Origin of the sequence: Mycobacterium novum (assembly GCF_010726505.1) — a bacterium.
Classification (GTDB): Bacteria; Actinomycetota; Actinomycetes; order Mycobacteriales; family Mycobacteriaceae; genus Mycobacterium; species Mycobacterium algericum.
On sequence record NZ_AP022562.1, the window covers coordinates 576717 to 634387 of the forward strand.

The window sequence follows — 57671 nt, forward strand, 5'->3', positions numbered from 1 at the left end:
GGCTCGGCGATTCACGACGGCACGCCCGGCCGGATGGATTACCTCGACGACGAGCTGGCGACGTATCTGGCGGCGCTGCGGGATGCTGCCGGCGCGGTCCGCTCGGCCATCGACACCGCACCGTCTGATCCCAGAGCCGCGACCGCACGCAAGGAGGCCGTGGCCGCCCTCGCCGAGATCGCCGACACCGCCGCGCGGGTCCTGACCTCGTTCGAACCGGCCATCCCCGCACGCACCGACGTGGTGTGGCTCAGCCACGAGGACAACCGGGGCTCGGTGCGGCCGGTGCTGCGGGTGGCGCCGCTGTCGGTGGCCGGCCTGCTACACGATCGGCTGTTCGCGCGGACGACGACGGTGCTGACCTCGGCGACTTTGACCGTCGGTGGCAGCTTCGACGCGATGGCCGGCGCCTGGGGCCTGACCGGCGGCTCGGTGCCCGGCGGTTCAGCGAGGCTCGACGGAGGAGAGCCGAAGCTGGGACCGCCGCATGGGCGCCGCGGTTCAGCGAGGCTCGACGAAGGAGAGCCGAAGCTGGGACCGCCGCATCGACCCGACAACGGTTGGCGGGGGCTGGATGTCGGTTCGCCGTTTCAGCATGCCAAGGCCGGCATCCTCTATGTGGCAGCGCACCTGCCACCGCCCGGGCGTGACGGCACCGGCACGGACGCGCAGCTCGACGAGATCGCCGAGCTGATCGCCGCCGCCGGTGGACGCACCCTGGGACTGTTCTCCTCGATGCGGGCGGCGCGCGCCGCGGCCGAGGCGATGCGGGAGCGGTTGGACACCCCGCTGCTGTGTCAGGGCGAGGACACCACCGGCGCCCTGGTCGAGCAGTTCGCCGCCGACGCCGACACGTCGTTGTTCGGCACGCTGTCGCTGTGGCAGGGCGTCGACGTCCCGGGACCGTCGCTGTCGCTGGTGCTCATCGACCGCATCCCGTTCCCGCGGCCCGACGACCCGCTGTTGACCGCCCGGCAGCGCGCGGTCAGCGCCCGCGGCGGCAACGGTTTCATGGCGGTCGCCGCCAGTCACGCCGCGCTGCTGTTGGCCCAGGGCGCGGGCCGGTTGCTGCGCGGCGTCGACGACCGGGGCGTGGTGGCGGTACTGGACTCGCGGATGGCGACCGCCCGCTACGCCGGTTATCTTCGGGCGTCGCTGCCACCGTTCTGGGCGACGACCGACACCGACAAGGTCCGTCTGGCGCTACGGCGGCTCCGCGGCGGTTGAGCGCACTATCGTGATGTCCCATGCGCCGCCGCCACCGTGCTCTCGCCACCGCCTGCACCCTGGTGCTGCTGTTGAGCGGGTGCGCCCGGATGCTGGAGGGAACACCGGTGTCGATCTTCGCCGACCCGTTCCGGGTGGGCGGCCTGCAAGCGGTGGACGGGCCCACCGGGTTGCGTCCCGACGCCCCGCCGCCGAGCCGCGAGGTCGAGGGCACCGACGGCGGGCGGATCGACCAGCTCGCCGCCCAGTCCGTCAGTGACCTCGAGGCGTTCTGGACGACCAGTTTCCCCAACACCTTTGACGGCGACTTCGAACCGGTGCGAGCCCTGCTCTCCTGGGATCCCGGCCAGCTCCGTGGAACATTCTGCAAGAGCAGGACTTTCCTGCTGATCAACGCGGCCTACTGCTATCTGGACGACACCATCGGCTGGGACCGCCGGCTGCTGTTGCCGGCGCTGCGCAGCATCTACGGCGACATGGCGATCACCATGGTGCTCGCCCACGAGTACGGGCACGCGATCGCCCGCGCCGCCGGGATCACCAAGCGGCGCCAGACCCCGACGCTGGTGGCCGAACAACAGGCCGACTGCCTGGCGGGGGTCTACCTGCGCTGGGTGGCCCACGGCGACTCACCGCGCTTCACGCTGAGCACCGGCGACGGATTGAACGCGGTGTTGGCCGCGATGCTGGCGCTGCGCGATCCGCTGCTCAATCCCGGCGAGACCGTCGGCGACAACGAGCACGGCTCGGCGTTCGAACGGATCTCGGCGTTCCAGTTCGGGTTCACCGACGGCGCCGGATCGTGCAAGGCCATCGACGCCCAGGAGATCGAGCAGCGGCGCGGCGAACTCCCCGTCCAGCTGCAGCAGAACGAGACCGGCGAGGTGCCGGTCAGCGAGGATTCGGTGCGGGTCATCGTCGACGCCATGAACATCGCGTTCGATCCGGACAAGCCCCCGCAGCTCACGTTCGACGCGGCCGCCGCCTCGTCGTGCACCGACGCCCGGCCCAGCCCCCCGGCGTCATACTGCCCCGCGACCAACACCATCGCGGTCGATCTGCCGGCCCTGCAGGCCATGGGCACCCCCAGCAAGGACCAGAAGCTGGCGACGCTGTCCGGCGACAACACCGCCTATTCGGTACTGGTGTCGCGCTACCTGCAGGCGGTGCAGATCGAGCACGGCGGGCTGGTGCTCGACAACGCCGCTGCCGCACTGCGCACCGCATGCCTGACCGGGGTGGCCACCACCCGACTGTCGCAGGGGGTCACCACCTCCAATGGCAGCACCATCACGTTGACCGCCGGCGACCTGGACGAGGCGGTCGCCGGGCTGCTCACCAACGGCCTGGCCGCCGGCGACATCAACGGTGAGTCGGTGCCGGCGGGCTTCTCCCGCATCGACGCCTACCGCACCGGGGTGCTCGGCGACTTCGACCGCTGCCTGCAGCGCTTCCCCTGACGCCCAACCGAGCCCCGGCGAGCAGACGCGAAAGCCCCCAAAAAGCCGCGTTTCTGGGGGCTTTCGCGTCTGCTCACGGCTAGGTGGCCAGCGTGATCAATCCCAGCTCGGCGTCGCCGGACAGCAGCGGGTGACTCGGCAACACCCGCACCGTGTAGCCCACCGCCCCGGCGACCGGTAGCGCGGTGGTCGTCGAGAACACGTCGGTTCCATCGGCACCGGTGCGCTCATGTGCCATCACCACGGTGGCCGGATCCAGCAGGGTGTCATCGGAATCCAGCCGGCCCAGCACCGCCTGCACCGTCACCTCGTCGGGCGCCAGGCCGGCCAACCGGACCGTGGCGGTCAGCGTCAGCTCCGACCCCAGTTGCGGGGTGTCGGGCAGGCCGGTGCTGTCGACGTCGGTGATCTCGATGCGCGGCCAGGCGCGCTCCGCCCGGGTGCGATAGTCGGCCAGCTGACGAGCCGCACCGTAGGGCACCCCGTCCACCGGCTCCCGGGTACGCCGCAGCGACTGCGCCGCCGGGGCGTAGCACTGCTCGACGTAGTCGCGCACCATCCGCGAGGCAAGCACCTTCGGCCCCAACGTCTGCAGCGTGTGGTGCACCATCTCGATCCAGCGCGGCGGCACGCCACGTTCGTCGCGGTCGTAGAACTTCGGGACGACCGACTGCGCCAGCAGGTCATAGAGCGCCGCGGCCTCCAGGTCGTCGCGGCGGTTCTCATCGGCCACCCCGTCGGCGGTGGGTATCGCCCAGCCGTTCTCCCCGTCGAACCACTCGTCCCACCAGCCGTCGCGGATGGACAGATTCAGCCCGCCGTTGAGCGCACTCTTCATCCCCGATGTGCCGCATGCCTCCAGCGGGCGCAGCGGATTGTTCAGCCACACATCGCATCCGGCGTAGAGCCGTCGTGCCATCGACATGTCGTAGTCGGGCAGGAACGCGATGCGATGACGCACTTCCGGGCGGTCGGCGAACCGCACCACCTGCTGGATCAGCGCCTTGCCGCCGTCGTCGGCCGGATGGGATTTGCCGGCGACGATCAGCTGAACCGGCCGCTGCTCGTCGAGCAGCAGTTGCTCCAGCCGGTCGGGGTCGCGCAGCATCAACGTCAACCGCTTGTAGGTGGGTACTCGGCGGGCGAAGCCGATGGTCAGCACGTCGGGGTCGAACGCCGTTGCGATCCAGCCCAACTCGGCTTCGGAAGCACCCCGGTCCAGCCCGGACCTCAATAACCGGAATCGGACCTCGTCGACCAGCACCGACCGCAGCTGCGATCGGATCGACCACAACGCAACGGGATCGACCTGTTGCAGCCGCTCCCAGGCGGCGGGCTCGCTGAACGAATCCGCCGTCGCCAGGTCGCGGCCCAGCTGCAACCACGGCGCCGCCGCCCAACTGGGCGCGTGCACACCGTTGGTGATCGAGCCGATCGGCACCTCGTCGCGGTCGAAGCCCGGCCACAACCCGTCGAACATGGCACGGCTGACCCTGCCGTGCAGTCGCGACACCCCGTTGGCGCGCTGGGCCAACCGCAGCCCCATGTGGGCCATGTTGAAAGTGTCGGGGTCGGGTTCAGCGCCCAGTTCGAGGATCCGCTCGACGGGCACCCCGCCGGCCAATGCGTTGCCGTCGAAGTAGCGGCGCACCATATCGATGCGGAACCGGTCGATGCCGGCCGGAACCGGGGTGTGGGTGGTGAACACCGTGGCTGACCGCACCACCGCCAGCGCGGTGTCGAATTCCAGGTGCTGCTCGGCGATGAGCTCGCGGATGCGTTCGATCCCGAGGAACCCGGCGTGGCCCTCGTTCATGTGAAACACCTCGGGGGCGGGGGTGCCGCTGAGCTCGGTGAACGCCCTGATTGCCCGCACCCCGCCGATCCCGGCCAAGATCTCCTGGCGGATCCGGTGCTCCTGGTCGCCGCCGTACAGCCGGTCGGTGACGCCGCGCAGCTGATGCTCGTTCTCACCGATGTCAGAATCCAGCAGCAGCAGCGGCACCCGCCCGACCTGCGCCACCCAGATCCGGGCGCGCAGCCGGCCCGCGCCGGGCAGTGCCACCTCGATCAGCGCCGGGTTGCCGGCGGCATCGGCCAGCAGCCGCAACGGCAGCCCCTGCGGGTCCAGCGACGGATAGGTCTCCCGCTGCCAGCCGTCGGCGGTCAGCGATTGACGGAAGTATCCCGACCGGTAGTACAGCCCGACCGCGATCAGCGGCACACCCAGGTCCGATGCCGACTTCAGGTGGTCGCCGGCCAGAATCCCCAGCCCTCCGGAGTAGTTGGGCAGCGCCTCGGCGACGCCGAACTCCATCGAGAAGTAGGCGATCGCGGCTGGCAGCGCCGCGCCGGCGTCCTGCTGCTGCTGGTACCACCTGGGCTGGGTCAGATATTCGTCGAGATCGGCCGACAGGGTGTCGAGCCGGCCGGTGAACGCCTCATCGGCGGCCAGTTCGTCAAGCCGTGCCGGACTCACCGCACCCAGCAGCGCGACCGGATCCCGCCCGCATCCGGCCCACAGCTCAGGGTCGATGGAGGCGAACAACTCCTGCGTCGGCTGATCCCACGACCAGCGCAAGTTCATCGACAGTTGCTCGAGTGCCCGCAGCCGGTCGGGGAGGTGCGCACGAACGGTGAACCGGCGGAGTGCTTTCACACGTCCTCACCTTACCGGCGGTTCAGCGAGGCTCGCCGGAGTTGGCCCGAAGGGTCGGCGGAGGCGAGGCGAAGCTGGGACCGCCGCACAGGCACCGCGGTTCAGCGAGGCTCGCCGGAGTTGGCCCGAAGGGTCGGCGGAGGCGAAGCTGGGACCGCCGCACAGGCACCGGCGGTTCAGCGAGGCTCGCCGGAGTTGGCCCGAAGGGTTGGCGGAGGCGAGACGAAGCTGGGACCGCCGCACAGGCACCGCGGTTCAGCGAGGCTCGCCGGAGTTGGCCCGAAGGGTCGGCGGAGGCGAGGCAGTTGGGATCGCCGAACAGACGTGGCGATTCGGTTGCGAACCGGCCGCTTCATGCCGGTCGAGATCCCCCGCCCATTACCGTGGGCGTCAAGAGCCCCGCGGCGAACGGAGTGTGAGTGCCTGGTCGTGTCGAGATCGACGACGTCGAACCGGTCATCTCGTGCGGTCGCTACCCGGCCAAGGCCGTGGTCGGCGAGACGGTGCCGGTCAAGGCCACCGTGTGGCGCGAAGGCCACGACGCGGTCGCCGCGACCCTGGTGGTGAGTTATCTCGGGCGCCGCTACCCGCATCCCGGGGAGTCGGCGGGCGCACCGCCGGTTGCCGGCGCCGCACCGCTGCACATCCCGATGCACACCGGGTTCGACGACTACGTGTTCCACGCCGCCTTCACGCCTGATTCGGTCGGGTTGTGGGCCTTCCGCGTCGAGGGTTGGGGTGATCCGCTGCAGAGCTGGCGAAACGCCGTGACCGCCAAGCTCGAGGCGGGCCAGGGCGAGACCGAGTTGTCCAACGACCTGTTGGTCGGCGCCGACTTGTTCGACCGCGCTGCGGCCGGGATACCGCCCGCCCAGCGCCGGCCGGTGCAGGAAGCGGCCGCCGCCCTGCGCGCCCCCGGTGACCCGGTGGCCCGGGCCGCGCCCGCCCTCTCGACAGAGGTGGAGGAACTGCTGGCCGGCCACCCGTTGCGCGAGCTGGTCACCCGCGGCGAGAACCACCAGGTGTGGGTGGATCGGCCGCTGGCCCGCCGCGGCGCCTGGTATGAGATGTTCCCGCGCTCGACCGGCGGCTGGGATACCGACGGCAACCCGGTGCACGGCACCTTCGCCACCGCGGCAGCAGCGCTCCCGCGCATCGCCGCGATGGGCTTCGATGTGGTGTATCTGCCGCCCATCCACCCCATCGGGCACGTACATCGCAAGGGCCGCAACAACTCCACGACCGCCGAGCCCGGTGACGTCGGTTCGCCGTGGGCGATCGGCAGCGCCGAGGGCGGCCACGACGCGGTTCACCCGGCGCTCGGCACCATCGACGATTTCGACGACTTCGTGGCGGCCGCCCATCGCCTGGACCTGGAGGTCGCGTTGGACCTGGCGCTGCAGTGCGCACCGGATCACCCCTGGGCCAGTCAGCACCGGGAGTGGTTCACCGAACTGCCTGACGGCACGATCGCCTATGCCGAGAATCCGCCGAAGAAGTATCAGGACATCTACCCGCTGAACTTCGACAACGATCCGGCCGGACTGTACGCCGAGGTGCTACGCGTGGTCCGGTTCTGGATGGTCCACGGGGTGAAGGTCTTTCGGGTTGACAATCCCCACACCAAGCCGCCGGACTTCTGGATCTGGCTGATCGCCGCGGTGAAGAACATCGATCCTGACGTGTTGTTCTTGTCCGAAGCCTTCACCCCGCCGGCACGCCAGTACGGCCTGGCCAAACTCGGCTTCACCCAGTCCTACACCTACTTCACCTGGCGGACATCGAAATCCGAGCTGACCGAATTCGGGCAACAGATCGCCGAGCTCGCCGACTACCGGCGGCCGAACCTGTTCGTCAACACGCCCGACATCCTGCACGCCAGCCTGCAGTCAGGCGGTCCGGGTATGTTCGCGATCCGCGCGGTGCTGGCGGCGACGCTGGGCCCGACGTGGGGGGTGTACTCCGGCTTCGAATTGTTCGAGGACCGTGCGTTGCGTGAGGGCAGCGAAGAGTACCTTGACTCGGAGAAGTACCAGCTGCGTCCGCGCGACTTCGCCGCCGCCGTAGCCGAGGGCAGGTCTTTGGAACCGTTCATAGCCCGGCTCAACGAGATCCGCCGGATGCATCCGGCGCTGAGCCAGCTGCGTACCGTGCACTTCCACTCGGTCGACAACGATGCGTTGCTGGCCTACAGCAAGTTCGATCCGGACAGCGGCGACACCGTGCTGGTGGTGGTCAACCTCAACCCGTTCGTCCCCGAGCACGCAACGCTGCGACTGGACATGTGGGCGCTGGGAATGGAGGACTACCAACGATTCTGGGTGCGAGACCAGATCAGCGGCGAGGACTACCACTGGGGCCGGGAGAACTGGGTGCGGCTCGACCCGGCACGGGCGGTGGCCCACATCGTCAACATGCCACCGATCAACGCGCAGGCGCGCACCGCCCTGCTGCGTCGCAGGTGAGTTCGATGGCCCGACAGTTGGCGCCGGCCGCGGCGGACCTGACCCGACTCCTGGCCGGGGAACACCATGATCCGCACGCGATCCTGGGCGCCCACGAGTACGGCGAGGTCACGGTGGTCCGGGTGTTGCGGCCCCGCGCGCGCCGCGCGGTGGTGGTGGTCGGCACCGACCGATTCCCGATGCGGCCTCTCGGCTCCGGGCTGTTCGCGGTCGCGCTGCCGTTGACCGGGCTGGCCGACTATCGACTCGAGCTGCACTACCCCGACGCGGCGGCGTTCGCGGAACCGACCGGGATTCACACGGTCGCCGACGGTTACCGGTTCGCGCCGACGCTGGGCGAGGTTGACCTGCACCTGTTCGCCGAGGGCCGCCACGAGCGGCTGTGGGACGTGCTGGGTGCCCATCGCCGCACATTCACCACGGCCGGCGGTGACGTGTCCGGGGTGTCGTTCGCGGTGTGGGCGCCCAACGCCACCGGAGTCGGCCTGATCGGTGACTTCAACGGCTGGGACAGCAACGACGCCCCGCTGCGCGCGTTGGGTTCCTCCGGGGTCTGGGAGGTGTTCTGGCCCGACTTTCCGCCCGATGGTCTCTACAAGTTCCGTATCCACGGCGCCGACGGCAGCGTCAGCGATCGTGCCGACCCGTTCGCCTTCGCTACCGAGGTGCCGCCGCGAACCGCGTCGCGGGTGACACACAGCGACTACCGCTGGGGTGACGCCGACTGGATGACGCAGCGCGCCGGCCGAGACCCGGTGGCGGAGCCGATGAGCATCTACGAGGTGCACCTCGGGTCGTGGCGTCCCGGTCTGAGTTATCGCCAGCTCACGGTGGAGCTGACCGAATACGTGGTGCAGCACGGTTTCACCCATGTCGAGTTGCTGCCGGTCGCCGAGCATCCGTTCGGCGGGTCCTGGGGGTATCAGGTCACGTCGTACTACGCGCCGACGGCGCGCTTCGGCACACCCGATGATTTCCGGGCGTTGGTCGACGCGCTGCACCGCGCCGGCATCGGCGTCATCGTGGACTGGGTGCCGGCGCACTTCCCCAAAGACGCGTGGGCGCTGGGCCGTTTCGACGGCACCCCGCTCTACGAGCACGCCGACCCGCGCCGCGGTGAACAGCTCGACTGGGGCACCTACGTGTTCGACTTCGGTCGTCCGGAGGTGCGCAACTTCCTGGTGGCCAATGCGCTGTACTGGCTGACCGAGTTCCACGTCGACGGGCTGCGCGTCGATGCCGTGGCGTCGATGCTGTATCTGGATTACTCCCGTCCTGAGGGCGGCTGGACCCCCCAACATCCACGGCGGCCGGGAGAACCTGGAGGCGGTGCAGTTCCTGCAGGAGCTCAACGCGACCGCGCACCGGGTGGCGCCCGGAATCGTGACCATCGCCGAGGAATCGACCTCCTGGCCCGGTGTCACCCGCGATACCAGCCTTGGCGGCCTGGGCTTTTCGATGAAGTGGAACATGGGCTGGATGCACGACACGCTGTCCTATCTCGGTCACGACCCGGTGCACCGCTCCTATCACCACCATGAGATGACGTTCTCGATGCTGTATGCCTACAGCGAGAACTTCGTGCTGCCGATCAGCCACGATGAAGTGGTGCACGGCAAGGGCACGCTGTGGACCCGGATGCCCGGTGACGACCACGCCAAGGCCGCCGGGGTGCGCACGCTGCTGGCCTACCAATGGGCGCACCCGGGCAAGCAGTTGCTGTTCATGGGCCAGGAATTCGGTCAACGCGGCGAGTGGTGCAACGAGCGCGGCGTCGACTGGTTCCAGCTTGATCCCCACACCGAGCCCGACGGCTACTCCCCCGGCATCTTGCGGCTGGTCGGCGACATCAACGCCCACTACCGGGCGCTGCCCGCGTTGTGGAGTCAGGACGGCGACCCGCGCGGCTACTCGTGGATCGACGCCAACGACTCGACCAACAACGTGCTGAGCTTTCTGCGCTACGGCGCGGACGGTTCGATGCTGGCCTGCGTGTTCAACTTCTCCGGCGTCGAACACGCCGACTACCACCTGGGCCTGCCCCGCGCCGGCCGGTGGCGCGAGGTGCTCAACACCGACGCGGTCGGCTACCGCGGTTCGGGGGCGGGCAACCTCGGCGGGGTGGCGGCCACCGACGATCCGTGGCACGGCCGGCCGGCCTCGGCGGTGCTGCTGCTGCCAGCCCTGTCGGCGCTATGGCTGGCGCCTTCCTCCCCCGAGCAGACGTGAAAGCTCCCAAAATCGGGCGTTCTGGGGGGCTTTCGCGACTGCTCGCGCAAGAGAAACTCAGTACAGCGCGTTGGCCAGGTTGCGCCGACCGGCGACGACCTCGGGGTCGGCCGGGTCGAAGAGCTCGAACAGCTCCACCAGCCGGGCCCGCACCGTGCTGCGCTCGTCACCGGAGGTTCGTCGCACCAGCGCGATCAGCCGGTCGAACGCCGCGGTGACGTCCTGGTTGAGAATCTGCACATCGGCCGCGGCGAAGGCGGCCTCGATGTCGTCGGGGGCGGCATCGGCCAGCGCGGGAGCATCCGGCTGCCGGCCGGTTGCGCGCTCCAGGAACGTCAACTGGCGCAGCGCCGCCTTGGCTTCGACATGGTCGGGGTCGGCGGCGAGCAGCTCCTGATAGGAGTCGCGAGCCGCGGCGAAGTCACCGGCGTCGAGTTGGTCGCGCGCCCGGGCGAGCGCGGGGTCCACCTGCTCGGGCTGCTCGGTTTCGACGCCGCCGGAGAGCTTGCCCGCGGTGGCCGACAGCAGCGAATCCACCCAGCGGCGCAGCTGGTCGGGTGGCTGCACCCCCTGAAAGCTGGTGATCGGCTGGCCGGCGGCCAGCGCCACCACCGTGGGTACCGCTTCCACGCCGAACACCTGCGCCACCCGCGGGGCGACGTCGACGTTGACGGTGGCCAGCGACCACGTGCCGCCATCACTGGTGGCCAGTGCGCCCAGCGTGTCGGCCAGCTTGATGCAGGCCTCGCTGCGCGGCGACCACAGCAACACCACGACGGGCACCTGGTTGGAGCGGACCAGCACCTCGTCTTCGAAGTTGGCCTCGGTGATCTCGGTGGCGCCCGGCGGGGCGGAACCATCACCGCCGGCACCACCGGGCGGTTGCTTGAGTCCGGACAGATCTACTGCTCCGGCCAATGCCGGACCGATCGGGGGTCGAGGACGCGTCACGTCGTCAAGTCTGTCACGCCGCCGCTGCGCCGGTGCCGACGGCTGATTTCGGGGCCGACGAGGCCGCCTATGACCAAAATCACACCCCGCATCCGACGGCGCGAAACCGGCGAATCCAGCAACCTACGCGACCGTAAGGAGAGGGCCTATCCGGTCCGCAGAATCAGCGCGTCGCCCTGCCCGCCGGCACCGCACAGCGCGGCCACCGCGTAGCCCGAACCGCGGCGTTTGAGCTCGAGGGCGGCGTGCAGCGTGATACGCGCCCCGGACATGCCGATCGGGTGCCCGACGGCGATCGCACCGCCGTGGACGTTGACGACGTCGGGGTTCACCCCGAGTTCCCGGGTCGAGGCCAGCGACACCGCCGCGAACGCCTCGTTGATCTCGACCACGCCGAGCTGGTCGACCGAGATGCCCTCCCGGGCGATGGCCTTCTTGATGGCATTGGCCGGCTGCGACTGCAAGGTGGAGTCCGGACCGGCGACCACGCCGTGCGCCCCGATCTCGCACAGCCAGTCCAGTCCGAGCTGCTGCGCCTTGGCCTTGCTCATCACCACCACGGCGGCCGCGCCGTCGGAAATCTGCGACGACGAACCCGCGGTGATGGTGCCGTCCTTGCGGAACGCCGGCTTGAGCCCGGCCAGGGATTCGGCGGTGGTGTTGGCCCGGATGCCCTCGTCCTCGGTGAACTCCAGCGGATCTCCCTTGCGCTGCGGGATCTTCACCGGCACCACCTCGTCAGCGAACACCCCGTCCTTCCACGCCGCGGCGGCCCTGCGGTGCGATTCGGCCGCGCACTCGTCCTGCTCGGCACGGGTGAACTTGTCGGCGTCGTTGCGTTGCTCGGTGAGCGCACCCATCGGCTGGTCGGTGAAGACGTCGTGCAGCCCGTCGTAGGCGAGGTGGTCCAGCACGGTCACATCGCCGTACTTGTAGCCGGACCGGCTGTCCATCAGCAGGTGCGGTGCCTTCGTCATGGACTCCTGGCCACCGGCCACCACCACATCGAACTCGCCGGCGCGAATCAGCTGGTCAGCCAGCGCGATGGAGTCGATTCCGGACAGGCACATCTTGTTGATGCTCAGTGCAGGAACATCCCAGCCGATGCCCGCGCCCACCGAAGCCTGCCGCGCCGGCATCTGGCCCGCGCCCGCGGTGAGCACCTGGCCCATGATCACGTACTCCACCAGCGAGGCCGGGACGCCCGCCTTCTCCAGAGCTCCGGCGATGGCGATCGCGCCCAGGTCACTGCCGGAGAAATCCTTCAGCGAACCCATCAGCTTGCCGATCGGGGTCCGTGCCCCAGCAACGATCACCGATGTGGTCATGACTACCTCCAAGCCGGATGTGGGCGGCCGATCTGCCGGATCGCCGCAGCGCGATGTTTCCGCTCAGGTTACCGTTACTCCTATGACGACCGATTCCGTCACTGACCCGTTCGAGGTACGTTCCGCCTTGGCCTCCGCCCTGGTGACGGCGATCGACCACGTCGGCATCGCGGTGCCGGACCTGGAAGCGGCCAAGAAGTGGTATCACGACCAGCTCGGGATGATCGTGTTGCACGAAGAGGTCAACGACGAGCAGGGCATCGTCGAGGCGATGCTGGCGGTGCGCGGCGCCCCGGTCGGCAGTGCCCAGCTTCAGCTGATGGCCCCGATCGACGAGTCGTCGACGATCGCGAAGTTCCTGGACAAGCGCGGCCCGGGTCTGCAGCAGCTCGCCTATCGGACCAGCGACATCGACGCGCTCTCGCAGCGGCTGCGCGACCAAGGCGTCCGGTTGCTCTACGACGCGCCGCGGCGCGGCACCTCGAACTCGCGGATCAACTTCATCCACCCCAAGGATGCCGGCGGCGTGCTGGTCGAGCTGGTCGAACCGGCCGGCGACACGGCGGCGGTGCACTGAGGTTCTAGGACCACTTGCGGGTGGGGCCGCGCGTCGCGCGATTGGCCCAACATGGCGTATGCCAATGCCGCCGATCTTCGCCCTCACCCGAGTCGGCGCGCCACACCACCACATGTGCGATGCCGGTGCGAATCGGGTGATCGCACCCGGGGCATCGATAGACCTTCGCCGCCCGCGACCCGAGGATCGCCGCCACGACATAGTCGTAGCCGTCCGGCCCGGTCTCGACCCGTTGTGACAGGGGTGGCGGCCGCAATGGCTGCTGCCGACGCGAGGGACTGCGCCGACGAGCCATACCGGAAGCCTAGGCCAGCGCGGCCAAGGCAACCGCCGCGTCGTAGCCGGCGAAGCGGTCCAGTTCGCCCCGACGTAGCCGATTCACCCAGGTCGGATCGGCGAGCAGCGCGCGTCCGATCGCCACCACATCGAACTCTCCGGCATCGAACTGCTCGACCAGTCGGTCGACGGGCGCGGGCTGGATCACCTCACCCCGCTTTTCGCTGCGGAACTGCGTTTCCAGCCCGACCGATCCCACCGTGATGACCGGCGCCCCGCTGACCTTCTTGCTCCACCCGGCCAAGCTCAGTTCGGGGTCGTCGTCTGGGAAAGCCGGCAGGTAGTGCCTGCGCGTCGAGGGGTGCAGTACGTCGACACCAGCGTCGATCAACGGTGCCAACAGGTCCGCCAACTGCGCCGGGTCGTCGGCGATCGACGCCGTGTAGTCGGTGCCCTTCCACTGCGAGAAGCGGAAGATGATCGGGTAGTCCGGCCCGACCGCGGCACGTACCGCGGCGACCACCTCGGCCGGGAAGCGCGTCCGCCCGGCCAACGATCCGCCGTAGCCGTCGGTGCGCCGATTCGTTCGCTCCCAAAGGAATTCGTCCAGCAGGTAGCCGTGGGCGCCGTGGATCTCGACGGCGTCGAATCCGATGTCCCGTGCGGTGGCGGCACTGTTCGCGAACAACTGGGCGACCTCCGGGAGTTCGTCGGTTCGCAGCGCCCGGCCCCGCGGCTCGCCCCGCCCGTTGATGCCGGACGGGCCGACCGGTTCCACACCGTCGGAGTCGTCGCGCTCAACGCCCTGGTGCCACAACTGTGCAGCGATCGTGGCGCCCTCGGCATGGACCCCGTCGACGACGCGGCGCCATCCGGCGAGCACCTCGTCGCCCGCGATCGTCGGCACGCTGAAGGGGTAACCCGCAGCCGGATCGGGCAGCCGGATGCCTTCGGTGATGATCAGCCCGACACCGCCGGCCGCACGCCGTCGGTAGTACTCGGCGACATCGGTGCCCGGCACCCCGCTCGGCGACGCCCGCCGCGTCATCGGCGCCATCGCGAAGCGATTCGGCACGGTCAGCGAGCGAACGGTCAGCGGTTGGAATAGATCTTCGACTGCCATGGACCGCTGTAACGCTTCGCCGTCGCCTGCTATTCCGCCGCCGGAGCCCAGCGGTCAGAACAACCGGTACTCATCGCTGTTCATTCCGCGCATCGCGTCGTAATCCAGTGTCACACAGCGAATACCACGATCGGTTGCCAGCGTTCGGGCCTGCGGTTTGATCTGCTGGGCGGCGAACACCCCGCTCACCGGTGCGAGCAGACTGTCACGGTTGAGCAGTTCCAGATACCGGGTCAGCTGCTCGACACCGTCGATCTCGCCGCGCCGCTTGATCTCCACGGCAACCGAGCGTCCCTGCTCGTCGCGACACAGCAGGTCCACCGGTCCGATGGCGGTCATGTACTCCCGGCGCACCAGGCTGTAGCCCTCGCCGAGCAGCTCGACATGCTCGGCGAGCAGCGCCTGCAACTGAGCCTCCACGCCGTCCTTGACCAGACCCGGGTCGACACCGAGCTCATGGCTGGAGTCATGCTCGATCTCCTCGATGGTGATCCGCAGCTGGTCGCCGGTCTTGTTCGTCACCACCCACACCGCGAACTCACCGGCGCGCTCCTCGGTGAGCCGGCACGGCGGACTCATCCAGTTCAGCGGCTTATAGGCACGGTCGTCGGCGTGCACACTGACCGAACCATCGGCCTTCAGCAGCAGCAGTCGCCGGGCCGACGGCAGGTGCGCGGTGAGCCGGCCCACGTAGTCGACGGTGCACTGGGCGATGACGAGTCGCATCCGAACCACCTTAGGGGCAGCGTCGAGCAATTATTCTTACGCCACGATGAAAGCGCCGAAGACGACCGCCCAACGGATGGGCCGGGTTCTGGAGCTGTTGACCCGCCAGACCGACCGACTGCCCGAAACCCCTGAATACGGCTCTTGGTTGCTCGGCCGAGTGTCAGAAAGTCAGTATCTGCGGCGGATTCGCATCCAGTTCATCCTGACCGTCGTCATCGTCGGGACGAATCTGATCGGGATCGGCGTCGAAGCACTGCTGTTGGCAGTGGCCTTTCCGTCGCCCAGTGTGTTCTTCGACGCCCCGGGATGGCTGACATACGGCGTCGTACCGGCCTATATCGTGCTGGCGCTGATCTTCGGTACCTACTGGATCACCCGGCGCACCATCAAGAAATTGCGCTGGGCGATCAGGGAACAGCAACCGACGCGGGTGGACGAGCGCAACGCGTTCCTGGCACCGTGGCGGGTAGCCCAGGTAGTGCTCGCGTTGTGGGGCGTGGCCGCGATGCTGTTCACCGTGCTTTACGGGATGGCCGACAACTACTTCATCCCGATCGTCGCGTTCACTGTCGGTGTGTGTGGCATCCAGGTCGCCACCGCCTGCTACCTGTGCACCGAGTTCGCGCTGCGTCCGGTGGCCGCCCAGGCGCTCGCCGCCGGTCCACCGCCACGGCGTTTCTTCTCGGGCATCATGGGCCGGACCATGATGGTCTGGCTGCTCAGCTCGGGCGTGCCGGTTCTGGGCATTGCGCTGACGGCGATCTTCGCGCTGGTGCTGAAGAATCTGTCCATGACCCAGTTTGGGGTCGCCGTGCTGGTGGTCGCGGTCGCCACCGCCGTCTTCGGATTTCTGTTGATGTGGATTCTGTCCTGGCTCACCGCCGCCCCGGTGCGGGTGGTGCGTGCCGCGCTCAGGCGGGTCGAGCAGGGCAACCTGGGAGCCGATCTGGTGGTTTTCGACGGGACCGAACTCGGCGAACTGCAAAGCGGTTTCAACGCGATGGTGCACGGGCTGCGGGAGCGGGAGCGGGTGCGTGACTTGTTCGGTCGCCACGTCGGTCGCGAAGTCGCCGCGGCCGCGGAACGCGACCGGATACAACTCGGCGGCGAAGAGCGCCATGTCGCAGTGCTTTTCGTCGATATCATCGGGTCGACTCAGATCGTGACCGCCAAGCCGGCCACCGAGGTCGTCACCCTGCTCAACCGGTTCTTCGCGGTGGTCGTCGACGAGGTCGACCGCCATCGGGGCCTGATCAACAAGTTCGAGGGCGACGCGAGCCTGGCGATCTTCGGTGCCCCCAACCACCTCGACCAACCCGAAGACGAAGCGCTGGCCGCCGGACGCGCCATCCTCTCCCGGCTGGCCGACGAGGTGCCGGAGATCCGCGCCGGGATCGGGGTAGCGGCCGGCCAGGTTGTCGCCGGAAATGTGGGCGCCAAAGAACGTTTCGAGTACACCGTGATCGGCGAGCCCGTCAATGAGGCGGCCCGACTATCCGAGCTGGCTAAAATCCGCGAGCTCCAGTTGTTGACCACGGCACGGACACTGCGCGCCGCCTCTATCAGCGAGCAAGCCCATTGGGTGCTGGGCGATTCGGTGGTGCTGCGCGGATATGACCAGCCCACCGTGCTGGCCGGGCCGCTGTAGCCGTCGCTAGGTCACCCACTTCTCGCTCGCGGCGAGGGCGTCGTCGACCGTGGCGAACACCAGCGTCCCCCGGGTCGCCGGGTCGGACGTCAGCGCGCCGCCCGGATCGACGAGAAGGCCCCGTTTGCCCAGGCTCTGCAGCTCGTGGGCCAGTCCGGCGAGCAGGGCACGCGCCGGGTCGCTGATGGCGTGCAGGCGCGACACGTCGAGGATCGCGACGCCGAAGTCGCCGCAGTCGCCGGTGGCGGTGCGGGCCACCTGTTCGGCGCCGGCGAAGAGCAGGTCGCCGTGCACCTCGTAAACCCGGACGCCCGGACGGGGTGTGTACATGCCGCGAATAGCCGAATGAGCTTCGCTGCTCACGGTCAGGAAATGCAGGCCGAGCTGTTGAGAAAGGCTGCGGCACACCAGCACTCCGCGCACACTGTTGCCCTTGGCGTCGATCCGCGGCGAATAGACGCCGATGCCCAGCTGGCCGGGCAGCACCGCCACGATGCCGCCACCCACACCGCTCTTGGCCGGCATACCGACCGCACTGACCCACTCGCCGGCGGCGTCGTACATACCGCAGGTCACCATGACCGACAGCGTGCGCCGGACCACCGCCGCGTCGGTCACCTGCCGCCCGGTCAACGGGTTGTAACCACCCCGCGCGAGCGTCGCCGCCATCCGGGCCAGATCGGTGCTGGTGACCTTCAACGAGCACTGCCGGATGTAGACGTCGAGAGCGTCATCAGGGTCAGCGTCAAGAGCACCGAAACTGTCCAGCAGGTAAGCGATCCCGCGATTACGACTGCCGCTGGCCTTCTCCGACCGGTAGACGTCCTCGTCGAAGTCCAGACCGCGTCCCGCACAGGCACTGTAGAACTCCCTGACCAAAGCGAATCGGTCGTCGGCGGTCGCGCCCGGAATCAACGAGCAGGCCACTATCGCACCGGCGTTGATCATCGGATTCTTCGGCACCTGGGTGACCTGGTCGACGCTGATCCTGTTGAATCCCTCGCCGGAGGGTTCCACCCCGATCCTCGCGTCGACGTCCGCATGCCCCAACTGGTCGAGCGCCAGCGCGTAGGTGAACGGCTTGGAGATCGACTGCATGGTGAACTGCGCCTCGGCGTCGCCGGATTCATAGACATAGCCGTCCGACGACGACAGCGACAGACCGAAGCCGGTCGGGTCGACCCGCGCCAACTCCGGAATGTAGCTGGCCAGGGCACCGACGTTCACCTCGGCATGCTCGGCGAGTATCCCGTCCAAGTACCGCTGCACCAGTGCCGCCACGCCCAGATGGTAGCCCCGGCGAGCGGCATCGGATCGGCACTATCGTGTCGTATTCCCGCTAGTGTCGGCGGCCGCCACATGCGATGGTTACAACGTGCACGACGACTTCGACCGCTGCTATCGTGCCGTGCAGTCCAGCGACGCCCGCTTCGACGGCTGGTTTTACACCGCAGTGCTGACCACCCGGATCTACTGCCGGCCCAGTTGCCCGGTACGGCCACCGCTGCCACGGAACGTGCGGTTCTACCCCACCGCCGCCGCCGCTCAGCGGGCAGGCTTCCGGGCCTGTAAACGCTGCCGGCCAGACGCCGCACCGGGATCGCCGGAATGGAACGTCCGCGGCGACATCGTGGGCCGGGCGATGCGGTTGGTCGCCGACGGCACGGTCGACCGCGAGGGGGTGACGGGGCTTGCCGGCCACCTCGGCTACTCCACCCGCCAGTTGCAGCGCCTGCTCCACAACGAGGTCGGAGCCGGTCCGCTGGCGCTGGCCCGCGCCCAGCGCGCGCAGACGGCCCGGATTTTGATCGAGACCACGGATCTTCCGTTGAGCGACATCGCGTTTGCGGCCGGCTTCGCCAGCATCCGACAGTTCAACGACACCGTCCGCGCGGTGTGGGCCACCACGCCGACGGCATTGCGGCAACACGCGGCCGCCCGGTTCAAGGCCGAATCCGACCGGCGCCCCCCGAGCCCGGGAGGGCTGTCGCTGCGTCTGCCGGTGCGCACCCCGTTCGCATTCGAGGGGGTCTTCGGCCATCTGGCGGCCTGCGCGGTTCCCGGTTGCGAGGAGGTGCGTGACGGCGCGTACCGCCGCACCCTGCGACTGCCGCACGGCAACGGCATCGTCAGCCTGACTCCGGCCCCCGACCACGTCCGATGCGAGCTGGTGCTCGACGATTTCCGGGATCTCACCGCGGCGATCACCCGCTGCCGGCGACTGCTGGACCTCGACGCCGATCCGGAGGCCGTCGTCGAGGCTCTCACCGACGACCCCGAACTGGCGCCGCTGGTGGCCAAGGCGCCGGGCCAGCGAATCCCCCGCACCGTCGACGAAGCCGAACTGGCGGTGCGGGCGGTGCTCAGCCAGCAGGTGTCGGTCAAGGCGGCCCGCACCCATACGCGGCGGTTGCTGCTGGGCCACGGCGAACCCATTGTCGACCCGAGCGGCGGGCTGACTCACGTCTTCCCGTCGGTCGAACGGCTGGCCGATATCGACGCCGACCGGCTGGCGCTGCCCCGGGCACGTCGGAGGACGCTGCTGGCCCTGGTGGCAGGCCTCGCCGACGGCAGCATCAGCCTGGGCGCGGGCTGCGATTGGGGCCGGGCCCGGAAGTCGTTGCTGGAGCTTCCCGGCGTCGGCGCGTGGACTGCCGAACTCATCGCCATGCGCGGCCTGGGCGACCCCGATGCGTTCCCGGCGACCGATCTGGGGGTGCGGGTGGCCGTGCGCCGGCTGGGTTTACCCGAGCAGCCGCGGGCCCTGACCGAACGCAGTCTTCGCTGGCGCCCGTGGCGGTCGTATGCCACCCAGCATCTGTGGACCGCACTCGATCACGCCGTGAACGACTGGCCCCGGACCTCCAAGGAGATCGCATGATCTATCAGCGCACCATCGACAGCCCGATCGGCCCACTCACCCTGGCCGGCGCGAACGGCAAGCTCAGCCATCTGCTGATGCTCGACCACTCCCATGCCCCCGACCGCACCGGATGGCGCCGCGACGACTCCGCTTTCCCCGACGTCGTCGAGCAACTCGCGGCGTACTTCGCCGGGGATCTCACCGAATTCGAGCTGACCTATGAGATGGCCGGGACCGAGTTTCAGCGCCGGGTGTGGACCGCGTTGCTGACGATCCCCTACGGCCAGACCCGCTCCTACGGCGAGTTGGCAACACAGATCGGGGCACCGACAGCCTCGCGCGCCGTGGGACTGGCCAACGGCCGCAACCCGATCTCGATCATCGTGCCCTGCCACCGGGTCATCGGCAGCAACGGCAGCCTGACCGGCTACGGCGGCGGCATCGACCGCAAGCGGACCCTGTTGGATCTGGAGCGGCGGCACAGCCACGCCACGCTGTTCGATTGAGCTTGGCGGGCACGGCCGAGTGAATTGGCCATCGTTGCGTCAGCAGATAGCCTTCCTCCGTGACCAGACCGGGTCTTCGGGTCGTACCGGACGGGCTGCGCGCGCTCGCGCAGCGCTGCGAGGAGCTCGCCAGTGAGGTCGCGGTGACGCTGCCAACCAGGACCGCACTCTCCTGGCAGTCCAGCGAAGCGGCGGCGACGGCGGTCAGTGCCGGTACCGGCAGGGTCGGCAAGATTCTTGCCAGCCGGATGCAGGCGACCGCTTCCAAGCTCACCGGAGCGGCGAACGACTTCGAGGCGATGGACGACGGTGGAGCCGCAGCTCTGGCAGCGGTGGGCTCCAGCGCACCGGCCGGTGGTTACCAGAACGTCGACGGCGATGCCGGCGGGCTCGGACTACCGAGGTAGCCGTCGATGACGCTGAGCAACGGCTGGCCGTCGCTCTCCGAGGTGCGGGCGGCGAGTTGGGACTACCTCAAGGCCTCCGGTGAGAGCTGGTCCCGGCTCGCCGACACCTGGGAGAACGCCTTCGCCGAGGTCCGCAACGCGTCGGTGCGCCCCGGCGGAACCGTGTGGGATGGCCGCGCCGCCCACCGCATGCAGGAGCGCACGGCAGCGGACGCGGTCACGGTGCGGACGCCGGCTGATCAGCTTCGGCTCGCGGCCGAGATCGCCCGACGATGCTGCGGTCGGCAGGAGACCAACAAACAGTCGGTGCTCAACGCGGTCAACGCTGCTGTGCATGACGGTTTCAACGTCGGCGCCGACTACACCCTCACCGACACGCGGCCCTGCTACAGCTCCACCACGGAGCGTGACGCTCGAGAGCACGCCGCTGACGGCCATGCCGGTGCGATCCGCACCCGCCTCAACAACCTGGTCGACGCCGAGGCCGGCATCGCCCGCGATCTCGCCACCGCCACCGCCGGGCTGGAGCACCTCAGCTTGCCCGAAGCAGGCGCCGACGGCGGCGCGGGAGTAGCTGCCCCAGCTACTCCGGTAGACAACCGTCCTCGCACCGCGCCGGAAACGGAGCCGCACGGCAGCACTGCCGGCGAGGCTCCGGGGTACGCCCCGGCACTCAAAGACGTGCTGATCGCTTCCGAGGGCGCGATCGCCGGCGGCACCGCGGACGGGGTGCGGCAAACAGTGCTCGACGTGGTCGCAAAGGGACCCACCACCGGCCCCGGTGCGCCTGACCCGGGCCTGTTGAAATGGTTCAAGGATCCGGAAATCGGCGGTGTCGAGCTAATGGGTTTCTCCCGAGTTGCTCGGGTGACTGGAGCCGCGAGCGCGGTACCCGCGGTGATGTCGGACATCCAGGACGGAAACTCGGTTGCCGAGGCTGTCACCCGCGAGGGTGCAGGCGTCGCAGCGGGTCTCTGGGTGGGTGCACAAGCCGGAGGATTGGCCGGTTCGATTGTTCGAGGGGCGGGAACGGCAGTCGGGGTGGTGGTCGGCGCCATTGCCGGTGCGGGCGCCGCCATGCTCGCGTCCAACGGGGTCGAAATGGCCTGGGGTCCGGTCACAGATTCGGTGGGCAGCGTTGCACGTGGCGCGAAGTCACTATTCGGTTTCGGATAGGCGGCGTGGAACATGCGATTCGATGAGTTCATAGCCCGGGACGGCGTCGCCGTGTCTCCGGTCGACCAGTTCGATGGGCTTGCCGTGGATGTGGGAGTCCCGGCGGACTGGGATCCTTTTGATTCCGCCCCGGGCATCGGCGTATGGATGTGTCGCCACGACCCGCGCGTAAACCAGTTCTGCCCCAACGCCGTATTGACGCTACATCGCGTCGAGGCGCCGCTCGATGCCGCCGACGTATTCGCCATGCTGTCCGAGCAGCAATTGCAGTCGGTACCAGGCTGCCAAGAGCTGTACCGGGAACTCGCTACGGCTACTGAGGGGCCTGGCGTCACGGGAGTACTCACCATGCAGATCAGCCACGAACTCGGCGTTCTCGGTAGCGTGTCTCGATCCCGGATCATCACGAGAGAGCGCGAGACGCTGATCACGCAGCTGACGGTGACCGCGTTACACGACTCGCCGGTGGACCAGGAGAGCATCTGGCTAGCGGTCCGACCGGGGCCGGTAAGTCGCCCATCCACCGGCAGCGACGGCGGCGCCCCGGGGGGCAGAAAGCAGGACGGCCGCTGATGGCGGGCGATGGAGCAAAAGGCCGCTGGGGGCGAGTAGCCCGTTATTCCTTCGGCGGTTTCCTGCTCGTATTAGCGGCAGTGGATGCTCGGGTCGGATTCCCGTGGTACGGGACTCTTGGCATCGTGTGCGCGGCACTCCTCATCCTCGCCGGCCAGCGCCGGATTTTCCGGCCGGGCGTCACCCGCACAGCCAATGGGGTCATCTGCCGCTACGTTCCGTGGTTCGAGGGAAACGCCTACATGGCAATAACGATTATCCCGCTAATGGGCGTAGCTATGGCGGCAGCGGGCCGAAACTCCGACTATCCCGCATGGTTTCGTTTCGGCGGGATCCTCCTCATGAGCCTAATGCCATTAGCATTACTGAGCGTCCTGCGCATGTGGCGCCGATGCCCGCTCTGCATCTCCCCCACTGCATTGACGCTGCGAGCAGCCACGCCGGGATCGAAGTTGACGAAGATCCGCCGCGAGGACATCGAGTCGATCACCCCCAAGATGCTCCCCAACCCGGTCAACGGACATTCATTGCAAACCGAAATTGCCTACCACACCATAGATTCCGGCAACACCGACACGGTCGTACTCGGCCTGCACCTCACCGTCCAGCCGCGCAACCTCGCCAACGCACTACTAGCCTGGAACGACGCCACCGACGAAGACCCGGACGAGTTGTTGGACCGAATCGAACAACTCCTCCGCGGCCAGTCACTCGGAATTTAGCGCCCTCGGCCGACCAGCCGCGCCTGCCGGCCTGTGCCTAGTCCGGCATGGGGTACTCGGTGGTGTCGGTGAATCCTTCGAAGAAGGCGGCCAGACCGGTCAGCGCCTCGGCCAGCGTCGGAGTCGGCGTGTCGATCGCGCCCACGATGTAACCCTCTTGAATGATCCCCGCCAGCGACGGGTGCTCCACCAACGGAACGATCTGGTAGGTCGCCGGGTCGAGCAAGCTGGAGATTGCGTTGCTGACTCCCTGTTGCACACCATTGCCCAGTGCGGTGAGCAGGTCACCGAAATCGATGTCGGCCGGGAAGAGACCTGATGCCGCCGGCACATCGACGTCCCCCGGCGGCCAGCCGTACTCGAGGTTGCCGTAACCGAGATTCACCAGGATGCGCGTAACGGGTTCCAACAACTCATAGAGCGGCTGCCCAAGAATCGGAACCAACTGCAGTGGAGCCAGCAGCGGCAGGATGTCAGATGTGATCATGTGGAAGGTGGTCAGCGAGTCAGGATCGGCCGTCGGCAACTCGATGGCCGATTCGACCTGCTCGGGCGTCGCGCTCAAGAGCACGGAGTGCCCGTAGATGAAGCCCAAGATCGAGTTCAGGTCCGCCAGCGGGTTGAAGTACGTGGGCCGGAACGCTACCGGGTCGTATTCGTAGTTGTAGACGTCGGTGTGATACAGGTCGGTGGGGACGCCGCTGGTACCCGGAGAGCCGATCAGTACGAACCGGACCAGATCGTTCGACACTCCCTCCTCGGCAAGTCGCTCCATCAGCCCTACCGAGATCGCGGCGCTCTGCGAGTAGCCGAACACCACCACCGGGTGGTCGGCGTCCACGTCGCCGCTGCTGATCTGCTCCATGACGGCGTTGTAGAGAATCTGCCCGCCCACCGCTTGGGAGGTCGAACTGACATTCTCCGGCGTCCACAGCGATACCAGCTCGCCGCCGAAGCCGTGCGGCTGCAGGTACAGATTGTCCGCGGCCTCAAGGTAGCGGTCGGACGGTTGCGGCATGCCGGTGCCGCCCATGAGGAATGCGATCCCATCCCCGAGCTCCGTACCGTTGCCGGTAAGTGAGATCGCGGCAGGATGTGCGCCGGCCGGCGGTGAGGCCGCCGGTACCCCGGCGATCAGGCCGGCTGTGATACCGGCGACGACCGGAAGGCAAAGAAAGGGGCGCACCCGATATCCTCCTGTTAACTCCCTTAATTAAGGCTTAACGGTATAGCTTCTCGGGCGCTCGGGCAACTAGCGACCGGGGGGCTGTCAGCGTCACTTGTCCAGCGTCGGCCCGCAGCGAGTCCTGCTGCCCGTCAATGGGAAAAATGGAAACGCCCCCCGAATTCTCGGGGGGCGTTTCACTATGTTGTGTTCGGCGGTGTCCTACTTTTCCACCCGGTTGGGCAGTATCATCGGCGCTGACAGGCTTAGCTTCCGGGTTCGGGATGGGACCGGGCGTTTCCCTGTCGCTATGTCCGCCGTAACTCTATTTTTTTGTGTGGGTGCGGGCTGGTGGCCGGCACCTGGTGTCACCATTGTTTGTGTTTGGTGGTGGGGTGTGGGTTCTCTATGTTTTGTGGTGTGTGGTTGCGGGCAACACGACAATTATTTTGTTTGTTGTGTGTTGGTAAGTTTTCGGCCGGTTAGTGCCAGTTCCCTGCACACCTTGCGGTGCTTCCAGGTCTGGTCTATCGATCCCGTGGTCTGCGGGGGGCCTTATCCCACTGAAATGGGTGAGAATCCTGGTCTTGGAGTGGGTTTCCCGCTTAGATGCTTTCAGCGGTTATCCTGTCCGAACGTGGCCATCCAGCCGTGCTCCTGGTGGAACAACTGGTATACCAGAGGTTCGTCCGTCCCGGTCCTCTCGTACTAGGGACAGGTTTCCTCAAGATTCTGACGCGCGCGGCGGATAGAGACCGAACTGTCTCACGACGTTCTAAACCCAGCTCGCGTGCCGCTTTAATGGGCGAACAGCCCAACCCTTGGGACCTGCTCCAGCCCCAGGATGCGACGAGCCGACATCGAGGTGCCAAACCATCCCGTCGATATGGACTCTTGGGGAAGATCAGCCTGTTATCCCCGGGGTACCTTTTATCCGTTGAGCGACACCCTTCCACTCGGGGTGCCGGATCACTAGTCCCGACTTTCGTCCCTGTTTGACGTGTCAGTCTTACAGTCAAGCTCCCTTGTGCACTTACACTCAACACCTGATTGCCGTCCAGGTTGAGGGAACCTTTGGGCGCCTCCGTTACATTTTAGGAGGCAACCGCCCCAGTTAAACTACCCACCAGGCACTGTCCCTGAACCAGCTTCATGGTTCGAGGTTAGAGGTCCAATACGATCAGAGTGGTATTTCAACAACGACTCCACCCACACTGGCGTGCGGGTTTCACAGTCTCCCACCTATCCTACACAAACCGCATCGAACATCAATACCAAGCTATAGTGAAGGTCCGGGTCTTTTCGTCCTGCCGCGCGTAACGAGCATCTTTACTCGTAATGCAATTTCGCCGAGTCTATGGTTGAGACAGTTGAGAAGTCGTTACGCCATTCGTGCAGGTCGGAACTTACCCGACAAGGAATTTCGCTACCTTAGGATGGTTATAGTTACCACCGCCGTTTACTGGGGCTTAAATTCTCAGCTTCACCCCCGAAGGGGTTAACCGGTCCTCTTAACCTTCCAGCACCGGGCAGGCGTCAGTCCGTATACATCGTCTTGCGACTTCGCACGGACCTGTGTTTTTAGTAAACAGTCGCTTCTCACTGGTTTCTGCGACCCCTCCGCTGCCGCCGCGAAGGCCATGACGGTATGAGGGTCCCCCTTCTCCCGAAGTTACGGGGGTATTTTGCCGAGTTCCTTAACCATAGTTCACTCGTACGCCTTGGTATTCTCTACCTGACCACCTGTGTTGGTTTGGGGTACGGGCCGTGTGCGTGCTCGCTAGAGGCTTTTCTCGACAGCATAGGATCACCGAATTCGCCACATTTGGCTATGCATCACCTCTCGGAATATATGAGACCCGGATTTGCCTAGATCTCTTCCTACCGGCTTACCCCAGTATTACCACTGACTGGTACGGCTACCTTCCTGCGTCACCCCATCGCTTGACTACTACCAACGAAGGTCCCACGCAGCCCCCCGCCGCTTCTCTCCCGAAGGATCGAAGTCAGCGAGGTTTTGGGTGGTTAGTACCGCTGATTCATCAGGGACGCCCACACACGGGTACGGGAATATCAACCCGTTGTCCATCGACTACGCCTGTCGGCCTCGCCTTAGGTCCCGACTCACCCTGGGAGGACTGGCCTGGCCCAGGAACCCTTGGTCTTTCGGCGGGCAAGGTTCTCACTTGCCTCATCGCTACTCATGCCTGCATTCTCGCTCCCACACCCTCCACCACTAGATCACTCTGTGGCTTCACCGGATGCAGGACGCTCCCCTACCCAATCCTTGACGGATTGCCGCGGCTTCGGCGGTGTGCTTGAGCCCGCTACATTATCGGCGCACAATCACTTGACCAGTGAGCTATTACGCACTCTTTCAAGGGTGGCTGCTTCTAAGCCAACCTCCTGGTTGTCTTCGCGACTGCACATCCTTTTCCACTTAGCACACGCTTAGGGGCCTTAGCCGGCGATCTGGGCTGTTTCCCTCTCGACGCACGGAGCTTATCCCCCGCCGTCTCACTGCCACGCTTTGACTCACCGGCATTCGGAGTTTGGCTGACGTCAGTAACCTAGTAGGGCCCATCGGCCATCCAGTAGCTCTACCTCCAGTGAGAAACACGCAACGCTGCACCTAAATGCATTTCGGGGAGAACCAGCTATCACGGAGTTTGATTGGCCTTTCACCCCTACCCACAACTCATCCCCTCAGTCTTCAACCTAAGTGGGTTCGGGCCTCCACGCGGTCTTACCCGCGCTTCACCCTGGCCATGGGTAGATCACTCCGCTTCGGGTCCACAACACGCCACTACACACACCCAACGGATGCGATACGCCCTATTCAGACTCGCTTTCGCTACGGCTACCCCACCCGGGTTAACCTCGCGACGTGCCGGTGACTCGCAGGCTCATTCTTCAAAAGGCACGCCATCACCCCACCCCAAAAGGGAAGGCTCTGACGGATTGTAGGCACATGGTTTCAGGTACTATTTCACTCCCTCCCGGGGTTTTCACCATTCCCTCACGGTACTCGTCCGCTATCGGTCATCGAGAAGTATTCAGGCTTACCGGGTGGTCCCGGCAGATTCACAGCAGATTCCACGGGCCCGCTGCTACTCGGGAAATCATTGCAAGGCAGGTATCGGGTTTTCACGTACCGGGCTCTCACCGTCTACGGCAGACCATCCCAGGCCACTTCCGCTAACCACAACACTTTCTCACTGCCCTCCAGGCAAGGTAGACCCGGACACAACACTCCCACAACCCCGCACACACACCCCTACCCGGTATCACATGCATACGGTTTAGCCATCCTCCGCTTTCGCTCGCCACTACTCACGGAATCACAATTGTTTTCTCTTCCTACGGGTACTGAGATGTTTCACTTCCCCGCGTTACCTCCCCACCGGCTATACATTCACCGGAGGGTGACACCACATCACTGATGCCGGGTTTCCCCATTCGGACATCCTCGGATCCACGCTCGGTTGACAGCTCCCGAGGCATATCGCAGCCTCCCACGTCCTTCATCGGCTCTCGATGCCAAGGCATCCACCATGCGCCCTTACACACTTACAAACACAAAAACCAAGAAACAAAAAATTGCAAAACAAACAGACCACAAGGCCTGCTTGCTAGATGCTCGCAACCACTATCCACAAAACAAACACCACACCCCACCACCAAGATGGAGCGACAACACACCCACCCCCACCAGGGGGCACAAACAGGCCTGTTGCCTCAGGACCCAACAGTGTGCCCAACCCGAAAGCCGGCCACCAGAAGCACAAGGCTGCTGGCGGTTGGTGTCTTCACTTGTTGTTGTTTCGTAATTCCACTGCACCACCGACCACCCACTACAGGCGCCGGCACAAACTCTCCCAACCGCATCACCCTCACCCCTGTGAGGTACGGGGGAATCATGGTGCTCCTTAGAAAGGAGGTGATCCAGCCGCACCTTCCGGTACGGCTACCTTGTTACGACTTCGTCCCAATCGCCGATCCCACCTTCGACGGCTCCCTCCCAAGGGTTAGGCCACCGGCTTCGGGTGTTACCGACTTTCATGACGTGACGGGCGGTGTGTACAAGGCCCGGGAACGTATTCACCGCAGCGTTGCTGATCTGCGATTACTAGCGACTCCGACTTCACGGGGTCGAGTTGCAGACCCCGATCCGAACTGAGACCGGCTTTAAAGGATTCGCTAACCCTCACGGGATCGCAGCCCTTTGTACCGGCCATTGTAGCATGTGTGAAGCCCTGGACATAAGGGGCATGATGACTTGACGTCATCCCCACCTTCCTCCGAGTTGACCCCGGCAGTCTCTCACGAGTCCCCACCATCACGTGCTGGCAACATGAGACAAGGGTTGCGCTCGTTGCGGGACTTAACCCAACATCTCACGACACGAGCTGACGACAGCCATGCACCACCTGCACACAGGCCACAAGGGAAACCACATCTCTGCAGTCGTCCTGTGCATGTCAAACCCAGGTAAGGTTCTTCGCGTTGCATCGAATTAATCCACATGCTCCGCCGCTTGTGCGGGCCCCCGTCAATTCCTTTGAGTTTTAGCCTTGCGGCCGTACTCCCCAGGCGGGGTACTTAATGCGTTAGCTACGGCACGGATCCCTAAAGGAAGGAAACCCACACCTAGTACCCACCGTTTACGGCGTGGACTACCAGGGTATCTAATCCTGTTCGCTCCCCACGCTTTCGCTCCTCAGCGTCAGTTACTGCCCAGAGACCCGCCTTCGCCACCGGTGTTCCTCCTGATATCTGCGCATTCCACCGCTACACCAGGAATTCCAGTCTCCCCTACAGTACTCCAGTCTGCCCGTATCGCCCGCACGCCCACAGTTGAGCTGTGAGTTTTCACGGACAACGCGACAAACCACCTACGAGCTCTTTACGCCCAGTAATTCCGGACAACGCTCGCACCCTACGTATTACCGCGGCTGCTGGCACGTAGTTGGCCGGTGCTTCTTCTGTACCTACCGTCACCCCGCAGAAAACCACGGAGCTTCGCCGATACTGAAAGAGGTTTACAACCCGAAGGCCGTCATCCCCCACGCGGCGTCGCTGCATCAGGCTTGCGCCCATTGTGCAATATTCCCCACTGCTGCCTCCCGTAGGAGTCTGGGCCGTATCTCAGTCCCAGTGTGGCCGGACACCCTCTCAGGCCGGCTACCCGTCGTCGCCTTGGTAGGCCATCACCCCACCAACAAGCTGATAGGCCGCGGGCCCATCCCACACCGCAAAAGCTTTCCACCACAGAACATGCATCCCATGGTCCTATCCGGTATTAGACCCAGTTTCCCAGGCTTATCCCAGAGTGCAGGGCAGATCACCCACGTGTTACTCACCCGTTCGCCACTCGAGTACCCCCGAAAGGGCCTTTCCGTTCGACTTGCATGTGTTAAGCACGCCGCCAGCGTTCGTCCTGAGCCAGGATCAAACTCTCCAAACAAAAAACGTTCAGAACAATCCTGAAAACATCAGTTCCGAAAAACCGACAAAAACAACACCACACCCCCAACACGGGGCGCCGAGAGCATGGCAAAAACAACAACAAACAAAAACCACCAAACACACTATTGAGTTCTCAAACAACACGCCCGGTTTTCAGGCAACCCCGCCACTCTACTCGCTAGCCGGAGTTGAGTCAACTCCGACTTTTTCGGGTTACCGGAAGGCCTGCCAAACTGCTCAAGCCAGACTGCTCGACGATCCGCGTACGGGGCGCCGGCCTGACCTATCTTACACGTTCGATTTCGGCGCCGAGACCGGCCAGGTACTCCACGAACAACGGGTACCCCCGATCGATGTGGTAGACGTCGTGGACCTCGGTGTCACCGTCTGCGACCAGGCCCGCAAGGACCAGGCCGGCACCGGCACGGATGTCGGACGCCCACACCGGCGCACTCGAGAGCTGCGGCAGACCGCGCACCACCGCGTGGTGTCCGTCGGTGCGGGCGTCGGCGCCCAGCCGGATCATCTCCTCGACGAACCGGAACCTCGCCTCGAAGACGTTCTCGGTGATCATCGACGTTCCGTCGGCGATCGCCGCCAGGCCGATCGCCATCGGCTGCAGATCGGTCGGGAACCCCGGGAACGGCAAGGTCGCGACATTCACGGCCTTGGGGCGGTCGTACTGGACCACCCGGAAGCCGTTGTCGTGCTGGGTGACGGTCGCCCCGGCGTCGTGCAGCTTGTGCAGCACGAGCTGCAAATGGGCCGGGTCCACTCCGGTCACCGCGATGTCGCCGCGAGTCATCACCGCGGCGATGGCCCAGGTGGCGGCAACGATCCGGTCCCCGATCACCTCGTGTTCGGTCGGGTACAGCCGCGGCACCCCGGTGATCTTCAGCGTCGGCGACCCCGCGCCCTCGATCTGCGCGCCCATCTGGTTGAGCATGGTGCACAGGTCGGCGACGTCGGGCTCGCGCGCCGCGTTGTGGATCGTCGTGACGCCTTCGGCCAGCACCGCCGCCATCAAGATGTTCTCGGTGGCGCCGACCGAGGGAAACTCCAACTGGATCTCGGCGCCGTGCAGCGCCTCGGCATGCGCGACCACACACCCGTGCTCGATATTGCAGGTGGCGCCCAGCTGACGCAGGCCGGCCTGGTGCATGTCGAGCGGTCGCGACCCGATCGCGTCGCCACCCGGCAAGGCGACCTTCGCCCGCAGGCAGCGGCCCACCAACGGCCCCAGCACACACACCGAGGCCCGGAACTGCCGGACCGCGGCGAAGTCGGCGTCGTACTTGGGTTCGTCGGGCGATGTGATCCGCACCGTGGTCCCGTCGAGCTCGACGTTGGCGCCCAGGCCGCGCAGCACCTCGGCCATCAGCGGCACGTCGAGGATGTCCGGGCAATTGGTGATGGTGCTGGTGCCTTCGGCCAGCAGCGCCGCCGCCATCAGTTTGAGAACGCTGTTCTTAGCGCCGCCGACGGCGACCTCCCCGGACAGCCGGTTACCGCCGGTAACCACGAAACGCTCACCCACGCGCGTCAGTGTAGTGACGACTGGCCGCTGACCCCGACCGAATCCCGGCGCTGCTGCCCGCCCGGCTCGCACCGGTTGTCGCGCCCGGTACGGTTTGGGCCATGGCAGTGCATATCACCCGCGTGTACACCCGCACCGGCGACGACGGCACCACGGGTTTGAGCGACTTCTCCCGGGTCCCCAAGACCGACCCGCGCCTGGTGGCCTACGCCGATGTCGAGGAGGCCAACGCCGCGATCGGTGTCGCCATCGCGCTGGGCAAACCCGACGAATCGGTCAGCGCGACGCTGCTGCGCATCCAGAACGATCTGTTCGACACCGGCGCCGACCTGGCCACTCCCGTGGTGGAGAACCCCAAGTACCCCCCACTGCGCATCACCCAGGACTACATCGATCGGGTGGAGGCGTGGTGCGATGAATACAACGAGCCGCTGCCGGCGTTGAACTCGTTCATCCTGCCGGGCGGTTCGCCGCTGTCGGCGCTGCTGCACGTCGCCCGCACCGCGGCGCGCCGCGCCGAGCGGTCGGCGTGGGCGGCAGTCGAGGCGTACCCCGACGGCGTGTCGGTGCTGCCGGCGAAATACCTGAATCGGTTGTCGGACTTGATGTTCGTACTGTGCCGGGTGGCCAACGCCGACGGCGACGTGCTGTGGCAGCCGGGCGGCGAGCGCACCGACCGTCCCGAAAAGTAGGCGCCGCCAAACGGTTCCGTCAGATCAACAGTTCAGATCAGTAACTGTGACGGCGGGACCGGGGCGACGGGCGCGCCTCCAGCCAGGACAGAAACGCGGTGCGGGCACCGCGGTCCAGCGCTATCTCGAAACCCACCCGGCGGTCTTGGGTGGTGTCGCGCAGTTCCAGCACCACGATCTCATCGGTCATGATGTCGAATTCGTCGCCGCGTGGCGCACGCCGCGACACCACGTCCACCCCGCGGCGCGACAGCCGGCGATCCGGCCACAGCCGCACGCTCGAGAGCCGGTAGAACGCGGCTTCGCCGCCTCGATAACGGACCACGCCGTGGCGCCAACCGTGTCCCCCTACGGCCGGCAGGTCGCGCATGATCGCCGCGGTGCCGCCCTGGCGCAGTTTCCACAGCCGGTAGCTCAGCGCCAGCACCGCGCCGAAGAGTACGGCGACGAGCACGACCATGCCGATCATGGGCGTGCTCATCGGTTCACGCTCCGCTAATCGATCACGCCCAGGGCACGAAGCCTAGCCCTGCCCTGAGCCGCCAACTTCGGGTCGTTGGAGTTGGCATCGTGCCGTGCGGTCGCTTCGTCGATCTCCGCGGCGAAGTCGACGGATTCGGCCAGGATGCTGACGCCCTCGTCGGTGACCGACAGGAAGCCGCCGTGCACCGCCAGCCGCAGCTCGCCCTCCTCGACGCGGTCCACGCGCACCATCGCGTCGTCGACGAGTTCGGCGACCAGCGGGATGTGCCGCGGATAGATCCCGATCTCACCCACGGTGGTCCGGGTGAAGATGAACGTCGCCTTGCCCGACCACACCTTCCGATCGACCGCGACGATGTCGACGTCAATCTCTGCCACTACCCACCGCCTTTCGCGGTCAGAGGATTTCGCGTCACAGCTTGGCGCCCAGGCTCTCGGCCTTCTTGGCCAGGTCGTCGAGACCACCGATCAGGAAGAACGCCTGCTCGGGCAGGTGGTCGAAGTCACCCTTGGTCAGCCGGTCGAAGGCCTCGATGGTCTCCTTGAGCGGCACCGTCGAACCGGGCTGGCCGGTGAACTGCTCGGCCGCCATCATGTTCTGGCTCAGGAACCGCTCGATACGCCGGGCGCGGTTCACCAACTGCTTGTCCTCCTCGGACAGCTCGTCGATACCGAGGATGGCGATGATGTCCTGCAAGTCCTTATAACGCTGCAGGATTCGGATGACCTCCTGGGCGACCCGGTAGTGGTCGTCGCCGACGACGGCCGGGTCCAGAATGGTCGAGCTCGACGCCAGCGGGTCCACCGCCGGGAAGATGCCCTTGGAGAACACCGCACGGGAAAGCTCGGTGGTGGCGTCCAGGTGCGCGAACGTGGTGGCCGGCGCCGGGTCGGTGTAGTCGTCGGCAGGCACGTACACGGCCTGCATCGACGTGATGGACCGACCGCGGGTCGAGGTGATCCGCTCCTGCAGCTCACCCATCTCGTCGGCCAGCGTGGGCTGGTAGCCCACCGCCGAGGGCATCCGGCCCAGCAGGGTCGAGACCTCGGAGCCGGCCTGGGTGAACCGGAAGATGTTGTCGATGAACAGCAGCACGTCCTGGCCCGCCTCGTCGCGGAACCACTCGGCCATCGTCAGGGCCGACAGCGCCACCCGCATACGGGTGCCCGGCGGCTCGTCCATCTGACCGAACACCAGGGCGGTGTCCTTGAGCACGTTGGCGTCCTCGAGCTCGACCCACAGGTCGTTGCCCTCACGGGTGCGCTCACCCACGCCGGCGAACACCGAGGTGCCACCGAAGTTGCGGGCGATGCGGTTGATCATCTCCTGGATCAACACGGTCTTGCCCACACCGGCACCACCGAACAGGGCGATCTTGCCGCCACGCACGTACGGGGTGAGCAGGTCGACGACCTTCAGTCCGGTCTCGAGCATCTCGGTGCGCGGTTCGAGCTCGTTGAAGGCCGGCGGCTTGCGGTGGATGCCCCAGTGCTCGAAGTCCTCGCCGTAGCCGGGCTTGTCCAGGCAGTGGCCCAGCGCGTTGAACACGTGGCCCTTGACGTCGTGGCCGACCGGCACCGAGATCGCCGCACCGGTGTCGGTCACCTCCACACCGCGCACCAGGCCGTCGGTGGGCTGCATCGAGATGCAGCGCACCAGGTTGTCGCCGAGGTGCTGAGCGACCTCGAGGGTCAGCGTCTTGGCCAGCTCCTCGAAGGTGATGTCGGCGTGCAGCGCGTTGAACAGCTCGGGCACCGCGCCCCGGGGGAACTCGACGTCGACGACGGGGCCGGTCACGCGCACCACGCGGCCGGCGGTTGTCTTGTCAGCGGTAACAGTCATTATCTTCTTCGCTTCCTAGTGCTTAGCGGGGGCTTACCGGGCGGCGTCGGCGAGGGCGTTCGCACCACCGACGATTTCGCTGATTTCCTGGGTGATCTGGGCCTGGCGCTCGCGGTTGGCCTCCAGTGTCAACGCCTTGATCAAGTCGTCGGCGTTGTCGGTCGCCGACTTCATTGCGCGCTGGCGCGAGGCCAGCTCCGATGCCGCCGAGTCCAGCAGCGCCGCGTACACGCGGGTGGTCAGATACCGCGGCAGCAGCGAGTCGAACAGCGTGGTGGCGTCCGGCTCGAACGAGTACAGCGTCCGAGGACCGCTCTCCTCGCCGACGTACTCCACCAGCATCGGAGCGATCCGGCGAGCTTCGGCCGACTGCGACAGCATCGAGCGGAAGTCCGTTGCCACAACATGCAACTCGTCGACGCCGAGCACCCCGTCGGCACCCGGGTCGTGGCCGTCGTCGTCGACTCCGGACATGAACGCGTCGACCAGCGTCGAAGCGATCTCAGCGGCGTTCTCGTACGTCGGCTGCTCGGAGAAACCGGTCCACGAGTCGGTGATGTCCCAGTTCCGGAACGTGTAGTAGGCCAGTGCCTTTCGGCCCACGACGTACAGGACCGGCTCCTTGCCCTCCGAGCGCAGCAGCGCGAACAGCTCCTCGGCGCGACGGAAGACGTTGGCGTTATAGCCGCCACACAGACCGCGGTCACTCGACACCACCAGCACTCCCGCCCGCGTGCGCTCGTCGCGCTCGACCAGCAGGGGGTGATCCAGGGCCGCCTCGGCAGCCAATGTCGTGAGCATCCGGGTGATCTCGTCGGCGTACGGCCGCGCCGTTTCGAGCCGGGCCTGCGCCCGGCCGATACGCGAGGTGGCGATCAGCTCCTGGGCCTTGGTGATCTTCTTGATCGACCCGGCAGAGCGGATTCGCCCGCGTAGTTCCCGAAGTGTGGCTGCCATAGCGGAGCTACTTCTTCTTCGCCGGCGCGGCCCGGCGGACCTGCACCGCTTCCTTGCCGAGCTTGTCCTCGTCGAGCGCCTCAACGCGTTCGTCGGGCACCACCGAGCTGCCGTCGGTGGCCGCGAAGCCCTTCTTGAACTGGTTGATGACCTCGACCAGCTTCTCGCTGGCCTCATCCGAGAGCTTCTTGGACTCGCGGATCCCGCTCAGCAGCTCGGCCTCGGAGGCCCGGATGTGGTCGAGCAACTCGCTTTCGAAGCGGCCCACGTCCTCGACCGGCACCGAGTCCAGGTGCCCCTCGGTGCCCAGGAAGATCGAGACCACCTGCTCCTCGACGGGCATCGGCGCGAACTGCGGCTGCTTGAGCAGCTCCACCAGGCGGGCACCGCGGTCCAGCTGCGCCTTGCTGGTGGCGTCCAGGTCGGAGGCGAAGGCCGCGAAGGCCTCCAGCTCGCGGTATTGCGACAGGTCCAGCCGCAGCGAGCCGGCCACCTCCTTCATGGCCTTGATCTGCGCGGCACCACCGACTCGGGACACCGACACACCGACGTTGATGGCCGGGCGCACACCCTGGTTGAACAGGTCGCTCTCCAGGAAGCACTGGCCGTCGGTGATCGAGATGACGTTGGTCGGGATGTAGGCCGAGATGTCGTTGGCCTTGGTCTCGATGATCGGCAGGCCGGTCAGCGAACCACCGCCGAGCTCGTCGGAGAGCTTGGCGCAACGCTCCAGCAGCCGGGAGTGCAGGTAGAACACGTCACCCGGGTAGGCCTCGCGGCCCGGCGGACGGCGCAGCAGCAGCGAGATGGCACGGTAGGCCTCGGCCTGCTTGGTCAGGTCGTCGAACACGATCAGCACGTGCTTGCCCTGGTACATCCAGTGCTGGGCGATCGCCGAACCGGTGTAGGGCGCCAGCCATTTGAAGCCGGCGGAGTCCGACGCCGGGGCGGCGACGATCGTGGTGTAGTCCATGGCGCCGCCCTCTTCCAGCGCGCGGCGCACGCTGGCGATGGTGGTGCCCTTCTGGCCAATCGCGACGTACACGCAGCGGACCTGCTGCTTGGGGTCGCCGGTCTCCCAGTTCTGACGCTGGTTGAGGATCGTGTCGACGCAGAGCGCGGTCTTGCCGGTCTTGCGGTCGCCGATGATGAGCTGGCGCTGGCCGCGGCCGATCGGCGTCATGGCGTCGACGGCCTTGACCCCGGTCTGCAGCGGCTCGGACACGCTCTGGCGCTGCACCACCGAGGGAGCCTGCATCTCCAGCGGCCGCCGCGTCTCGGACTCGATCTCACCGCGGGCGTCGATGGGCTGGCCGAGCGGGTTGACCACGCGTCCGAGGAAGCCGTCGCCGACCGGCACCGAGAGCACCTCGCCGGTCCGCTTGACCTGCTGGCCCTGCTCGATGTGCTCGAAGTCGCCCAGGATCACCGTGCCGACGCTGTGCTCGTCGAGGTTCAGGGCCACGCCCAACACCCCGCCGGGGAACTCGAGCAGCTCCTGGGTCATCACCGAAGGCAGGCCCTCGACGTGTGCGATGCCGTCACCGGCGTCGATAACGGTGCCGACCTCTTCGCGGGAGGTCTCGGCGCTGAAGGAGCTCACGTACTCCTCGATCGCCCCCTGAATGTCGTCAGAGGAGATTGTCAACTCTGCCATGGCTTCTCGTCTTCCTGCCTTCTTCGGTGATGGATCTAGGTCTGGGTCAGTCGGGCAATTGCGTCTTTGCGGCGGCCAGGCGGGACGAAAGCGTGCCGTCGATCACCTCGTCGCCGACCGAGATCGCCAATCCGCCCAGCAGTTCGGGGTCGACGCCGACCTGCACACGCACCGGGTGGTTGTAGATCCGGCTCAGTACCGTGTTCAGCCGGGTGCGCTGCGCGTCGCTGAGTTCGGCGGCAGCACCGACGTGCGCCACCACCTCGCCGCGACGTGCCACCGCGATCTGGGCGAGTTCGGTGACCGCCTGGTGCGCGGCCTGGCCGCGCAGCAGCTGGACGGTCTGCTCCAGCAGCGCCGTCGTGACCGAATTGGCGCTGCCACCGCCGATGATGTTGCGCAGCAGCCCGACCCGGCCGGCGGCCGGTGTGACGGTGTCGCTGAGCAGGACATCCAGGCGGGGTTGCGCGTCGAGGATGCGGGAGAACCGGAACAGCTGGTCCTCCACCTCGTCGAGGCTGTCCGCGCGTTCGGCAGACAGCAGCAGCGCCTGCCGCGCAACGTGTTCGGCCGCCGCGATGAGGTCGCCATCGTTGGACCAGCGGGCCGAGGCGGCGTCGGAGACCAGCGTCAGGGCCGGATCACCGATCTTGCCGGAGAACAGCCGCTGCACCAGGCGAACCTTCGGAGCGGGGTCTTCGGTCGGCACCGTCAGGTGCCGCGTCACCACGGTCTCGCGCCCCAGCACGTCGGCTACCGCGGTCAAGTCGCCGGCCAGTGCGGACAGGCCCTGCTCATCGAGGCCGCCTGCCACCTTGTCGAACTTGTCGAGCAGGCCCGCCAGCGCCTCCCGGCTGGCCGAGCGCATGCGGGCCAGGATCGGTGACTCGACCTCGACCGACTTCGGCGCCATCGCGTCGAGTTCGTCGAGGAACCGGTCGACGGTTGCGGCCTGGCGTTGCGGGTCGGCGACGTGGTCGCGAACCAGCTCGGCCGCCCGCTGGACCGCTTCGGCCCCGAGGCCGGCACGCAGTTCGCGAATCAGCTGCGCACGCATCAGACCCACCTGCTGGCCGCCGGCGGACTTGACGCGCTCCGCTTCGACGCCGGCCTGTCCGCGCAGTTGCTCAGCGATCCGCTCAGCGTCGGTGCGGGCTTCGGCGGTCACCCGCTGCGACTCGGTCTCAGCGTTGGCGATCGCGGTGGCGTGCGCCTGGCCGGCCTCGGTCAGCCGGGCGGCGGCCGCAGCGGCCTCCTCCAACTGCCGACGCACCGACTCCTGCTGGTCCGCCATCAATCGGCGCACCGGCGGAACCACGAACTTGACCAGCAGCCAGACGATGACGGCAAAGCCGACCAGCTGCCCGATGAATGTCGACATCTTTGTTGCTACCGCCCCGTGTTCGCCGCGGAGAGTGTCTCGGCCTCGACGCCGAGAATCCGACCGGCCAGCGTGGCTGACAGGGTCGCCACCCGGGCCTGCAACTGCTCACTCACCGCATCGCCTTCCTGCTTGAGTTGCTCGGTGGCGGCCTGCAACGTCGTGGCCACCTCCGCCTCCGCCGCCGACCGCTGCTCGTCAATGGCCTTGCGGCCCTCCGCCCGAGCCTCGTCGCGCACCGTCGTAGCCTCCAGTCGCGCGGCCGCCATCTGCTTCTCGTAGTCGGCGTCGGCGGCCGCGAACTGCTCGGCTGACTCCCGGTTGTCGGCGAGAGTCTTGGTGACCATGTTGTCGCGTTCCCGCAACACCCTCATGATCGGCGGCACCACGAAGGTGCCGATCACGCCGAGCACGACCAAGAAAATGCCCAGAACGACGAAGAAGGTGCCGTTGGGGAGCAGGAAGTTGGCGCTCTCGCCTTCCTCAGCTCCCGCGGCGACCTGGCGGGTCGCGGCCAGGACGACGACGCTCATGTCACCCATAGGAGCGGACTAACCGACCGGGGTGGCGAAGACGAACAGCGCCATGAACGCCAGGTTGATGAAGTAGGCCGCCTCGACCAGACCGACGGTGATGAAGAACGGGGTGAACAGCCGGCCCTGCGCCTCGGGCTGCCGGGCGATTCCGGAGATCAGCGCGTTACCCGCGATGCCGTCACCGATACCGGCACCGATCGCGCCACCGGCCATGATGAGGCCACCGCCGATGAGGGCGCCGGCCGCGATTGTGGGGTCCATACTTTTCCTCCTTGCTAGCTGGTAGTTCTCTACCAGGTCTTTGTTGGTGGTGTCAGGCTTGCTGGTTACTAGTGGTCTGCATGTTCGTCCATCTCCATCGCCTGCGCGAAGTACAAGATGGTCAGCAGCGCGAAGATGAAGGCCTGGATCAGGCCGACGAACAAGTCGAACGCTTTCCATATCGCGTTGGGCGCCCACATGATGTAGGGCGGGAACATCGCGATCAGGGCGACCAGGATGCCGCCGGCGAAGATGTTGCCGAAAAGTCGCAGCGACAGCGAAACCGGCTTGGCGATCTCCTCGACCAGGTTGATCGGAGCCAGGATGGCCACGTGCCCCTTGAGCACCCGCCACGGGTGGCCCAGGAAGCCACGGCGCCAGAACCCGGCCAGGTGGTAGCAGAAGAACACGAACATGGCCAACGCCAACACGTAGTTGATGTCGGAGGCCGGCGGGGCGAATAGTTCCTTGGTTCCGGAGGCATCCGAGTACTGCACGGGGAACACGCCCATCCAGTTGGACACCAGGATGAACACGAAGATCGTCACCGCCAGCGGCAACACGAACGGTGCGATCCGCATGCCGATCGCACCCTCGATCTGGTTGCGCATCTGAACGGTGATCGCCTCGAAGAACAACTGGACACCGCCGGGAACCCCGGTCGAGGTGACCTTGGCCCGCAGATAGAACGCCAACGCGATGACGACCACAGCGGCGATCGCGCTGGACGTGATCGTGTCGATGTTGACGGTCCCGAGCACCGGCCAGACGGCGGTCTCGTGGTGGCCGACTTCGATCGCGGCCTCGGCCAGGGTGGTCTCGATCATCGCTACTGTGCAGTCCCTTCCGTGCCAAGAGCATCTGAGCCGGTCGCTGCCTCACTGCGCAGCTTCTTCATCACCGGCAGTGCGGTGGTAGCCACCAAGAGAACCTCGAACAGTGCCAGCCCGAACAGCACACCCAGGCCCTGGGGGCGGAACAGGTAGGCGACGACCAGACCGACGACCGTGATGACCAGCAGGCGGGTCGCGGAGTTCATGGCCATCTTCGATTTCAGCGGGTGGTCTTGGGCGGTGATCGACTGAACCGAGCGGCGAATCAGCAGCGCGTTGACCAATCCGAGGGCCAGTCCGAAGCCGAAGAACGCCCCGAACATCACATGACCGAGCCCGGCCGCGGCCAACGTCGCCACCGCAGTCAGCGCGATGCAAATGAGCAGCAGCCGAATCGGCTGGAATACCACCGACGGCAACACCAACGGCGCGTCCTGCGCTGGTGTCGTCACCGCCTCACCCCAATCTCGACTTGCTCTGCATCACTGTCGTGAAGTTGCCCGCCGAGCGTATCGGATGCCCGATCGCGCCGCGGAACCACCTACAACACCATCTTAGACGGTGCTACTACCGCGTGTCGTAGGGGCTGTCCTCGAGTCCGTCACCGCGACGCAGCAGCGGGATGAGCGTAACGACAATCGCGATGAGCATCGCACCCAGCATCACCGCCCCGGTGTAGCGCGGGTCGAAGAAGATGGTTCCGGCCGCGCCGAAAGCGACGATCGCCGTCCACAAGTAGATCAGCAGCACCACGCGCCGCTCGGTGTGACCGATCTGCAGCAGCCGGTGGTGCAGATGCATCTTGTCCGGGCTGAACGGGCTGCGTCCGGCGCGGGTGCGGCGGATGATCGCCAGCAGCACATCCAGCGCGGGTACGCAGACCACGGCCGCCACCAGCAGGAACGGTGCCAGCAGCCCGAAGACGTCGCGGGCGCCGTAGGCGGTTTGCGAGATCGGGCCGGCGGCGGTGGTCGACGCCGCGGCCAGCATCAAGCCGATCAGCATTGACCCCGAGTCGCCCATGAAGATCTTCGCGGGGCTGAAATTGTGTGGCAGAAATCCCAGGCAGGCCCCGGCCAGCACCACCGAGATCAACGCGGGCGGGTAGAACAGCACATCGCCACCGTGGTCCTGCAGCACGCCGACCGAGAACATGCAGATCGCCAGCGCGGTGATCAATCCGAGGCCGGCGGCCAAGCCGTCGAGCCCGTCCACGAAGTTCATCGCGTTGACGATCGAGACCGTCAGCGCCAGGGTCAGCAGGATCGATGACACCTGATCGAGCACGACCGTGCCGACGCCGCCGATCGGGATGTAGAGCACACTCCACGCGACACCCATGGTGACCAGCACGCTGGCGGCGGTGATCTGGCCGGCGAACTTGGTCAGCGCGTCCAGGCCCCATTTGTCGTCGAGCAGGCCGATGCCCATGATCACCCCGCCAGCCAGCACCACCGCCGGCATGCCGGTGGAGTAGACGAAGCCACGGGTCAGCGCGGGCAGCTGCGATGCCAGGAAGATCGCGGCGACGATGCCGACGTACATCGCCAGCCCGCCCATCCGCGGGGTCGGCTGCACATGCACGTCGCGTTCGCGCGGGTAGGCGACCGCACCGATCCGGGTGGCCAGCCAGCGGACCGGCCCGGTGGTGAAGTAGGTGATGATCGCGGCGGTCAAGCCGACCAGCGCGAGTTCTCGCAGCGGTACCCCGGCACCACGGTCGGCCAGCGCCAGCAGGCTGGTCACGGCGCCCCCGTCAGCGCCGCCGGGTCCTGCCCCAGCACCGCGCCGATCTGCTCGGCCGAGACCGGGCCGGTCCGCACGATGCGCGGTGCGGGTCCGGTCAGGTCGACGATCGTGGAGGCTGCGCCCTGTTCGGCGGGGCCCGCGTCGAGGTAGACATCCACGGTCTCGCCGAGTTGCCGGTGCGCTGCTGCGGCGTCGACGGCCGGCGCGCCACCGGAGATGTTGGCGCTGGACACCGCCATGGGGCCCACGGCGGTGAGCACTTCCAGGGCCACCGGGTGCAGCGGCATGCGCACCATGACGGTGCCGCGGGCGTCACCGAGGTCCCACTGCAGTGACGGCGCCTGGTTGACGATCACGCTGAGCGCGCCCGGCCAGAACGCGCGGATCAGCTCGCGGGCGGTATCGGGGACCACCAGGGCCAGCCCGTCGATGGAGTTCCACGAGCCGACCAGCACACCCACCGGCATGTCGCGGCCGCGCCGTTTGGCCGCCAGCAGCGCGGTCACCCCGGCGACGTTGAAGGCGTCGGCACCGACGCCGTAGACGGTGTCGGTGGGCAGCACCGCCAGTCGGCCGCCACGGACGGCGTCGATCGCCGCGGCGATCCCCGCGGCCCGTTGGGCAGCGTCGGCGCAGTCGAAAACCTCTGTCATCGTTGATCGTTCCTGACCGCCGTCACAAACCGTGGCCGTCCCGCCAGGTCCGATCTGGCTACCACGTCGTCGAAACAACCGGTGCCGCGCACGATTGCGACCGTCGCCGCCGACGTGGTGTCGTCGTGCTCGACGGCGAACAGGCCGCCGGGGCGCAGCAGGCGGGCGGCCAGCACGGTCAGCGGGGCGATCACCGACATGCCGTCCGGGCCGCCGAACAGCGCGTGCGACGGGTCATGCTGGGCCACTTCGGGGTCCAGGTCCGCACCCTCGGGGATGTAGGGCGGGTTGGCGATCACCAGGTCGACTTGGCCGTAGAGTTCCGAGAGCACACCCGGGGTGGTGACGTCGGCGCGGAGCAACTCCACCGGCGTGCCCGCACAGTTGCGCCGGGCGTAGTTCAGTGCCGGCTCGGAGTCGTCGACCGCGAGCACTCGGGCGCCGGGACGTGCGCGGGACAATGCAACCGCCAGTGCACCGGAGCCGGTACAGGCGTCGACGATCACCGGGCGCAGCCGAAGTGGTTGCGCCAGCGCCCATTCGAGCATCGCCTCGGTTTCCGGCCGCGGGATGAACACGCCGGGACCGACCTGCAGCGTCTCCGGGCCGAACGCGGCGGTCCCGATCAGGTGCTGCAACGGGACCCGGGAACTGCGGGCGGCGACCAGTTCCCGGTAGCGCCCGAAGAACTCGTCATCGGGTGGGTCCAGCAGTGCCAGCCGGCCGCGTTGCGTACCGGCGGCATGAGCGGCGAGTTCTTCGGCGTCGTAGCGGGCCGAATCGATTCCGGCATCGACGAAAAGCGCGGCAGCGGAGTCGATCGCGTCGCGCATCCGGATCCTCCGGCTCCTCCTCATCGCTTCGTCCCCCTCGCCGCTACGCGCCTGGGGGCACCCCCACTGCATCGTCACCGGAGCCAGACTCACGACGTCCCCTGCAACCGGGTTTCTTTGTCGGCGGCGGCCAGCGCGTCGAACATCGCGTCGAGGTCCCCGTCGAGAACCTGGTCGAGGTTGTGCGCCTTGTAGCCGATGCGGTGGTCGGTGATCCGGTTCTCCGGGAAGTTGTAGGTGCGGATGCGCTCGCTGCGGTCCACGGTACGGATCTGGCTGGCCCGGTCGGCCGAGGCGTCGGCCTGTGCCTGTTCCTCGGCGAGTGCCTGCAGCCGGGCCGCCAGCACCTGCAGTGCGCGGGCCTTGTTCTGCAGCTGGGACCGCTCGTTCTGACACGTCACGACGATCCCGGTCGGCAGGTGGGTGAGGCGCACCGCGGAGTCGGTGGTGTTGACGCCCTGGCCGCCCTTGCCGGAGGACCGGTAGACGTCGACACGCAGGTCCGACTCGTCGATGGCCACTTCGGCGACCTCTTCGGGTTCGGGGTAGACCAGCACCCCGGCCGCCGAGGTGTGCACGCGGCCCTGGGATTCGGTGACCGGCACGCGTTGGACCCGGTGCACGCCGCCCTCGAACTTCATCTTCGACCACACACCGTCGGCGCTGTCGCCCTTGCTGGCGATGGTAATCGTGGCGTCCTTGTAGCCGCCGAGATCCGACGTGGTCTCGTCGAGCACCGTCACCTTCCAGCCGTGGCGCTCTGCGTAGCGGATGTACATCCGGGCCAGGTCGGCGGCGAACAGCGCCGACTCCTCGCCGCCCTCGCCGGATTTGACCTCGAGCACGATGTCGTCGGCGTCGTGGGGGTCGCGCGGCGCGAGCATGTCGGTGAGCGTGGTGTCCAGTTCGGCGACGCGGGCTTCGAGCTCCGGCACCTCCGCGGCGAACGACGCGTCGTCGGCGGCGAGCTCGCGAGCGGCTTCCAGGTCACCGCGGGCCGACTCGAGCTTGCGGTGGGTGGCGATGATCGGCGCCAACTGGGCGAACCGGCGGCCGGCCCGGCGGGCCTCGACCGGATCGTTGTGCAGTTCGGGGTCGGCGAGCTGAGTTTCCAGCGCGGCGTGTTCGGCCAGCAGGGCATCGATCGCCTGCATGCTGCGGGTCATCTCACCTCCATCCCCGAACGCAAGCCGACGCCCGGGCGACGTGCTGGCACGTTCCGGGCGTCGGTGAGGAAGCTACTTGTCGGCGGCTTCGGCTGCGTCGGCTGCGGCCTTGCGCTTGCCGTAGCGCTTCTCGAAGCGGGCGACCCGGCCGCCGCTGTCCAGGATCTTCTGCTTGCCGGTGTAGAACGGGTGGCACTGCGAGCAGACCTCGACCACGATGTGGCCGCTCTCCTTGGTGCTGCGGGTGGTGAAGCTGTTGCCGCAACCGCAGACCACGGTGGTCTCGCCGTAGGTCGGGTGAATGCCAGTTTTCATGGTGTCCTCTTCGATCGTGGGTCGCCGGGTCGCCCCGCCCGTGGGCTGGACGTGAACCGGAACCTGAGGTGTTCGATTATGCCAGCTGCGCTGGCGCTCCCCCAAAACGCCGGGAGGGTCGTGCGCATTCCGCGACCCCGGCCCGCGGGCCGGGGTCCCCCGGTCAGTCGTTGTCCATTCCCGGCGTGGTCTTGGAGACCTGGACCAGGAACTCGTAGTTGTTCTTGGTCTTGCGCAGCTGGCTCATGAGCAGGTCGATGGCCTGATGCGAGTCCAGGCCCGACAGCAACCGGCGCAGCTTGTGCACGATCGCGAACTCGTCCGGCGAGAGCAGCAGCTCGTCCTTGCGGGTGCCGGACGGGTTGACGTCGACGGCCGGGAACACCCGGCGCTCGGCGATCTTGCGGTCCAGCTTGAGCTCGGCGTTGCCGGTGCCCTTGAACTCCTCGAAGATCACCGTGTCACCGGTGGACCCGGTCTCGACCATCGCGGTGGCGATGATGGTCAGCGAGCCGCCGTCCTCGATGTTGCGCGCGGCGCCCAGGAACCGCTTGGGCGGGTAGAGCGCGGTGGAGTCCACACCACCGGACAGGATGCGGCCCGACGCCGGGGAGGCGTTGTTGTAGGCCCGCCCCAGCCGGGTGATCGAGTCGAGCAGCACCACGACGTCCTTGCCCTGCTCGACCAGGCGCTTGGCCCGCTCGATGGCCAGTTCGGCGGCCTGGGTGTGGTCCGACGGCGGCCGGTCGAAGGTGGAGGCGATGACCTCACCCTTGACCGAGCGCTGCATGTCGGTGACTTCCTCGGGCCGCTCGTCGACCAGCACCACCATCAGGTGGCACTCCGGGTTGTTGCGGGTGATCGCGTTGGCGATGTCCTGCATGATCGTGGTCTTACCGGCCTTGGGCGGCGACACGATCAGCGCGCGCTGCCCCTTGCCGATCGGCATGATCAGGTCGATGACACGGGTGGTCAGCTTCTCCGTCGACGTCTCCAAACGCAGCCGCTGGTTGGGGTACAGCGGGGTCAGCTTGGAGAATTCGGGGCGCTTCTTGGCGTCCTCGACGGGTCCGCCGTTGACGGAGTCCAACCGCACCAGCGGGTTGAACTTCTGCCGCTGGTTGGGCTGCTCGCCGTCGCGGGGCACCCGCACGGCGCCGGTCACCGCGTCGCCGCGGCGCAGCCCATTCTTGCGGACCATGTTCATCGAGACATAGACGTCGTTCGGGCCGGCCAGGTAGCCGGAGGTGCGCACGAACGCGTAGTTGTCCAGCACGTCGAGGATGCCGGCCACCGGCTGGACGACGTCGTCCTCGCGCAGCTCGGTGTCGCCGCCTTCGCCGCCGCGTTCGCCCCGGCGCCGCCGGTCCCGGAACCGGCGGCCACGCCGGCCACCGCGCCCATCGTCGTCATCGCCGTTCTGCTGGCCCTGCTGGCCGCGGTTCTGCTCGTCGCCCTTGGCCTGATCGCCCTTGGCCTGATCGCCTTTGGCCTGATCGCCTTTGCCCCCAGCGGCGTCGTCGGACTTGGCGCCGTCGCGGCGGCCACCGGTCTGCTCGGCCTTCTCGTCGGGCTTGTCCTGCTTGTTGCCGTCGCCCTGCTTGCTGGCCTCACCCTGCTTGCTGGCCTCACCCTGCTTGCGGGGCTCGCCTTTGTCCTGGTCTTCCCCGTCGGCAGCAGGTGCGCCGGTCGCGCGGCTGGCGCCGCGCCGTTCACGACGAGGCGGCGCCTCGGTGGCCTCGCCGGCGTCGGTGGCCTCGGGTTGGGCGGGCTCGTCGCCGACGGCGGCCCCGTTCGCGGGCGCCTCGGCGGCGGGCGTCTCGGCAGCGTCGCCGCCGCCACCCCCATTGCCGCCGCTACCTTGGTTGCCGCCGTTGCCGCCGACTTCGCGGATCGCGGCGATCAGCTCGCTCTTGCGCATCCCGGAGGCGCCTTTGACGCCGACGCGGTTGGCCAGCGCGCGCAGCTCGGGCAACACCATCGCCGACAACGACGGTTCCGCAGCGGTCGCAGCACCGTTGTCGGGTGTCGCGGCGGGCGCGGAGTCGCTGGTGGCGGGCGTCGAGCTGGCTTCGGGGGCGGACACTGCGGTGTCGTCGCCGGCGGCCGGCGTGCTGGCACCGGAGGCCTCCGAAGCGCCCTGACTCGAGGTCGGGGAGTCGCTCTGGGAGGTCGACAGCGAAGCCTGTCCGGTGCTGCCTTCAGCCGTGAAGAGGTCCGTTTCGGTCACGGATTTCCTTTCTTCCCTCGTCGGTTTTGTCACGCGAGGGGTTGGGTGCATCCAGCGGAACCGCCGAGTGCGTGTCACCGTCGACTGTTTTAACGGTGATACCCGTATCGACAGCGTCAAATCGCGAGCCGTCAGCTACGAGAAGAATTTGGTGGCGTCCCAGTGACATCGCAGTCTGAGTCAGGTGCTGATGCCGCGAATGCGGGACGGGACCGAGGATAGCCGCCTTGAGTGGCTCGCGCAACAAATGCGGCGCGGCGTGCCTCAACCGCGCACCACCACGCCGGAATTCCACTTGACCGCATCACCGACACGCAGCTGCGTCACAGTGAACCCACGCGCCGCTGGTGCCTCAAGCACCTCAGCGGGAAGTTCGGGTGCGGTGCTCAGCGCGATCACCGCGGGCCCGGCACCGGACAGCACACCGGCGATTCCATGCTGCCGCAGCAGTTGCAGGTACTGCGCGGACTCGGGCTGCGCCGCGGCGCGCTGTGGCTGGTGCAGCAGGTCCTCGGTTGCCTCCAGCAGCAGATCGGGCCGCTCGGTCAGCGCCACCACCAGCAGCGCGGTGCGACTGACATTGAATCGGGCATCGCGGTGGCTGACCTGCTCGGGCAGCAGCATGCGGGTCTCGGCGGTCGACGAACGAAGCTGCGGTATCGCCGGGAACAGGTGGATGTCGGGGTGCAGCCGCAACGGCACCGCCGAATAGGCGGTCCCCCTGCCGTCGGCCCGGTTCGCGGTCCAGGCGACCACTGCGCCACCGAGCACGGCGGCGGCGGCGTTGTCGGGGTGGCCCTCGAACTCCGATGCCAGCTGGACCAAGTGGGATTCCGACAGCCCCGGCTGATCAAGTTGTGCGACAAGTCCGTTGACCGCGGCCAGCCCGCCGACCACAGCGGCCGCCGAGGAGCCCAGTCCCCGCTGATGCGGGATGGCGTTGCGGCAGCGCACCACCATTCCGGGCACGTCGGCCCCGACTTCCTGAAGCCCCCGCCGGATACTTTGGACGACAAGGTGATCCGCGGTCAGCGGAACCTGGCCGGCGCCCTCGCCCTCGACGTGGACAACCAGGCCGGAATCGATCGTCTCGACGATGATCTCGTCGTAGAGTCCCAACGCCAGCCCGAGGCTGTCGAAGCCGGGGCCCAGGTTGGCGCTCGACGCCGCCACCGCGACGCTGGCCGTCAACCCGGTCGGTAAGAGTTGAACCACTAGGCCAGCCCCAACTCGGCGACCACGGTGGCCGCGTCGACGGGAACCGCGGTGACCTCGGGCAGATCCCGCAGCGCGGTGTCGGGGTCCTTGAGCCCGTTTCCGGTGACGGTGCACACCACCGTCGAACCGCGCGGCACCCAGCCGTCTTCGACTGACTTGAGCAGCCCGGCGATGCTGGCCGCCGACGCCGGCTCCACGAAGACACCCTCGGACTCGGCCACCAGGTGGTAGGCGGCCAGGATCTCCTCGTCGGTGGCGGCCAGGAACCGCCCACCGGAATCCACCTGCGCTTCGACGGCCTGGGTCCAGGATGCCGGCGAGCCGATGCGGATGGCGGTGGCGATGGTCTCGGGGTTCTTGACCGGCTCACCGAGTACCAGCGGCGCCGCGCCCGCGGCCTGCGTCCCGAGCATCTTGGGCAGCTTGTCGGTCAGGCCGTCGGCGTAATACTCGCGGTAGCCCTTCCAGTAGGCGGTGATATTGCCGGCGTTGCCGACCGGCAGCGAGTGGACGTCCGGCGCGGCGCCCAGCGCGTCGACGATCTCGAACGCCGCGGTCTTCTGGCCCTCGATGCGCACCGGGTTCACCGAGTTCACCAGCGAGATGGTCGGGAAGTCGGTGGCCATCTTGCGGGCCAGCTCCAGGCAGTCGTCGAAGTTGCCGTCGATCTGGATGATCTTGGCGCCGTGCATGACCGCCTGCGCCAGCTTGCCCATCGCGATCTTGCCCTGCGGGATCAGCACCGCGCAGGTGATGCCGGCCCGCGCGGCGTAGGCCGCCGCCGACGCCGAGGTGTTGCCGGTCGAGGCGCACAGCACCACCTGCTGGCCGCGGGCCACCGCGTCGGTGACCGCCATCGTCATGCCGCGGTCCTTGAACGAACCGGTGGGGTTGAGCCCCTCCACCTTGAGGTGCACCGTGCAGCCGAGCTGTTCGGAGATCCGCTTGGCGTGGATCAGCGGGGTGCCGCCCTCGTGCAGCGTGATCGGTGTCCAGTCGTCGCCGACGGGAAGCCGGTCGCGGTAGGCGCCGATCAGGCCGGGCCAGGGCTGGTGGACCGCCGTGCGGGTGGAGCTCACTGGTCTGTTCCTTCCAGTCGTAGCACGCTGGCGACCTGCTGTACCGCATCCAGTTCTGCCAGCGCCGCAACGGTTTCCGACAGCGCCGATTCGGCGGCGCGGTGGGTGACCACCACGATCCGGGCACCGATCGGTTGGCCTTCTTCGTCGGTCACGCCTTCCTGGCGCACCTCGGCGATGCTCACCTCGTGGGCGGCGAACTCGGCTGCGACGGTGGCCAGCACACCCGGCTTGTCGGCGACGTCCATGCTCACGTAGTAGCGGGTCTGGACGTCGCCGATCGGCGCGATGGCCAATTGGGCGTATTTGGACTCGCGCGGTCCGCGACCGCCCTGCACCCGGTTGCGGGCCGCCATCACCAGGTCGCCCATGACCGCCGAGGCGGTCGGGGAACCGCCGGCGCCCTGCCCGTAGAACATCAGCCGGCCGGCCGCCTCGGCCTCGACCACCACGGCGTTGAAGGCGCCGTTGACGGTGGCCAGCGGGTGCTCCAGCGGCACCAGCGCCGGGTAGACCCGCGCCGAGACCCGCTGCTGGCCGCCGCGGCTGGAGATGCGTTCGCAGATTGCCAGCAGTTTGATGGTGCAGCCCAGCGCGCGCGCCGCGGCCGCGTCCTCGGGGGTGATGTTGGTGATGCCCTCGCGGTAGACGTCGTCGGCGGTCACCCGGGTGTGGAAGGCGATCGAGGCCAGGATCGCGGCCTTGGCGGCGGCGTCGTAGCCCTCCACGTCGGCGGTGGGGTCGGCCTCGGCGTAGCCCAGTGCGCTCGCATCGGCCAGTGCGCTGGCGTAGTCGGCGCCGGTGGAGTCCATCTCGGACAGGATGTAGTTGGTGGTGCCGTTGACGATGCCGGCCACCCGCAGCACGGTGTCACCGGCCAGCGACTGGGTCAGCGGCCGGATCACCGGGATCGCGCCGGCGACGCTGGCCTCGAAGTACATGTCCACGCGCGCGGTTTCGGCGGCCTCGGCCAGCTCGCCGGTGGACCGTGACAGCAGCGCCTTGTTGGCGGTGATGACGGACTTGCCGTGTTTGATCGCCGACAGGATCGCGTTGCGGGCCGGCTCGACCGGGCCCATCAGCTCCACGACGATGTCGACGTCGCTGCGGGACACCAGGCTGTCGACGTCGTCGGTGAGCAGTTCGACGGGCACGCCCCGGTCATCCGCCACCCGGCGCACCCCGACGCCGCGCAGCACCAGCGGCGCGCCGATCCGGGCGGCGAGGTCATCGGCGCTGGCCTCGAGGATGCGGACGACTTCGCTGCCGACGTTGCCCAGTCCCAGCACAGCGACACCCACCGGGCTCACCGGAACATTCGCATCGGACACTTTCACCTCACCTCCAGGCTGATCAGGTCATCGACGGTTTCCCGGCGCAGCATAAGGCGAGCCTTCCCGTCGCGCACCGCCACCACCGCCGGACGGGTGAGCAGGTTGTAGCGGCTCGACATCGAGTAGCAATACGCCCCGGTGGCGGCCACGGCGACCAGGTCACCGGGAACCAGGTCCTCGGGAACCCAGGTGTCGCGGACGATGATGTCGCCGGTCTCGCAGTGTTTACCGACGATGCGCGCCGCGACCGGTTGGGCGGTGCCGTCTCGCGACACCAGCCGGACGTCGTAGTGCGCGTCGTAGAGCGCGGGGCGGATGTTGTCACTCATACCGCCGTCGACGCTGACGTAGCGGCGGCGTGCGGTGGCGCTGACGTCGACGTCTTTGACGGTGCCGACCTCATAGAGCGTGATGGTGCCCGGACCGGCGATGGCCCGGCCGGGTTCGACGACCAGTTGCGGCGTCGGCAGGCCGACGGCGGCTGATTCGTCGCGCACGATCGCGGCGAGTTTGCCGGCGAGCTCGTCCATCGGGGGCGGATCGTCCTGCGGCAGGTAGGAGATGCCCAGCCCCCCGCCCAGGTCGATGACGGACAGCTGTGCGGCCAAGGCGGCACCGAATTCGGCGACCACGTCGCGCAGCAGGCCGATGACGCGGTGGGCGGCCAGCTCGAAGCCGGCGACGTCGAAGATCTGCGAACCGATGTGGCTGTGCAGGCCCACCAGGCGCAGATGGTCGGTGGCGAAAACCTTTCTGATGGCACCCATCGCCGCACCGCTGGCCAGCGACAGGCCGAACTTCTGGTCTTCGTGTGCGGTGGAGATGAATTCGTGGGTATGCGCCTCCACGCCGACGGTGACCCGCACCAGCACGTCCTGCACGATCCCGGCCGCGGCGGCCACGGCCTCGAGGCGTTCGATCTCGATCAGCGAGTCGAGCACGATGTGGCCGACGCCGGCATCGACCGCAGCCTGCAGCTCCGCGACCGATTTGTTGTTGCCGTGCATCGTGATTCGCGGCCCCGGGAAGCCCGCATGCAGCGCGACGGCCAGCTCGCCGCCGGTGGCGACGTCCAGGCCCAGCCCTTCCTGGTCGATCCAGCGGGCGATCTCGCTGCACAGGAAGGCCTTGGCGGCGTAGTGCACGTGGTCGCCGCCGCCGAAGGCCTGGGCGATCTCACGGCAGCGGCCCCGGAAGTCGTCCTCGTCGACGACGAACAGCGGCGTGCCGTATTCGGCGGCCAGGTCGGTGACCTTCACCCCGGCGATACTCACTTGGCCGTCGTCGTCGCGAACGGCATTGCGGGGCCACACATTCGGCGCCAGCTCCAGCAGTTCCTGGGAGGTCTGCGGCCGCGGCGGCAGACCGTCGTGGTGGATCTCCTCGGCGTGGCGCGGGCCGGCGGGGTGGACGTTCACATCCGCTCCGGTGCGCTCACGCCGAGAATGCCCAGCCCGTTGGCGATCACCTGGCGGGTGGCCTGGCACAGCGCCAGCCGCGCGGTGTGCAGCTCGGCCGGCGCTTCGTCGCCCTGCGGCAGCACCCGGCAGCTGTCGTAGAACCGGTGGTAGTCACCGGCGAGGTCTTCTAAATAGCGGCACACCCGGTGCGGTTCACGCAGCGCGGCAGCGGTTTTGAGCACCCGGGGAAACTCCCCCAGGTTGCGGATCAGCGTGCCCTCCTTGTCGTGGGTGAGCAGTCCGAGGTTGGCGGTGTCGGGGGCCAGGCCCAGTTCGGCCGCGTTGCGGGCCAGCGCGGAGAGCCGCGCGTGGGCGTATTGCACGTAATAGACCGGGTTTTCGTTGCTGGCTGAGGACCACAGCGCCAGGTCGATGTCGATCGGGGTATCCACCGAGGAACGGATCAGGCTGTAGCGGGCGGCGTCCACGCCGATGGCCTCGACCAGGTCGTCGAGGGTGATGACGGTGCCGGCGCGCTTGCTCATCTTGACCGGCTGGCCGTCGCGGACCAGGTTGACCATCTGGCCGATCAAGACCTCGACGGTCGCCGGGTCGTCGCCGAAGGCGGCCGCGGCAGCCTTGAGTCGGGCGATGTAGCCGTGGTGGTCGGCGCCGAGCATGTAGATGCACAGGTTGAAGCCACGCTCACGCTTGTCCAGGTAATAGGCCAAATCGCCGGCGATGTAGGCGGGTTTGCCATCGCTCTTGATCACGACGCGGTCTTTGTCGTCACCGTAGGCGCTGGTGCGCAGCCAGGTGGCGCCGTCCTTTTCGTAGATGTTGTCGTTGGCCCGCAGCCGCTCGATGGCCTGCTCGACCCGGCCGGAGGTGTGCATCGAGTCTTCGTGGGTGTAGACGTCGAAGTCGGTGCCGAAGTCGTGCAGCGACTCCTTGATGTGGCTGAACATCAGGTCCACACCGATCGCGCGGAACGTCTCCTGGGAGTCGGGGCCGCTCAGCGCGTCGGGGGCCTTGGCCTGGATTTGGGCTGCGATGTCGGTGATGTAGGCGCCGGCGTAGCCGTCCTCGGGGGCCGGCTCGCCCTTGGCGGCGGCGATCAGCGAGTTGGCGAACCGGTCGATCTGGGCGCCGTGGTCATTGAAGTAGTACTCGCGGGTGACCGCCGCGCCCTGCGTGGAAAGCAGCCGGCCCAGCGCGTCACCGACCGCGGCCCAGCGGGTGCCGCCGATGTGGATGGGGCCGGTGGGGTTGGCCGAGACGAACTCCAGGTTGACGTTGAGGCCGTCGAACTCTTGGGAGTGGCCGTAGCTCTGGCCGGCTTCCACGATGTTGGCCACGATGGTGCCCTGCGCCGAGGCGTCCAGGCGGATGTTGACGAAGCCGGGACCGGCGGTGTCGGCCGAGGCGATCTCGTCGGCCTCCGTCAGCGCCTCGGCCAGCCAGCCGGCCAACTCACGCGGGTTGACGCCGACCTTCTTACCCAGCTGCAGCGCCAGGTTGGTGGCGTAATCGCCGTGTTCGGGGTTGCGCGGCCGCTCCACGGTCACCGTCGCGGGCAGCGCGGCGGTGTCCAGGTCGTGCTCGGCCAGCACCGCGGCGGCGGTGGTCTTGAGCAATTCGGCCAGATCGGCGGGGGTCACGAGGCTCCATCCTATGGTCTGACGTGGTCAGGACCCGAATCCGTCCGGTTCTTGGACTCTCGGTTTCATGCGTTAGTCTGTCGGAGCCCACTTTGGCGCCCGTAGTTCGTGCGCCCCCGTAGCTCAGGGGATAGAGCGTCTGCCTCCGGAGCAGAAGGCCGCAGGTTCGAATCCTGCCGGGGGCACTTTCCACCAGCACGAATGCAAGTCCGTGCAACATGCGGTGTGGCCCCAAGAACACGGGAGCCGAACCATCGGTCAACGCGGCCCTGTTCGTCGTCGAGACACTGTCAGGCCCCGGTGGCAAGCTGCCGAGTATGCCGAACACCCTCAAAGAACCAGAGACCGTCGGTGCAGCGCGCAGCGACCCGGTTGCCCGGACCTATCGTCGGCGGAACGGCGCGGCCACCAAGTGGCTCATTCCCGCCATGTTGGCGGCAGTCGCGGTGATGAGCACCGCGACTGCTCACGCCGACCCGGCCGGCGACGCGATCTGTCGCCTACTCGCTGCCGGGAACACGCCCAGCACCCTGGAATCGTCGGTGACGGTGCGCCAGGTGCTCGGCCCGGATGCGACGCCGGCTGATGCGCGGGTGTACATCCGGTCCGTCGTCGCGGGGCAGTGTCCGCAGTACTTGTGGCGGTGGTGAGAAGGGAGCCCCGAAACGGCGAAAAGCGGCGGCCCCACCCGGTTAGACTGCCCCGCAATAACAAGTAGTTGAGACTATGCGGCGAAGGGCGACGACGATGACTGCCGTGCAGGAACACGAGACCGATTTCGCCCGGCCCTGGGCGCCGCATCGGCTGCGCATTTATACCGGCGTCGCGCTATTCGTCCTGGGCATGTTTCTGCTGCTGACCATCGCGGTCAGTCTGCGCATCATCCCCGCCAGCTTCCAGGTGGATGTGATCGCCAACATCGTCTTCGGGATCCCGGTAATGCTGCTGCCGTTCGTGATCCTCTGGGATGCGCCCGGCGAGCAGCGCACCCGACTGGACCGGGCCGCCGAGCTGACCTTGTTCTACATCCCGTTCACCGCGGCCAGCCAGATCGGCTACGAGCTGATGTTCCTGATCGGTCAGCCGCTGGGCTGGTGGGGGCCCACCGACGATCCGGGCTTCAAGTGGCTGTGGTGGCAATACGGTCTGGCCGACACCCGCTACGTCAGCGGCAATCCGTGGGTGTTCGCTCTCGAAGTGGTCGGGGTCAGCACCGGGATCACCGTCTTCGTGATGTGGACCAAGCTGCTGCGCTCCTCGCTGCCGCTGGAGTCCCGTATCCGCTGCCTGTGGGTGGTGGCAGTCGGCATCTCCGTGCTGATGAGCAGCACCGCGGTCTACTTCCTCAGTGAGGTGGGCGCCGGGTTCGCCGACATCGGCCAAGGCAGCTGGGGTTTCTGGTTCAAGTTCATCGGCGAGAACGTGCCGTTCATCGTGCTGCCGCCCCTGGTGGTCTATGCGACCTATCTGCAGATCGACCACCTGACCCGACGCGCGGACGTGCGAGACGGCGGTTAGCCGCGTCGGCCCCGCGGCGTGCGATGGCTGACCCGGTTCGCGCCCAGCGAAATTCCCGCCGGACAAGCCCCCGCGACCCCTAGGGTCAAACGAATGACGATCCGCCTTGGCTTCCAGATCCCCGATTTCTCTTACGGCACCGACGTTTCAAAGCTGTTCCCGACCGTCATCGCCCAGGCCCAGGAGGCCGAGGCCGCCGGGTTCGACGCGGTGTTCCTGATGGACCACTTCTACCAACTGCCCATGCTGGGCTCTCCCGACCAGCCGATGCTCGAGGCCTACACGGCGCTGGGTGCGCTGGCGACCGCGACCGAAAGCGTCCAGCTGGGCACGCTGGTCACCGGCAACACCTACCGCAACCCGGCGCTGTTGGCCAAGATCATCACCACCCTGGACGTCATCAGCTCCGGGCGGGCGGTGCTGGGCATCGGCACCGGATGGTTCGAGCTCGAACACGACCAGTTGGGTTTCGAGTTCGGCACCTTCACCGACCGGTTCAACCGGCTCGACGAGGCACTCGAGATCATCTTGCCGATGATCAAGGGCGAACGGCCGACCTTCGAGGGCAAGTGGTACCGCGCCCGCGAGGCGATGGCCGAACCCCGCTTCCGCGACCACATTCCGCTGCTGATCGGTGGCAGCGGCGAGAAGAAGACCATTCCGCTGGCGGCCCGCCACTTCGACCACCTCAACATCATCGCCGGCTTCGACGAGCTGCCCGCGAAAATGGCCGCGGTGCAGCGCAGCTGCGAGGCGATCGGCCGCGACCCGGCCACGCTGGAGACCACCATGTTGCTCACCGCGCTGGCCGGCCAGAACGTCAGCGCCGACCAGATTCCCGACGCGATGAGCCAGCGGATGGTGGCCGGCAGCCCCGAGTCGATCGCCGAGCAGATCAAGACCAAGGTGCTCGATGCCGGGGTCGGCGGGGTGACCATGAACATTCCCGGCTACACCCCGGGCGTGATCGCTGACGTCGGCGCCGCGTTGCGCACGGTGTTCGACGCCTGACCGCGCGCATCCGCCTACGTAAGTGAAGTCAACCGACCTCGTTAACTTCACTTACGCAAGTGTGGCGTTCTCCTGAAGTGCTCGCCGCGCTGGACGCGTTCGCCGAGCGCGCCGGGCGGCGAAACCAGACTGACCAGTGAAGATCCCGCTCCGGGGCGCCTACCTGCGCACAAACCGGTTTATTGCAGGCTGATTTTTAACCCCGCGGCGGTACGCAAGACGGGCGTCCCCGCACCGGGCATGACCGGAATTCGCCGCATCCATGCAGGTAGCAGCACATTTGTCGGCCTGAATGAGCGATTCGGCGATGACGCTGCCCACGCCGCTGAAGCCTTCTTGTCATCGCACGCGCCCACGTGCCGGGAGCGATTTCGCGCAACCCGCGTCTAACGTCGTGGCCAACCAGAAAGCACTACCGAAAAGCGAGCACCCGATTCCCATGACAACACAGTTGGAATGCGAGATCCGGGCCGCCGGCGGAACCAGGCGATGTCGCCGCGTGCATAACCGCCACGAATCAATTCGGTAGGCCACAGCCCTTTTCGGCTGATCCTTCACCTCGCCTGCCGATCTCACCGGCTGCGCATCATCCGATGCGTTCGAGGAAAGGCTTCGTTGATGCTGGATTTCGGGATTCTGCCGCCCGAGGTCATCTCGACCCAGATGTATACCGGACCAGGTTCGGGGCCACTGCTGGCGTCGGCGGCGGCCTGGGATGCGTTGAGCGGACAGCTGAACGCGTTCGCGCTGGGCTACTCGACCACGCTCACCGGACTGCAGGATGAAGGGTGGACGGGCGCCTCCTCCCAGGCGATGCTCGCCGCCGCAGCGCCCTACATCGCCTGGGTGAGCCAGACCGCAACGCAAGCCGAGCATGCCGCCACCCAGTCGCGTGCCGCCGCAGCCGCCTACGAATCCGCCCGTGCGGCAACGGTTCCACCGGCCGTCGTCACCACCAACCGCACACAGCTGGCAAATCTGGTGGCCACCAATATCTTCGGGCAGAACACCGCGCTGATCTCAGCCCTGGAAGCCGCCTACGCCCAGATGTGGGCGCAGGACGCCGCGGCCATGCACGGCTACGCCACCACCGCCTATACCGCCACCCAGCTGGCACCGTTCCAGGAGCCGCCGCAGACCACCAACTCCGCCGCGGCCGCCAGCCAGGCACTGGCACCGGCGGCCGCCCTCGGCACCGCGGCGGCCTCGCAGGGCAGCCAGTCGGCGGCCGACGGCGTCATCGACGGGGCGAGCACCTTCAACACGCTCAGCGGCCCGGTCGGTTTCGCCACCGCCATGAGCCGCACCGTGACCAACGCGGGCAGCTTCTTCACCGCCCTGGCCAAGGCGGTCGGCGGCTCGGCGCCCAAGGCCGCGGCCGCCGCCGTGCCGGCGGTCCTTCCCGCCGCCGGCATGGCCTCGGCGGTGCAGGCGGGGCCGTCGCTGGTGCGCAGCACCGCCAGCATGGGCACCGCCTCGCCGATCGGTCAGCTGTCGGTGCCGAAGGCCTGGGCCGACACCGCACCGATCGCCACCGCCAGCGAGGAGCCGCTGTTCCTGTCCGAAGCCGAGCTGGCCGCAACCGGCTCCTGGGAGGAGGCTCCGGCGAGCGGCATGATGGCCGCGCCGGCGGCGGCGATGGGAGCGGCGGCCGGTGGCGCTGGGCGCTCCACCGTCAGCAGCATCCTGCGGGTGGGGCCGAAGCGCTTCGCCATGCCGCGCCCCTCGGTCGGCGGATAACCGGCAGGGACTCTCCATGGTGGATTTCGGG

47 protein-coding genes, 1 tRNA gene, 3 rRNA genes and 1 pseudogene (2 of these 52 cut by a window edge) are annotated in these 57671 nt (G+C 67.2%); 19 read left to right on the forward strand and 33 right to left on the reverse strand.

The features are described from left to right. Together G6N19_RS02605 and G6N19_RS02610 are read left to right on the forward strand one after the other, a co-directional pair. Positions 1-1227, forward strand: partial view of an ATP-dependent DNA helicase gene (locus tag G6N19_RS02605; protein ID WP_041319674.1) — the 3' portion only. 867 nt of this gene lie to the left of the window's left edge; only the last 1227 of its 2094 coding nucleotides appear in the window; its start codon lies beyond the left edge, outside the window; its stop codon occupies positions 1225-1227. 20 nt (positions 1228-1247) lie between these two features. Beyond that, positions 1248-2687, forward strand: a complete 1440-nt coding sequence (locus G6N19_RS02610) for a neutral zinc metallopeptidase (protein WP_013828269.1) — start codon at positions 1248-1250, stop codon at positions 2685-2687. A 79-nt stretch (positions 2688-2766) separates the two neighbouring features. On the opposite strand, the gene glgP is transcribed toward G6N19_RS02610, so the two are convergent. Continuing rightward, complete coding sequence (gene glgP, locus G6N19_RS02615) at positions 2767-5346, reverse strand: alpha-glucan family phosphorylase (RefSeq protein WP_013828268.1); 2580 nt, start codon at positions 5344-5346, stop codon at positions 2767-2769. A 419-nt stretch (positions 5347-5765) separates the two neighbouring features. Here glgP and G6N19_RS02620 point away from each other — a divergent pair, with 419 nt between their 5' ends. Together G6N19_RS02620 and glgB are read left to right on the forward strand one after the other, a co-directional pair. Continuing rightward, complete coding sequence (locus G6N19_RS02620; RefSeq protein WP_013828267.1) at positions 5766-7811, forward strand: maltotransferase domain-containing protein; 2046 nt, start codon at positions 5766-5768, stop codon at positions 7809-7811. A gap of 5 nt (positions 7812-7816) precedes the next feature. Continuing rightward, positions 7817-10040, forward strand: a pseudogene (gene glgB, locus G6N19_RS02625) (1,4-alpha-glucan branching protein GlgB). A gap of 57 nt (positions 10041-10097) precedes the next feature. Here glgB and G6N19_RS02630 read toward each other — a convergent pair. Continuing rightward, on the reverse strand, positions 10098-10991 hold the full coding sequence (locus G6N19_RS02630; RefSeq protein WP_013828265.1) for a tetratricopeptide repeat protein: 894 nt from the start codon (positions 10989-10991) through the stop codon (positions 10098-10100). Positions 10992-11137: 146 nt separating this feature from the next. Then, positions 11138-12319, reverse strand: coding sequence for an acetyl-CoA C-acetyltransferase (locus G6N19_RS02635; protein ID WP_013828264.1), 1182 nt, complete (start codon positions 12317-12319; stop codon positions 11138-11140). An 82-nt stretch (positions 12320-12401) separates the two neighbouring features. On the opposite strand from G6N19_RS02635, the gene mce reads away from it, so the two are divergent. After that, positions 12402-12896, forward strand: coding sequence for a methylmalonyl-CoA epimerase (gene mce / locus G6N19_RS02640; protein ID WP_013828263.1), 495 nt, complete (start codon positions 12402-12404; stop codon positions 12894-12896). Positions 12897-12900: 4 nt separating this feature from the next. Here mce and G6N19_RS21080 read toward each other — a convergent pair whose 3' ends face one another. Genes G6N19_RS21080 through nucS form a run of 3 tightly spaced genes read right to left on the reverse strand, consistent with a single transcriptional unit; the run spans position 12901 to position 15021 of the window. Continuing rightward, positions 12901-13191 carry a hypothetical protein gene (locus tag G6N19_RS21080; protein ID WP_081465489.1) on the reverse strand — a complete coding sequence of 97 codons (291 nt, stop codon included), beginning with the start codon at positions 13189-13191 and terminating at the stop codon, positions 12901-12903. A gap of 9 nt (positions 13192-13200) precedes the next feature. Next, complete coding sequence (locus tag G6N19_RS02645; RefSeq protein ID WP_193465703.1) at positions 13201-14295, reverse strand: NADH:flavin oxidoreductase; 1095 nt, start codon at positions 14293-14295, stop codon at positions 13201-13203. Positions 14296-14349: 54 nt separating this feature from the next. Beyond that, on the reverse strand, positions 14350-15021 hold the full coding sequence (nucS, locus tag G6N19_RS02650) for an endonuclease NucS (RefSeq protein WP_013828261.1): 672 nt from the start codon (positions 15019-15021) through the stop codon (positions 14350-14352). A gap of 46 nt (positions 15022-15067) precedes the next feature. Here nucS and G6N19_RS02655 point away from each other — a divergent pair, with 46 nt between their 5' ends. Further along, positions 15068-16672, forward strand: a complete 1605-nt coding sequence (locus tag G6N19_RS02655) for an adenylate/guanylate cyclase domain-containing protein (RefSeq protein ID WP_041317480.1) — start codon at positions 15068-15070, stop codon at positions 16670-16672. Positions 16673-16678: 6 nt separating this feature from the next. On the opposite strand, the gene glsA is transcribed toward G6N19_RS02655, so the two are convergent. Continuing rightward, positions 16679-17953: a glutaminase A gene (gene glsA / locus G6N19_RS02660; protein ID WP_013828259.1), complete on the reverse strand. Its 1275-nt coding sequence runs from the start codon at positions 17951-17953 to the stop codon at positions 16679-16681. A 94-nt stretch (positions 17954-18047) separates the two neighbouring features. Here glsA and G6N19_RS02665 point away from each other — a divergent pair, with 94 nt between their 5' ends. Genes G6N19_RS02665 through G6N19_RS02690 form a run of 6 tightly spaced genes read left to right on the forward strand, consistent with a single transcriptional unit; the run spans position 18048 to position 22919 of the window. Continuing rightward, on the forward strand, positions 18048-19553 hold the full coding sequence (locus tag G6N19_RS02665) for a DNA-3-methyladenine glycosylase 2 family protein (protein ID WP_013828258.1): 1506 nt from the start codon (positions 18048-18050) through the stop codon (positions 19551-19553). Beyond that, positions 19550-20041 (forward strand): methylated-DNA--[protein]-cysteine S-methyltransferase, encoded by a 492-nt coding sequence (locus G6N19_RS02670; protein ID WP_013828257.1) that lies wholly within the window; start codon positions 19550-19552, stop codon positions 20039-20041. Before G6N19_RS02665 ends, G6N19_RS02670 begins: the two co-directional genes overlap by 4 nt. Before the next feature lie 59 nt (positions 20042-20100). Then, positions 20101-20448: a hypothetical protein gene (locus tag G6N19_RS02675; RefSeq protein WP_013828256.1), complete on the forward strand. Its 348-nt coding sequence runs from the start codon at positions 20101-20103 to the stop codon at positions 20446-20448. A 6-nt stretch (positions 20449-20454) separates the two neighbouring features. Continuing rightward, on the forward strand, positions 20455-21624 hold the full coding sequence (locus G6N19_RS02680) for a hypothetical protein (RefSeq protein WP_193465704.1): 1170 nt from the start codon (positions 20455-20457) through the stop codon (positions 21622-21624). Positions 21625-21636: 12 nt separating this feature from the next. Continuing rightward, entirely contained in the window at positions 21637-22197 is a 561-nt protein-coding gene (locus G6N19_RS02685; RefSeq protein ID WP_193465705.1) for an LpqN/LpqT family lipoprotein, read from the forward strand. Then, a complete protein-coding gene (locus G6N19_RS02690) occupies positions 22197-22919 on the forward strand; it encodes a hypothetical protein (protein WP_193465706.1) in 723 nt (240 codons plus the stop codon). The genes G6N19_RS02685 and G6N19_RS02690 overlap by 1 nt, the downstream gene beginning before the upstream one ends. 37 nt (positions 22920-22956) lie before the next feature. Here G6N19_RS02690 and G6N19_RS02695 read toward each other — a convergent pair whose 3' ends face one another. The 5 genes from G6N19_RS02695 to murA all read right to left on the reverse strand — a co-directional run bounded on the left by G6N19_RS02695 (position 22957) and on the right by murA (position 31090). Next, the gene (locus G6N19_RS02695; protein WP_232062506.1) at positions 22957-24105 is read right to left on the reverse strand and encodes a PE-PPE domain-containing protein; all 1149 of its coding nucleotides are present in this window, start codon (positions 24103-24105) and stop codon (positions 22957-22959) included. A gap of 188 nt (positions 24106-24293) precedes the next feature. After that, positions 24294-24406, reverse strand: a 5S ribosomal RNA gene (gene rrf, locus G6N19_RS02700). A 140-nt stretch (positions 24407-24546) separates the two neighbouring features. Continuing rightward, a 23S ribosomal RNA gene (locus tag G6N19_RS02705) occupies positions 24547-27660 on the reverse strand. A gap of 357 nt (positions 27661-28017) precedes the next feature. Continuing rightward, a 16S ribosomal RNA gene (locus G6N19_RS02710) occupies positions 28018-29551 on the reverse strand. Together the 16S, 23S and 5S rRNA genes form the textbook arrangement of a ribosomal RNA operon. A gap of 285 nt (positions 29552-29836) precedes the next feature. Then, positions 29837-31090 carry a UDP-N-acetylglucosamine 1-carboxyvinyltransferase gene (murA, locus tag G6N19_RS02715; protein WP_112687346.1) on the reverse strand — a complete coding sequence of 418 codons (1254 nt, stop codon included), beginning with the start codon at positions 31088-31090 and terminating at the stop codon, positions 29837-29839. A 101-nt stretch (positions 31091-31191) separates the two neighbouring features. On the opposite strand from murA, the gene G6N19_RS02720 reads away from it, so the two are divergent. Beyond that, positions 31192-31782 (forward strand): cob(I)yrinic acid a,c-diamide adenosyltransferase, encoded by a 591-nt coding sequence (locus G6N19_RS02720; RefSeq protein WP_013828252.1) that lies wholly within the window; start codon positions 31192-31194, stop codon positions 31780-31782. 37 nt (positions 31783-31819) lie between these two features. On the opposite strand, the gene G6N19_RS02725 is transcribed toward G6N19_RS02720, so the two are convergent. The 21 genes from G6N19_RS02725 to argS all read right to left on the reverse strand — a co-directional run bounded on the left by G6N19_RS02725 (position 31820) and on the right by argS (position 53371). After that, the gene (locus G6N19_RS02725) at positions 31820-32263 is read right to left on the reverse strand and encodes a DUF2550 domain-containing protein (protein ID WP_083038677.1); all 444 of its coding nucleotides are present in this window, start codon (positions 32261-32263) and stop codon (positions 31820-31822) included. Between the two features lie 14 nt (positions 32264-32277). After that, on the reverse strand, positions 32278-32643 hold the full coding sequence (locus tag G6N19_RS02730; protein ID WP_083038675.1) for a F0F1 ATP synthase subunit epsilon: 366 nt from the start codon (positions 32641-32643) through the stop codon (positions 32278-32280). A 34-nt stretch (positions 32644-32677) separates the two neighbouring features. Continuing rightward, positions 32678-34108, reverse strand: a complete 1431-nt coding sequence (gene atpD / locus G6N19_RS02735) for a F0F1 ATP synthase subunit beta (RefSeq protein ID WP_083038673.1) — start codon at positions 34106-34108, stop codon at positions 32678-32680. A gap of 33 nt (positions 34109-34141) precedes the next feature. Continuing rightward, positions 34142-35065: a F0F1 ATP synthase subunit gamma gene (locus tag G6N19_RS02740; RefSeq protein ID WP_193465707.1), complete on the reverse strand. Its 924-nt coding sequence runs from the start codon at positions 35063-35065 to the stop codon at positions 34142-34144. A 7-nt stretch (positions 35066-35072) separates the two neighbouring features. Then, complete coding sequence (gene atpA, locus G6N19_RS02745; RefSeq protein WP_193465708.1) at positions 35073-36722, reverse strand: F0F1 ATP synthase subunit alpha; 1650 nt, start codon at positions 36720-36722, stop codon at positions 35073-35075. A gap of 46 nt (positions 36723-36768) precedes the next feature. Beyond that, positions 36769-38103: a F0F1 ATP synthase subunit B/delta gene (locus G6N19_RS02750; RefSeq protein WP_193465709.1), complete on the reverse strand. Its 1335-nt coding sequence runs from the start codon at positions 38101-38103 to the stop codon at positions 36769-36771. An 8-nt stretch (positions 38104-38111) separates the two neighbouring features. Further along, positions 38112-38645, reverse strand: coding sequence for a F0F1 ATP synthase subunit B (locus G6N19_RS02755; RefSeq protein WP_013828245.1), 534 nt, complete (start codon positions 38643-38645; stop codon positions 38112-38114). 9 nt (positions 38646-38654) lie between these two features. After that, on the reverse strand, positions 38655-38900 hold the full coding sequence (locus G6N19_RS02760) for a F0F1 ATP synthase subunit C (protein ID WP_011893196.1): 246 nt from the start codon (positions 38898-38900) through the stop codon (positions 38655-38657). A 68-nt stretch (positions 38901-38968) separates the two neighbouring features. Beyond that, entirely contained in the window at positions 38969-39727 is a 759-nt protein-coding gene (gene atpB / locus G6N19_RS02765) for a F0F1 ATP synthase subunit A (RefSeq protein WP_013828244.1), read from the reverse strand. Positions 39728-39729: 2 nt separating this feature from the next. Beyond that, positions 39730-40185 carry an ATP synthase subunit I gene (locus tag G6N19_RS02770; RefSeq protein WP_013828243.1) on the reverse strand — a complete coding sequence of 152 codons (456 nt, stop codon included), beginning with the start codon at positions 40183-40185 and terminating at the stop codon, positions 39730-39732. A gap of 115 nt (positions 40186-40300) precedes the next feature. Beyond that, positions 40301-41479, reverse strand: a complete 1179-nt coding sequence (locus tag G6N19_RS02775) for a glycosyltransferase family 4 protein (RefSeq protein ID WP_013828242.1) — start codon at positions 41477-41479, stop codon at positions 40301-40303. Beyond that, on the reverse strand, positions 41476-42135 hold the full coding sequence (locus G6N19_RS02780; RefSeq protein WP_013828241.1) for an L-threonylcarbamoyladenylate synthase: 660 nt from the start codon (positions 42133-42135) through the stop codon (positions 41476-41478). The genes G6N19_RS02775 and G6N19_RS02780 overlap by 4 nt, the downstream gene beginning before the upstream one ends. Next, the gene (gene prmC, locus G6N19_RS02785; RefSeq protein ID WP_232062643.1) at positions 42132-42992 is read right to left on the reverse strand and encodes a peptide chain release factor N(5)-glutamine methyltransferase; all 861 of its coding nucleotides are present in this window, start codon (positions 42990-42992) and stop codon (positions 42132-42134) included. Before prmC ends, G6N19_RS02780 begins: the two co-directional genes overlap by 4 nt. 65 nt (positions 42993-43057) lie before the next feature. Beyond that, positions 43058-44134 carry a peptide chain release factor 1 gene (prfA, locus tag G6N19_RS02790; protein WP_193465711.1) on the reverse strand — a complete coding sequence of 359 codons (1077 nt, stop codon included), beginning with the start codon at positions 44132-44134 and terminating at the stop codon, positions 43058-43060. A 72-nt stretch (positions 44135-44206) separates the two neighbouring features. Continuing rightward, on the reverse strand, positions 44207-44449 hold the full coding sequence (gene rpmE / locus G6N19_RS02795) for a 50S ribosomal protein L31 (RefSeq protein ID WP_013828238.1): 243 nt from the start codon (positions 44447-44449) through the stop codon (positions 44207-44209). Positions 44450-44612: 163 nt separating this feature from the next. Then, a complete protein-coding gene (gene rho / locus G6N19_RS02800) occupies positions 44613-46679 on the reverse strand; it encodes a transcription termination factor Rho (RefSeq protein WP_193465712.1) in 2067 nt (688 codons plus the stop codon). 264 nt (positions 46680-46943) lie between these two features. Next, positions 46944-47894 (reverse strand): homoserine kinase, encoded by a 951-nt coding sequence (gene thrB, locus G6N19_RS02805; protein ID WP_193465713.1) that lies wholly within the window; start codon positions 47892-47894, stop codon positions 46944-46946. Next, positions 47894-48976, reverse strand: a complete 1083-nt coding sequence (gene thrC / locus G6N19_RS02810; protein WP_193465714.1) for a threonine synthase — start codon at positions 48974-48976, stop codon at positions 47894-47896. The genes thrB and thrC overlap by 1 nt, the downstream gene beginning before the upstream one ends. Then, positions 48973-50286, reverse strand: a complete 1314-nt coding sequence (locus G6N19_RS02815; RefSeq protein WP_041319662.1) for a homoserine dehydrogenase — start codon at positions 50284-50286, stop codon at positions 48973-48975. Before G6N19_RS02815 ends, thrC begins: the two co-directional genes overlap by 4 nt. Positions 50287-50309: 23 nt before the next feature. Beyond that, positions 50310-51674: a diaminopimelate decarboxylase gene (lysA, locus tag G6N19_RS02820; protein WP_193466287.1), complete on the reverse strand. Its 1365-nt coding sequence runs from the start codon at positions 51672-51674 to the stop codon at positions 50310-50312. Positions 51675-51724: 50 nt separating this feature from the next. After that, positions 51725-53371, reverse strand: a complete 1647-nt coding sequence (gene argS, locus G6N19_RS02825; RefSeq protein ID WP_013828232.1) for an arginine--tRNA ligase — start codon at positions 53369-53371, stop codon at positions 51725-51727. A 112-nt stretch (positions 53372-53483) separates the two neighbouring features. On the opposite strand from argS, the gene G6N19_RS02830 reads away from it, so the two are divergent. The 6 genes from G6N19_RS02830 to G6N19_RS02855 form a co-directional block, all read left to right on the forward strand. Beyond that, a tRNA-Arg gene (locus tag G6N19_RS02830) sits at positions 53484-53556 on the forward strand. Between the two features lie 132 nt (positions 53557-53688). Beyond that, the gene (locus tag G6N19_RS02835; protein ID WP_013828231.1) at positions 53689-54021 is read left to right on the forward strand and encodes a DUF732 domain-containing protein; all 333 of its coding nucleotides are present in this window, start codon (positions 53689-53691) and stop codon (positions 54019-54021) included. A 97-nt stretch (positions 54022-54118) separates the two neighbouring features. Continuing rightward, the gene (locus G6N19_RS02840; protein ID WP_041317456.1) at positions 54119-54889 is read left to right on the forward strand and encodes an emopamil-binding protein; all 771 of its coding nucleotides are present in this window, start codon (positions 54119-54121) and stop codon (positions 54887-54889) included. Between the two features lie 93 nt (positions 54890-54982). After that, entirely contained in the window at positions 54983-55900 is a 918-nt protein-coding gene (locus G6N19_RS02845; RefSeq protein ID WP_013828229.1) for an LLM class F420-dependent oxidoreductase, read from the forward strand. A 618-nt stretch (positions 55901-56518) separates the two neighbouring features. Beyond that, positions 56519-57640, forward strand: coding sequence for a PPE family protein (locus tag G6N19_RS02850; protein WP_013828228.1), 1122 nt, complete (start codon positions 56519-56521; stop codon positions 57638-57640). Positions 57641-57656: 16 nt separating this feature from the next. Then, positions 57657-57671, forward strand: partial view of a PPE family protein gene (locus tag G6N19_RS02855; protein WP_013828227.1) — the beginning only. Its footprint extends 1077 nt past the window's final position; the window shows 15 of its 1092 coding nt (coding positions 1-15); its start codon is at positions 57657-57659; its stop codon lies beyond the right edge, outside the window.

Coding starts and splice junctions, on each gene's coding strand:
- G6N19_RS02610 (WP_013828269.1), top strand. CDS start 1,248: ATGCGCCGCCGCCACCGTGCTCTCGCCACCGCCTGCACCCTGGTGCTG.
- G6N19_RS02635 (WP_013828264.1), bottom strand. CDS start 12,319: ATGACCACATCGGTGATCGTTGCTGGGGCACGGACCCCGATCGGCAAG.
- mce (WP_013828263.1), top strand. CDS start 12,402: ATGACGACCGATTCCGTCACTGACCCGTTCGAGGTACGTTCCGCCTTG.
- G6N19_RS21080 (WP_081465489.1), bottom strand. CDS start 13,191: ATGGCTCGTCGGCGCAGTCCCTCGCGTCGGCAGCAGCCATTGCGGCCG.
- G6N19_RS02645 (WP_193465703.1), bottom strand. CDS start 14,295: ATGGCAGTCGAAGATCTATTCCAACCGCTGACCGTTCGCTCGCTGACC.
- nucS (WP_013828261.1), bottom strand. CDS start 15,021: ATGCGACTCGTCATCGCCCAGTGCACCGTCGACTACGTGGGCCGGCTC.
- G6N19_RS02655 (WP_041317480.1), top strand. CDS start 15,068: ATGAAAGCGCCGAAGACGACCGCCCAACGGATGGGCCGGGTTCTGGAG.
- G6N19_RS02670 (WP_013828257.1), top strand. CDS start 19,550: ATGATCTATCAGCGCACCATCGACAGCCCGATCGGCCCACTCACCCTG.
- G6N19_RS02680 (WP_193465704.1), top strand. CDS start 20,455: ATGACGCTGAGCAACGGCTGGCCGTCGCTCTCCGAGGTGCGGGCGGCG.
- G6N19_RS02685 (WP_193465705.1), top strand. CDS start 21,637: ATGCGATTCGATGAGTTCATAGCCCGGGACGGCGTCGCCGTGTCTCCG.
- G6N19_RS02690 (WP_193465706.1), top strand. CDS start 22,197: ATGGCGGGCGATGGAGCAAAAGGCCGCTGGGGGCGAGTAGCCCGTTAT.
- G6N19_RS02720 (WP_013828252.1), top strand. CDS start 31,192: ATGGCAGTGCATATCACCCGCGTGTACACCCGCACCGGCGACGACGGC.
- G6N19_RS02725 (WP_083038677.1), bottom strand. CDS start 32,263: ATGAGCACGCCCATGATCGGCATGGTCGTGCTCGTCGCCGTACTCTTC.
- atpD (WP_083038673.1), bottom strand. CDS start 34,108: ATGACTGTTACCGCTGACAAGACAACCGCCGGCCGCGTGGTGCGCGTG.
- G6N19_RS02740 (WP_193465707.1), bottom strand. CDS start 35,065: ATGGCAGCCACACTTCGGGAACTACGCGGGCGAATCCGCTCTGCCGGG.
- atpA (WP_193465708.1), bottom strand. CDS start 36,722: ATGGCAGAGTTGACAATCTCCTCTGACGACATTCAGGGGGCGATCGAG.
- G6N19_RS02750 (WP_193465709.1), bottom strand. CDS start 38,103: ATGTCGACATTCATCGGGCAGCTGGTCGGCTTTGCCGTCATCGTCTGG.
- G6N19_RS02755 (WP_013828245.1), bottom strand. CDS start 38,645: ATGGGTGACATGAGCGTCGTCGTCCTGGCCGCGACCCGCCAGGTCGCC.
- G6N19_RS02760 (WP_011893196.1), bottom strand. CDS start 38,900: ATGGACCCCACAATCGCGGCCGGCGCCCTCATCGGCGGTGGCCTCATC.
- atpB (WP_013828244.1), bottom strand. CDS start 39,727: ATGATCGAGACCACCCTGGCCGAGGCCGCGATCGAAGTCGGCCACCAC.
- G6N19_RS02780 (WP_013828241.1), bottom strand. CDS start 42,135: ATGACAGAGGTTTTCGACTGCGCCGACGCTGCCCAACGGGCCGCGGGG.
- prmC (WP_232062643.1), bottom strand. CDS start 42,992: ATGAGGAGGAGCCGGAGGATCCGGATGCGCGACGCGATCGACTCCGCT.
- prfA (WP_193465711.1), bottom strand. CDS start 44,134: ATGACCCGCAGCATGCAGGCGATCGATGCCCTGCTGGCCGAACACGCC.
- rpmE (WP_013828238.1), bottom strand. CDS start 44,449: ATGAAAACTGGCATTCACCCGACCTACGGCGAGACCACCGTGGTCTGC.
- G6N19_RS02835 (WP_013828231.1), top strand. CDS start 53,689: ATGCCGAACACCCTCAAAGAACCAGAGACCGTCGGTGCAGCGCGCAGC.
- G6N19_RS02840 (WP_041317456.1), top strand. CDS start 54,119: ATGACTGCCGTGCAGGAACACGAGACCGATTTCGCCCGGCCCTGGGCG.
- G6N19_RS02845 (WP_013828229.1), top strand. CDS start 54,983: ATGACGATCCGCCTTGGCTTCCAGATCCCCGATTTCTCTTACGGCACC.
- G6N19_RS02850 (WP_013828228.1), top strand. CDS start 56,519: ATGCTGGATTTCGGGATTCTGCCGCCCGAGGTCATCTCGACCCAGATG.